Consider the following 57,671-nt stretch of genomic DNA (forward strand, 5'->3'; position numbering starts at 1 on the left):
ATCTTCATGGGCAGTTAACATCAACAACTAATAAAATAGATTTGAGTGAAGTTGAGCTGATAGTTGCAAAATAATATTTTGTGGTTATCAGCTTTTTTTACATAAATTTAATAATATTCTCGGAGGAAACCTTTATTTGATTGGTACTGGTGAATAATGATAATGTAATGTTAAAATGAAGGTGTACGAGAGATGAGAGATTTACCATAAAAGATATAAAAATTTAAGGGAGTTAAGATAATGTATAAGAAACTAAAAGAGCACAGAATGCCATTCATCGCTATTTTTACCGTAAGTTTATTTTTGGTTTTACCTCAGATACTAAATCATAGTGTTGTTTTGGGTGCTGATTCAATATTTCATTTTAACCGTATATATGATATATATATGCAAATTAAAACAGGAAATTTTAATTTTTTTCAGTCTAATTACGGGTTTCAACAAAGCGGAAGGATAGTTAACGCCGTATATGGACCTGGTTTCGCATATATTTTAGGAATTATACTAGTAGCCGTCCATAGCTGGATAAAATTTCAAATTTTAACTTCTTTTTTACTCTTCTTCATAAGTGGTTATTCGATGTATTTTTTATCAAGAGCTATGACTGCAACAAAAAAGATTTCGTTGTTAACCGCCATCCTTTTTATGGGTAGTTTTTGGATTACTGGTTGGGAGGCAAATCAAAACTTTATGTCCTGGGGAATTATGTTAATGCCGTTAGTTGTATTATCTGGACTGAAGATGATTAATAATAATGCCGAGGATTTAAAAATTATTCCGTTAGCGCTGACTGTTGCTTTAGTCATTCAAGTTCATGTTTTAAGCGCAGTTATGTCAATTGCTGTTTTGGTTGTTTTCTTTGTAGTAGGTATGTTTCAGACGTCTGGTAAACTGAAATTATTAGTAAAATGTCTTCTAGCAGCGGTGTTAGCGTTACTCCTCACCTTTAATGTTTGGGGATCTATGTTAGAAGTCTTTACTTCAAACGCTCTCTATTCACCATTTGCTGAACATGATATGTCTAGCTGGGCAATGAATATTTCAACGGGCGATTACGATTACGTACACCTAGGTTTAGTAATGAGTGTAATTTTTATTGCACAAATTATTTTTGTCTTCTCAAAAAAAGAAAAGATATCATTGGCCAATAAAGTTGTTACGATTATCGGGGGTATATTTTTAATATTATCTTCAAACTTGATTCCGTGGGCTAGATTATCAGATTCATTTCCACAAATACAAAGTTTTTTACAATTTCCTTATCGTTTTAATGGATTTGCGATGGTCCTATTACTGGCGGGATTTGGCGCTACAATTTCTAATTTATCCGTAAAATCATTAAGAAAGAATGTTGAAATTGGGTTAATGATAGGGTGTGGGTTTATTCTATTCCAGGCGTATACATCGCTTCAAATTCGTAATGAATTCTGGCATAGTGACCAACCTATCGTTAAAAAATCAGGAATTTATTTTTTAAAACATTATAGTAGTAATCAAATTACCAATGGGTTTACTACTCCTAATCTAGGTTCGGGATTAAAAATAATTGAAAAATCAGCTCCAGATTATTTGCCTGATTATCGTACTAGACCAAGTAATAGTTATGCCGCTTATGAAAGAGAAATTATAGCTAATTATAAAAATGTAAAAAAGACGGTCAAAAATGGTACGTTAGTTGTCAAGTGGAATGCTAAAACAAAAGGGGAGCTAAAGAGATTACCAATTGTTGTCTATGAAAATTCAGTATTGTCATTAAATAAGCACGCTCTCTCTAAAGACCAAGTGAAATTATCATCAATCGGTAGTCCTACCGTAAAAGCAGATAAGAAGGGTGAAAATACATTAACCTTAAATTATCATTCAGATATGATAACGAAATTGAGATTAGTTGTGGTTGCATTAGCTTGGGTAATAAGTGTGTTATCAATAATTATTTTTTACGTTAAATCGCGTCGTAATAACTAACTATTTATAAACGGCTAATTATTGCGAATTATATTATTTATTTTTAATTAAACTATAAAAAAGGACCTGACTCAGAAATTTCTGAGTCAGGTCCTTTTACATATTATGAGAATGACATTTATTTATCTAATGACTGAAGAACGACGTGATAATTTAACGACGGCTTCAACTTTTGATGTTTGTGGGAACATATCGACTGATTGAATGTAATCAACGCGATATGATTTTGTTAATAATTCTAAATCTTTTGCGAGTGTTGAAGGATTACATGAAACATAGACGAATTTTTTAGGGCGACTCTTATTGATGGCTTCAATTAATTGATCATCTAACCCAGTACGTGGGGGATCAACAACTAAGGCATCTGGTACGAAACCTTCTTCTAACCATTTAGGCAAGATATCTTCCGCCTTGCCGACTTCATAAGTGGTATTTTCTTGATGCGAAAGAATTGCATTCTCTCTGGCATCTTCGATTGCTTCAGGCGTTGTATCCATACCACGAACTTCTTTAGCGCCATGAGCAACATAAAGTCCAACGGTACCAACACCACAGTAGGCATCAACTAATGATTCATTTTTATCTAAGTTAAGAGCTTTGTTGATTTCGTCGTATAAAACGCCAGTTTGAACCGGGTTTAATTGGAAGAAAGCACGTGCTGATAATTTGAATTTCATTTTACCGAGGCGTTCCATAATGAAATCCTGGCCGGCAATATTAATTGTTTCGTCGCCCCAAACAAGAGATGTTTCACCTTTGTTGATATTTTGCATGACTGAGGTTACCATAGGTAATTCTTCCAAAATATGCATGATTAATTCACGTTTCTTAGGTAATTTTGATGAATTCGTAATGAATGTTAATTGAACTTCACCCGTATCAAATGATTCGCGAACGGCAAGTGTTTTGATAATTCCTGATTTGGCTTCTTCATTGTAGATAGGAATTTCAAGTTCTTCTAGTAGCGCAACAACATGACGAATAACAAGCATTGTTGTTGGACGCTGTGTACTAAACTCTTTTAAATCTACTAAGTCATGACTCTTTGGTTTATAGAGTCCGGCAATCACATGTCCGTCTTGTTCGCGAACTTGGAATTGTGCTTTATTACGGTATTCGTAAGGTGTTTGCATACCAATAGTTGGTTTTAAATCGTAATGTTCATAACCGCGTGGTTTGTATCTTTCTAGAGATTGAACAATGACATCTTTTTTGAAATCTAACTGACCTTGATAGTTTAAATGTTCTAATTCGATACCACCGACTTCGCCATAAGTTGAATCTTTTGGTTCTACACGAACGGGGCTTTGTTTACGAATTTTGTGGATTTTAGCGTTAATGTAAGTTGGTGATACACTAGTGACTTCTGCCACCACAACTTCGTCTGGAAGAGCACCAGGGACGAAGGTAATCTTACGTTTATAGTAGCCGATTCCTTCACCATTAATGCCTAAGCGTTTAATAGTTAAAGGGAAGCGTGAACCGGCTTCGATTTCTGTTCCAAATTCTTGATTGTCTGCCATAGTTTTTATAAACTCCTTATTGCTTTTTTCTTATTATAACACAGGAATATTGGCATTTTGACTGTTCAAAGATATAATAACAAGATAAGCATTTAAAGGAGTCCACATGACAAAAAAAATTACAAAAATAACCACGCAGAAACGTGTTGGTCGCTACAACGTCTTTATTGATGAGAAGTATGCCTTCCCTATTGGTGAAGAAGTATTGATTTCGTTTCATCTTGCAAAGGGAATGGAACTGGACGATGCATTAATTAAAAAAATCGCTGATGCAGATGATCGATCGAAAGCGTATTCCAGAGCATTGAATTATTTGTCAACGCAAATGCGAACGGTTAAAGAAATAAAAGATTACTTGAAGAAACATGAAATTACTGAGGACGCAATTGAAGAGACGATTGAGAAGTTATATGAATTCGGATTAGTCAATGATCTTGAATATGCTAAGAGTTATGTCCGGACAATGATGCATACGTCTGATAAAGGGCCAACGGTTATTCGCCAGAAATTACGGTTAAAGGGTGTTGCAGTTGAAAGCATCGACGAAGCACTAGAAGAATTTCCAGTAGATGAACAATTGGAAAATGGCATCAAAGTAGCTGAGAAATTAGTTAAACATTACCATGATCAATCATTTAGAAATTTAATTAATAAAGTTCGCCAAGCATTAATGACAAAAGGGTTTAAATCTGATGAAGTCACACAAATTATGGATAACTTAGAACTTGAGATGGATCCTGAAGCGGAGTGGGATGCGCTTGTTAAACAAGGGGATAAGGTTTGGAAACGGCAACGAGGGTTAGAAGGTAGTCAACGTGCTATGAAAGTTAAACAGGGGTTATTCCAAAAAGGGTTCCAGTTTGACGATATTAATGAATATATTGAATTGAAAGAACAAGATGAGGCACTTGGATGATAATGTGGGATGACGCAAAAATTAAAGACTTTCAAGAAACCTTATTAACTTGGTATGACAGCGAAAAGCGCGATTTACCTTGGCGCCGGAATCATGAGCCTTACCATATTTGGGTCTCGGAAATCATGTTACAACAAACACAAGTGAACACAGTTATTCCTTACTACGAACGGTTTATGGACTGGTTTCCAACAGTCGAAAGCTTTGCGAGTGCACCAGAGGAACGAATCTTGAAGGCATGGGAAGGACTTGGTTATTACTCGAGAGTTCGAAATATGCAAAAGGCGGCTAAACAGGTTGTTCAAGATTACGCCGGTCAATGGCCGCAAACAGCCAATGAATTACAAAATTTAGTTGGCATTGGGCCATATACGGCTGGTGCTATTGCCAGTATTGCTTTTAATGAGGCCGTTCCTGCAGTTGACGGAAATGCATTTCGCGTATTTTCACGTTTGTTTGAGATTGAAGACGATATTGTGAAACCACAAACTCGAGTTATTTTTGAACATGTAATTCAACAAGTGATTTCTAAAGAACGGCCTGGTGATTTTAACCAAGCAATCATGGATTTGGGCTCGAGTTACATGACCGCTAAAAATCCTGATCCGGAGCATTCACCGGTTAAGCGATTCAACCAAGCTTATTTAGATGGGAAAGAACTTGAATTTCCAGTAAAATCTAAGAAGCCTCGTCCCGTTGAAATGGCCTATGCTGCTTTAGTGATTGAAACCGACAAAGGTTTTTTATTTGAGAAACGTTCTAGTAAAGGGATGCTCGCCAATTTATTGGCTTTTCCGTTACTTAGAGTTGATGATTTGAAAGAAAAACCGGATGATGAATTATTAACAGATGAACTGGTCATAAAATTAGATCAATGGAGTCAAGAAAACTTGAATCAACCACTCGTCTTTTCGCCATTAGAAGGACAAATGGTTAAGCATACCTTTACACATCAAAAATGGTTAATTGATCTATTTGTTGTGAAAACTAAGGCATTTGATTTAAGTTATTTCCCAGGAGAATTCATTCTGGAGAAGGATTTTGATCAAATTGCGGTTCCTAAAGTGCAACAGAAAATTTGGGATAGATATTTAAGTCTTTCTTCAAATAAATTTTAGTAAAACGGCTTATTTTTTGGTATAATTATTCTTGCAATCGATGTAAAGTGCACTATGTGTTTAGAAAGTAGGTTTTGGTAGAGATGAGTAATCAGTCAAAGGAGCCTAAAGAAGGCGACTTCATTACCATAAAGAGTTATAAACACGACGGTAGTTTGCATCGAACATGGCGTGATACGATGGTGTTGAAAACCAGTGAGAATATGATTATTGGGTGTAATGATCACACATTAGTGACCGAAGCAGACGGCCGTCGATGGGTAACCAGAGAACCCGCAATTATTTTTTTCCATAAACACTATTGGTTTAATATTATAGCCATGATACGTGATAACGGCGTTTCTTATTATTGTAATTTGGCTTCACCGGCCACGTTGGATAAGGAAGCTTTGAAATATATAGATTATGATTTAGATGTCAAAGTTTTTCCAGATGGTGAGAAACGGTTATTGGATGTAGATGAATATGCAGAACACGGGAAAAAGTGGGAATATTCTGACAATGTCGATAAGATATTGAAGCATAATGTCCGAACACTTGTGGACTGGATAGATAACGGGAAAGGGCCATTTTCTAAAGAATATATAGATATTTGGTACAATCGTTACCTCGAACTAGCGGAACGTGAGAATAAGAAATAAGGAGAAGAGGTGATTCCATGTATTCTTGTGGAATCACCTCTTCTTTTTGTGAGCTATTAACTTTTTTCTTCTTAGATTGGGAGATATGGTAACATATAAGTACGGTAATTACGAAACAATAATAGATGTGTGAATGAAAATATCTAAATGAATGGATGAAAAAATGAATACTAAAGCGAATATAAAAGATGTTGCCAGCAAGGCAACCGTGTCTATTGCAACTGTGTCACGCTTTTTGAATGGGAAAACAGAACGTATGTCTAAAGAAACTGCATTGAAGGTTCAGGCTGCAATTAAGGAATTAAATTATGTGCCTAATGACGCTGCACGCCAAATGATTACAAAAAAAAGTCGAATGATTGCCACAATTGTGGCAGATGTAGACGATTATTTTGCTACTGAGATGTTTAAGGGAATTAGCTCTATCCTGGATGCTCAAGGCTATACAGCCGTTTTGTTTGATTCTGACACTGATAAGAATAGAGAGCAAGGGATACTTAAAATTATTGGTGAAAAATCATTTGATGGCTTAATTATGCAACCGATGCTTAAAACAGAAGCGGATTTACGAGTTGCGGTCAAAAGAAATCTACCAACAATTATTGTTGATCGTGAGCTATCCGATTCGAATTTAGCTAACGTTGTCACGAATAATTTTGACATTAGCCAACAGGTAACAAAATATTATATGAATCAAGGGTTTGAGCGAGTAATTGTTATAACTGGCGAGTTATCTGGAGTCTCGACTCGAGAAGAACGATACAGCGGAATTAGGTCCGTAAGTTCCGATGCCATTTTGATGGAGGTACCAAGTGCAGATACTAAATTAAGTCATACCTATGATAAGCTGAAGAATACATTGATACGCGATGATAAAAGAACCGTTATATTTGCACTAAAAGAGCGCTGGTTATTGCACCTTTTGCCTAAAATTATGGCTGACGGGTTTATGGCTAACCAACAAGTGGCGGTGACAGGTTTTTCTGATACTGAAGTTATTAAAGCCATTAATCCGGGAACATCATTAATTAATCAAAACCCATTTCTATTGGGTGCTAGTGCAGCAGAATTATTGTTGAATGAATTAAACGGCGAGATAGTAACCAAAAATAAAAAAATAATTATTCCTGCTGAATTTAAATAGACAATTGGAAATAGACTTACCTTTAATGGCAAGTCTATTTTTGTAAAGAAATATAAATTGAAAAGGCCGTTGTGTAAACGTTTACCTAAGTTCTTGGAATTTAATTGATTTTAACCCTTGCATTATTTAAAATAAGTATATATAATATGTCGTGTAAACGTTTACCTAATTAATTTTAGGACATCTATATAAACTAATTGGAGGCGCTAAAAATGGATAAAAGAACTTTTTTAGATGTAGATAAATTTGCATTAGGGTTTGCTTCAACAACTGTAGAATCCAAGTTTGAAGACGAAAATATGGTTAAAACGGCAAAAAATTTTCTTGCTGCATACTTAACGGCCTATTACTTAGCGGAAAATTTCAACGAAATTGAACGAGAAAATTTTGATAACAACAATGAAGAAAAATTTGAAGATATGAATTTTGAAACATTGATGAGTCGGGTAAAGAAACTCAATAAATATTAATATCGGGGGAGAAAAATAATGACAGTTATCTTAAATACATGGATTTTTGAAAATGATGTAAAAAATGGAGTCAAGCAGGACGAACTAATTGATCGCGTTTCAAAATTGGACGTTGATGGTATTGAAGTTAGACGTGAGTATTTTAAAGATTTAGCTGTAGAGTTACCAATTGTTGCGAAAAAAGCGATGCAATATAAGCTATTAATAAATTATAGTGTCCCAGATCAAGTATTTTTAGACAATGGTATGTTAAATCCTAAATTAGCTATGTACTTTGAAGAAGGATTAATTATGGGCATAAAAAAAATTAAATTTAATATTGGAAATTTTGCCGCATTTACAGGAGATCTAAAACAGGCGTTAAGCACATTTCCATTAGATAAAATCAAGATGAATGTTGAAAATGATCAAACTGAATTAAGTGGAAGTGTTGAAGCGTTGGTAACATTTTTAGAGAGTACCAAACAACATGATATACCAGTCGGTTACGTTTATGATCTTGGTAACTGGGCATTTACGAAGCAAGATGCACTTAAGAGTGCAGACTCATTATCGCAGTATACAGATTATATTCATTTAAAAAATGTCATTAATAATGATGGTAGTTTAGTAACATCTGCAAATTTAGATGAAGGAATGTTTAATTGGCGTGTTATTTTGAAACACTTACCAAAAAATGTGGCTTTTGCACTTGAATTTCCAATGGATACTAAAGCCCTTATTCAGTCTCAAATTACACTACTAAAAAAAGAAATCGAGGAGTAAATTATGGAAACGCTAATACCGATTCTGTTACTAGTTACTTTCGTTGGCTTCATCGTTTATATTTTAAAGGGTGGAAATATTATGATTGGCTTTTTCGTAATGGCAATTCTATGGTCCGTTATTGGCCAAATTCCGTTTGATAAAGCTGTTCAAAAAGTTTTTGCCGAGCCCGCTCTGAACTATGGACCAACTATTATCTATATTGCATTTGGGTCATGGTTTGGTAGGGTTCTGGTCGATAGTGGAATCGCACCCGCAATTTCAGAAGCAACAAAAAAAGTGGGGAAGAAACGTCCCTTGATAGCCGCAATTCTGATTGTTTTCGTTACAGCGTTTATATTTGTAAGCGCATACGGAGTTGGTTCTGTCATTGCTATTGGGGTTATTCTACTTCCAATTATGTTATCTCTTGGTATTCCAAGGGATATCGCCTTGACTGCCTTCGTAATGTCAATTGGTGCACCCATGTATATTAATGTTGTTTTATTCAATCAAATTAAAGCATTTTTTCCGAATGCCATTTACGGCGGTCAATATCTAATATTTGGATGGACCGCAATGGTAGTTCAATTGATGGCCGTTGTTATCTTCCTAGTGTTGCATCGTAAGAAGTTTACCCAAGAAAATGTTGATGCTAATCTTAAAATTATTGGTGAAACGCAACAAGATGATGAAGGTCGTCATATTCCTAAAATAGCCTTCATAGCCCCAATTATTCCTGTTGTGATGAATATGGTATTTGGTTGGGATGCCATCCCTGGACTGACATTAGCAACGTTGTTTGCTATTCTTGTGACCGGAAATATGAAAGGGTACAAAAGTTTCGTTCAATTCTTGAATAGTACCATTCAAAAAGCAATTGGTGATATCGCAGGTTTAATTATGTTTTTAATGGCATTAGTTATGTTCGCCGGTGCCGCCCAATTGAATGCCGTTAGATTTCAGTCTATGTTTAGCATGATACTACCCCACAATCATTTGATTTTAGCTATTGTTTTTGGCATATTAGCGCCACTTGCTTTATTTAGAGGTCCCTTACATGTATGGGGCGCTGGTGCTGCGACTGCTGCAGTTCTTTCGGGAACTGGATTGTTCAATGATGCATTTTTATTACCTTTACTTTATGTGCCAGCACTTCTTGCAGTTTCAACGGGAATTACACAATCGTGGAATGTTTGGGGACTTGATTATATGAAAGTCCAATCAAAAGATTTATTAAAACGAGGCGTCCCAATTATGTGGTTTGTTTCTATTATTAATGAAGTTTTAGTTTATTACTTTTTCGGTTAAAATAAAAAAGACGTGAAGGGAAGAAAACATAATGAGTGAAGTTATAACAATTGGAGAACCAATTATTACGTTTGCATCAAAAGATATGGATCAAAGTTTGTCGGAATCAGTTAATTATTTAAAAATATTAGGTGGTGCTGAACTAAATGTGGCAATTGGAGTTAAACGGCTGGGACATGATGTTGAGTATGTATCTCGTGTTGGAACAGAGCCTTTTGGACAATACGCAAAGAGCGTCATTTCTGGACATGGTGTCGGCATTGACTATATCAGTGAAAGTGAAAATCATTGGACTGGTCATCAACTGAAACAACTAGTGTCCACTGGAGATCCCGAGACATTTAACTATCGTAAAGGATCGGCTGCTGCACATTTAACAAGTGATCGAATTGATGCAATTAATTTGGATGACGTAAAGATTGCGCATATGTCTGGTATTTTCCCCGCCATTTCAGATATCGCCGAAAAAACATTTAGAACTTTGTTAACAAGGCTTGTGGATAACAAAAAATTTATTACGTTTGATCCCAATCTACGACCAACATTGTGGAAAAGTAAGGATTATATGGTTTCAACAGTTAACGAACTGGCAAGTTATGCAGACGTCGTTTTACCAGGAGTTGAAGAAGGTAAAATTCTGATGGGCAGCGATGATCCAGAAGCGATTGCCGACTTTTATTTAAAAGGGGAACGAACAAAGACGGTTATTGTTAAAATAGGAGCAAGCGGCGCTTTTATCAAAAATAAAGATGGAAGCACAAAAACAATTAAAGGGTTCAAGGTTGATAAAGTTGTAGACACTGTAGGCGCGGGGGATGGATTTGCACTAGGTGTCATTACAGCACTGTTGGAAAATAAATCAATGGAATCAGCTGTTTTACGAGGAAATGCGGTTGGTGCGCTTCAAGTTCAGACGCCAGGAGATAATGATGGTTACCCAACGCCCGAAGAGTTACAAGAATTTTATAAAAAAGAAGGGGTACAAGAATGATGAAACTACAAGTTGCAATTGATCGCGTTACGTTAGAAGAGTTTCAGAACAGTGTTATTAAGTTGGACGGTATTGTTGATGTAATTGAGGTTGGGACTTCCCTAATTAAGGACTATGGCATGGATTCATTGAAATCAATTGTTTCACGTATCAAACAATCAGAAGTTTTATTCGATTTAAAAACGATCGATGAGGGTACTTATGAATTCGAAAAAGGCTTCACTGCGGGTGCAGATACGTTAACCGTTATGGCAAGTTCATCAATTGATACAATTGAACAAGTTTATGCATTAACGGTTAATCAAGAGAAAAAAATGTTAATAGATTTGTTGGCAGTTAACGATGAAAAAATTGAAGAATTGCGACAATTTGATAAAGCAATTTTTGGCTTGCATTATTCACATGATAATAAGAATCAAGATTTTGACGCGGTTAAAGCTGTTGAACAATTTCATAACAACTTTCCCAATATTAAAAATATTGCGGTTGCTGGTGGCATTGATATTGAACAGGCAAGCAGATTGGCGAAGCAAAGAATTGTTGAAAGAATTATTGTTGGTGGTAAAATAATGAATAATGAGACACCAGTGGAGATGGCGAAAAAATTTATGGAGGTTATTAAATGAGTTTACTTAATGAAATAATGGATGAAATAAATTCGGTTATTGGACAGGTTAGTGATGATCAATTAAACAATGCTGAAAAGTTGATTACAAAAGATAAAAGAATTTTCATTTTAGGTGCTGGTCGTTCTGGGCTTATGGCAAAAGGTTTTGCAATGCGTTTAATGCATATTGGTTATACCGTTTTCGTAATTGGTGAAACTATCACACCATCAATCGCAAAAGGGGATGTACTAGTGTCTGTTTCCGGATCAGGAACAACTAAAAGTGTTCTTGAACCAACAGAAAGTGCCAAAAAAATTGGTGTTAAGGTGATTGGACTTACAAGTAATGGAACATCTCCGCTAGCTCAAGTTTCAGATGCGGTGATTGTTGTTCCAGGCGCAACGAAGGCTGACAACAGTGTAAAATCAATTCAATTATTGAGTACATTGTTCGATCAAAGTGTGCATATTACGATGGATGCCCTGGTGTTAAAGGTTAGTCGTAGAGATAACGTATCTAACGACCAGGCTAAGGCGACACATAGTAATATGGAATAAAATAAAGATGTCTTACAATTAAGCGTTAAAAGAGTAATGCAGACTATGATCATTTATAGTCTGTATTACTCTTTTATTTTAAAAAAGTTCAGATGAAAAAGAGCGTTGACTATTTGTTGAGAGCGTTACGCGAGTGGCTTAAAGGCCCATAAACTGAATTTATTGGAAAGTAAAGTATGATATAATACTCACATGTGTAAACTAGAATACAATTTAGGAGAATCCAAAGTATGAATGAAAAAAAGCTTTCAATTGTTGTCCCAATTTATAATATTAGTAATTATCTCGAAGAATGTTTATCGTCTTTTTTAGTACAAGGAATCGATAATTATGAAGTTATCATGGTGAACGATGGTTCAACGGATAACTCTGGAGAAATTGCCAAGCGTTATGAGGATAAATACGAAAATTATAAATTATTGGATCAAAAGAATGGTGGGTTAGGATATGCAAGGAACTCTGGAGCTGCAGCAGCGACCGGAGACTACCTAACGTTTGTCGACTCGGATGATATTATCCCGGATAATTCTTATGAAAAAATGTTAAATATTATTGAAAAGTCACATTCTGATTTCATTATTGGAAATGTTGTTCGATTTAATTCTAGAAAAAGTTACGGATCTGTCTTACATAAACGTATTTTTAGGGAAGACATGGTAGGAACTAACATTCATGATACCCCTGAATTAATTAATGATACGACTGCATGGAATAAAGTCTTTAATATCAACTTTTGGCGGGAGAATGATTTTAAATTTCCTGAGGGGATGTTATATGAAGATATTCCAGTCTCTATTCCTGCGCACGCGATGGCCAAAAAAGTGGATATCTTAACGGATATTACTTATAAGTGGCGTGCTCGCGATGCTGGTGATAGTTCAATCACGCAACAAAGAAGTTCTATTGATAACTTTAGCGATCGTATGAAAGCAATTAATAGTGTTCGCCAATTTTTTGCTAAACAAAATATTTCACAATCCTTAAATGATATTTTTGATTATAAAAATTTCCAATTCGATTTTCCACTTTATATGTACCTCATGAACGATGTCGATGAGGATTACCAAGCAATCTTTTTTAGTACCATTCAAGAGTACTTTCCTAAAATTTCGAAAGAAGTTTTTTTAAAAATTGCTTTAAAAAACAGGATTCAGTACCAATTAATTGTTGAAAATAAAATTGAAGAATTTAAAGATTCTGTTCGACAACTCAAATTAAGTAAGTATAAACCACATAAATCTGAACAAGGATATAGCTATAATTATCCTTATAAAGAGGTTTTAGCGCCTAATGACCGGTATGTATCAAAAGAAGAATTTCGAGTTAACATGGATATTGAGGAAGCATATTGGGACAATGATGTGTTCAAACTTAGTTGGACGACATTCCTATGGGGAATCTCAGAGAAACATAAGAAAGATATTTCAGTTTCAGTAGCATTAGTGAATAGCGATGATACACAAGAAATTGAAATTTCCAACCCTGTTTCTACTAAATTTAATCCAATGATGACGTTACGAAAAAGTAGCTTCAGTAAGAAACATAAGATGCCCTACCTTAAAGATAACTATAATTACTCTAAGTTTGAATTAACGTTACCAATCAAGGATTTAATGCCACAAATGCATCCGAATAAATCGTATTATCTATCTGTTAAATACAATATTAATGGCGTCGAAAAAAATGCTATTTTAAATTCGCCTAAGAAGGGGTTATCGACTAAGCCTCACTATCAATTAATGGACGACTACGTTGTTACGCCAAGCTATAATATAAAATGGGAACTTGAATTTAAAAAGAGTGCCGCTCCAGTTGTTATTGAAGCAGTTAATAAAACTAATAATGGTATTGAATTTACAGGTAGGTGCGTAGCGAATAGAAAGAAACTATTTGCTGAAGATAGTTCACGAAATCGTATATTTGAAACAGATATGCTTTCTGATGATAATGGTAACTTTAAGGCTACTATCACGAAGGAACAAATTAGTGAACTAGATTTTTCTAAATTGTACATTTACTCTGATTCTGAAAACCCTGTTTCACTTGATCCTAAATTAATTAATAGAGTGTATGGCATCTCAGATAAGCAATTATCTATTTTCAATACCTTAGAGGGCGGCCTAGTATTATCGATTGATCAACCTCAGTTTATAGTTGAAAAAGTTGAAGCAATTAAAAAGAGTTTCTCTATCAATATCATGTATTTGGATACCGCAAACGCCATCGTGTCAAAAGATTCAGCAGAACTGGTATTTACTGGTGAAAAAGATAATTTTATTATTAAGGCTAATGAATTGAAGACGGATGGGTTAACTAAAATATTAACGTTCATATTTGATCCCAATACTGTTTTTAAAACTTTTGACAATTCTTTTTCAGTTACTATTAGCGTGAATAATAATGAAGAAGAACTTTACGTTTTTAGAAAAACGCTAGATGAATTACGGATTAAAGATAGTAAAAGACAATATATCATTAAATATAGTTTCAACAGTTCAACAATCTTCTTAAATATTAAACAATCATGGGGAGTACTAGATAATAGTCCTCGAAAACAGATGATTTTAGCTAAATTAGTTTATCCATTGATGAGATTATTGCCTATTCAGAAAAAAACGGCCGTATATGAATCTTTCTGGGGTAGAGAATTCAGCGATAATCCTAAAGCAATTTTAGAGTACGTTCAAGCTAATCGTCCAGACATAAAAAATGTTGTCTTTGTAAAGAATGTGTTGAAGGACTTCAGCGATATTAACGCAAAAGTTTATCGTAAAAATTCGTTCATGTACTTTTATACATTAGCGCGTGGAAAATATTTCTTTAACAATGTTAATTTTCCCAACCATTATGATAAACGTAAAAATGCAGTAGAAGTCCAAACAATGCATGGGACACCGCTTAAAAAACTTGGCTTTGATAATCCTGGGGAAATTAAAGATTCGGCAAGAGAAGGTTTTATTGAACGTAATTCTCGATGGGATTATTTAACAGTTCCAAGTGATTATGTAGCTGATATTGCTAAATCTGCCTACCTATTTGACAAAACATTTTTAAACGTAGGGTACCCAAGAAATGATAGTTTATTTATACCGACAACCCAGAATGAAAAGAATGATATTTTAAAAAAATATGGGTTACCGTTAGACAAAAAGATTATTTTTTATGCGCCTACTTGGCGGTCTAAAGGTAAATATGCAATGCCTATAGACCTAAACGAGCTAAAAGAACAGTTTTCAGATGAGTATGTTTTTGTCATTAAGTTGCATCATTTTTCAATCCCTAGTTACTCGTTAGAAGGGATTGAGGATTTTGCAATTGACTTATCAAATAATAGTGATATCAGAGACCTATATAAAGTTTCTGATATGATGATTACGGATTATTCATCTGTGATGTTTGATTTTGCGCTTCTAAGAAAGCCTATGCTTTTCTACGCGTATGACTACGATAATTACAAAGATAACCTAAGAGAACTATACTTTGATTTCGAGGAAGAGGCTCCTGGTGCATTCATTAGGAATACCGATGCCCTTATTGGGGAAATTAACGATATTGATCGTTATTTTGATAAATATAAGAATAAAATTGAAACCTTTGACGAAAAATTCATTCAATATGATAAAGGAACGGCGTCTGAACAGGTTGTTAAGAGAATTATAAAATAGGTGTTTAGTAGCTACTTCTAAAGAAAAATTAAGTATTTTTAGACATGAAGGAACTCCTTTCTTTAGGCTGTTAGTTGGCAACGGGAAAGTGGGGTTCTCTTTTTGTATGGGGCCCTTAATTTACTGCTAAACGGTGATATTATTATGAGATAGTTAGATACGACTAAAGGGGAATTCATATGTTAAATCGGTTAAAAAATTCAAGATTAATGTTTTGGTCGCTCGAGTTATTAATTCTGGCTGCTTTAGTGTGGACTTGTACTAAAATAAGTTTTTTATTCAGTCCTATAGGGATATTTATTTCGACACTTTTTGTGCCAATTATCATATCTGGATTTTTATTTTACTTATTTAATCCAGTTATTAAGTTTTTAATGAAAGTTAAAATTAAGAAATTCGGTATTTCTAGGACTGGGGCGGTAGCAATCCTTTTTCTATTTTTAGCTGTCGTTCTGGTTGCACTAGTAGGTTATCTGATTCCTAGATTAATGACTCAGTTGGGTCAGTTAGTGACGAATATACCAGGTTATGCGAAGGCAGTTACTGATTCGTCTACAGATACTTTTAATCATTTAAATAATTATGCTTGGTTCAAAGAAATTGATTTTAATAGTTACCTCAAACAATTTGAAAATTCTATGGGTACTTACTTCCAATCAATTGCTACAAACTTAACAAACTCTATTGGGTCAATGATCGGCGTCGCAACTACCGTCACAATCGTTGCACTTACAGTACCTGTTATGTTGTTCTATATGTTGAAGGACGGTCATAAATTAGTACCAACTCTTAAAAAACTTGTTCCAGAAAAGCATGGTGATGAACTTGTTGAGTTATTAGGACGAATGGGCGATACGATATCTGCATATATTGGCGGACAAGCAATTGAGTGTCTTTTCGTCGGTGTGTTTACCGCGATTGGATATTCAATTATTGGGATGCCATACATTTTATTACTGGGCGTTATGGCTGGTCTCGCGAATGTCATTCCGTATATCGGACCTTATATTGGGATTTTTCCCGCGTTGATTATTGCGGTAACACAGTCTACTCAAATGATTGTCTTTGTTATTATTGTTGTGTTAATTGTGCAACAAATTGATGGTAACTTTGTGTACCCTAATGTTATTGGTAAATCCTTAAATATTCACCCTTTGACAATTATTGTGTTATTGTTAGTTGCAGGGAATATAGCCGGATTGCCAGGCATGATATTAGGTATTCCATTATATGCAGTAATAAAAGTGGTCGTACAATACTTTTTTGAAATTAGACGATTACAAGAAAAATAAGACAGACATCGGTTACAATTTTATGCTAAAATGAGTTATTATTAATACCGATGAGGGAGAATATCATGAAAAAAGTAATTACTTATGGAACCTTTGATTTATTACACAAGGGACATGTGCGAATTTTACAACGTGCTAAAGCAATGGGTGATCATTTAACAGTATGTATCTCAACGGATGAGTTTAACGCAATTAAAGGCAAAAAAGCTTATACGTCATATGAAGATCGTAAATTTATTTTAGAAGCAATTAAGTATGTAGATGAAGTGATTCCGGAAACTGAATGGGATCAAAAAATTGGTGATGTCGTTGATAATCATATTGATACGTTTGTCATGGGCGACGATTGGAAAGGTAAATTTGACTTTTTAAGTGATTATTGTGAAGTTGTTTATTTACCAAGAACAGATGGTATCTCAACGACTAAAATCAAGAAAGATTTAGGCATGAATCTATAAAAAAAGACGTAAAATATGAAAATATTTTGCGTCTTTTTAGCGAAAGGAATTAAAAAATGCATAAAATAAAGGTAATTGTTAAGAAAGTCATCAATAAAAATATTATTAAGCGAATTGGTCGTCAAGTTTTAATAATATTGAATGATATTATGATTAAATTTCCTATTAAAAAAAATCAAATTATATTTGAAAGTTTTAACGGACGAGATATTAATGATAATCCGATGGCTATTTATAAACAGGTTAAAGCTGACATGGGCACAGAAATAGATGGGCTTTATTTTAGCGTTAAACCAGGGGTCTACCAAACGTTAAAAGAACAATACCCAGATATCAAGCTGCTGAAGCGATTTGGTGTTAAGTGGACCATCAAAATGGCGAGAGCAGATTTTTGGGTCATTAATTCGAGATTACCAATCTGGTGGTTAAAAAATAAAAAGACGACGTATATTCAAACGTGGCATGGAACACCGTTAAAACATCTGGCTCTTGATATGGATAATGTGACGATGCCAGGTACAACAACCAAAAAGTACCATGATAATTTTAAAATTGAAACGGCACGTTGGGATTATTTAATTGCGCCTAATCAATATTCAAAAATAATTTTTGAACGCGCATTTGCATTTGAAAATAAATCGTTAGACATCGGTTATCCAAGGAACGATATCTTATATACAAACAATAACGAAAAAGAGATTAAGACTCTGAAAAAAACTTACTTGGGAAATGAAAATGCGAAAGTTATACTCTATGCGCCTACATGGCGTGATGATAGTTTCTACCGTGAAGGCGTCTATAAATTTAAATTAGCTTTTTTGTTTGAAGAATTCTTTAAACATGTGTCTGATGATACGATTTTAATTATGCGCCCACATTATTTGGTTAAGAATAGCATTGATATTAGTGGGTTTGAAGATCGTGTCAAGATTATGGCAGATGAAAACATTACCGAGTTGTACCTAATGAGCGATATGTTGATCACTGATTATTCTTCAGTTATGTTTGATTTTGCTAATTTAAATCGTCCGATGCTGTTTTATTGTTATGATTTGGATCATTATCGTGACGAACTTCGAGGATTCTATCTTGATTTTGAATCGGAAGCACCAGGACCAGTCATTCAAACAGAGGCAGATTTCTATAAACAATTGGACATCTATACCGAAAATAACCAATATCCCGGTTACGAGAAACGATTTAAAGCATTTCAAGATAAGTTTATTGAGTGGGATGATGGGAAAGCATCACAAAAAGTTTCTGATATTATCTTAGGAAAGTAAGTATGTTCATCTGAAAAGGAGAACATGCTTTTTATTTTTTTAAATATAATGACCAATAGACCGGATAAGATGTTAATTTTTGGTGATTAATGGTAAAATTATATAAGCGTAATTGTGTACAGGTTGTTGTGAAACAAAATAATTGAGTGACTTAATGGTGGTAAAATGGAAGACTATAAAATTCGATTAGAGTACGTTACAAAAGGTATCAAAAGTAAGAAAAATCGAAAAGTAGATAAAGACTCGAAAGATGTTTATTGGGCATTAAGGGGAATCTCTTTCGATATTTATCGTGGCGAATTTTTTGGTATTATTGGAATGGGTGGTTCGGGGAAATCTACCTTATCTGAAATTCTTGCCGGAAAAGCAAAACAAACGACAGGATTTTTAACAATGGCCGGAAATACGACGATTGTCTCGTATGAAACCCAACTGAGACGGGATAAGACAGCTGTCCAGAATATTCAGGATGCAATTACTGATTCAAGTATTGATTATAAAAATAGTGATCAAACGTTAAGTAACGTTTTGAAGTTTGCTGATTTAGGTGTCTTAAAAGAAAGTAAGATTGAGGACTATTCGCCTGATATGCGTGCGCGAGTTGAATTGGCAATGGCCTTTTTTATTGAACCCGATATTATTATTTTGGATGGTGTTTTATCAGCACTTGATGATATTTTTTATCAGAAAACTGTTGATAAGATTAAAAGCTTACAAACTGAGGGTAAAACGTTTGTCCTTGCCAGCCAAGATTTACAACAAATGGAATTTTTAACGAATAGAATTGCATGGATCCAGAATGGTCAACTAATGGATATTGGCGAATCAGAGAATGTCGTTATGAGTTATTTGGATTTCGTTGCCTGGTATGATGGACTAACTGACGAAAAACGAACTGAATATGATAAAGAACGTGATGCTGAACGTAAATCATTTAATGTAGAGGCATTATATACACAGTATAAAGAAACGCATTTTGATCCCGATATGCCCCGTTCAGTTGAATTGCGGCGGCGAGAAGCATTTTATAACGGGCAAGCGTTTGATAATGCAAAATATGAATCAAAAAAGAAAAAGAAGAAAAACCATAGTAAATTGGCTTTAGTGTTGATTGGCATCTTAATTTTGGCAGTTGCGGGGACAGTTTCCGCAAAGTATATCCAAACGAATAATGCTAAACAAGAGTCCATATCGGTTGATAGTCGGCAAAAATCATCTATCAAGGTGAAAGAATTAGCCATTGCCAAGTCAATTAGTGCATCCGATGTGTCAAAAAAAGGAGCAGATTCTTCTAAAAAAATTGCCTCAATTAAAGCGGCCAGTAGTTCTTCGGTAAAACAAAAGAACGAGTCTATCGCTCGGGCCGAGGCGGCCAGGGTGTCTGAAGCGGCCAAGGTATCATCCGAAGAGGCGGCTAGTTCCGAGTCCGTAAAAAAGGAAAGCTCTGAGAAGAAAGAAAGTATCAGTAAAATTGATACAAAAACAGTTGAAATTGGCGATGGCGATAGCTTATCAAGTATTGCGACTGATAATGATACAACCAGTGATAAATTAATGGATATTAATAGCTTATCGTCAAATCTTTTACACATAGGTCAAAAAATAAAAGTACCTAAATAAATATGAGTTAACTCGGAGGAAGTTATGAAATTAAGAACTAAAGTAATTGTTAGTATTGTTGTCGTTGTGTGTGTTGGTGGTGGGACAATCTTAGCCAGTACAAAATCTGGTCGAGATATGGTCGAATGGGTAGCTAGTCGCGGTCAGGTTGGGTCGGAATCTCAACAAAAAAAGGAATACGCCGAACAACAAAAATTAGCTGAGGCAAAATACGGAGAAGATAAAAAAAGCTCTAGTTCAGAATCTAAAAAAGAAAAACCAAAAAAGAAAAAAACCGAATCAAAAGAAAGTAAAAAATCATCAACAAAAACGTCTTCGTCATCATCTAGTTCTGATATTGATACAGATACAATAACAGTTGTTTATGGTGATTCATTATCATCCATTGCGGCTAATCATGGTATGTCAGTGAAGGCGCTGGTCTCATTGAATGATATGGAAAATACGACATTAAGACCCGGTCAAGTACTCAAAGTTGTTGCTGGAAGTGGTCGTGCATACGCGTCAAGCTCTGACACAACGAGTTCAGATACAAACACGGATACAGAAACGTATACTAATACAAGATCTGATAACACAACAACGACTTCAGATTCTAACTCAACGGCAGATGCATCAAGTTCAAGTAGCGATACGACAACAGATAATCAATAAGTATTTCGAGCGTTAGTTATTAATTAGTGTATACTATTTGGTAAATTAAAAATAAATGTAAATGAATTGGAGCGGATGAGTAAATGAGTTCAGATCCTGGTCACGAATTGCTGCTGCAGCTGTTATTATTAGTCATATTAACGTTAATTAATGCCTATTTTTCAGCTGCAGAGTTAGCAGTAGTTTCAGTAAATCGTAATAAAATTGAAGCAGAGGCAAAGGCCGGAGATAAAGGTGCAATAAGAATTCTCAGTATTTTGAATAATTCAACGTCATTTTTATCAACTATTCAAATCAGTATTACTTTTGCTGGTTTCTTGTCTTCAGCTTTTGCAGCAACGGCTTTAGCCAAATATGTTGAACCGTTGTTTGGAAATGCAGTTTGGGCACACGACGTTGCCGTGATTGTTGTGACGTTGATTTTGTCTTATTTTTCACTTGTATTGGGGGAGCTATACCCTAAACAATTGGCATTACAAATGCCAGACAAAATTGCTAGGGCAACGACTGGACCCATTCAAGTGATTGCGATTGTATTCAAACCATTTAACTGGTTATTGTCAATCTCACTCCTTGCTCTAGAAAAAATAACACCGATTAAATTTAACAAAAATGATACGGAAGTTATTAGCCGACAAGAAATAGTGCATATGATTCAAACAGGTGAAGAACGTGGTGCCATTGATTCAGATGAATATGAGATGATGGAAGGGGTAATTTCGTTACACACGAAGTTGGCCAGAGAAGTCATGGTTGCCAGAACCGATGCGTTTATGATCGATTTACAAAATGATAACGATCGAAATATTGATGCCATTTTAAATCAACCATTTTCCCGTGTGCCGGTTTATAGTGATGACAAAGATAATGTCGTCGGAGTCGTTCATATTAAAAATCTACTTAAGTCAGCTAGAGAGTATGGATTTGAGCGAATTACATTACGTCAAATTATGCAAGAACCGATGTTTATTCCGGAAACAATGGCTGTCGATGATTTATTATTTGAAATGAAGAAGACACATACGCAACTGGCTATTTTGCTGGATGAATACGGTGGGGTTGTTGGATTAGTAACAATTGAAGATTTAATTGAAGAGATTGTTGGCGATATTGATGATGAATCTGATAGTCCTGATAATACATTGAGAAAAATCAATGCTCACGAGTACATTGTACAAGGACGTATGACGCTTGATGATTTTAATGATGAATTCAATTGCGATATCCATATGAAAGATGCAGATACAATCGCTGGATTTGTTCTAACTGAGTTAGGTCGAATTCCTGATGACAATGAACAGCTACAAGTTACTCTTGATAATGGGTTAATTCTTGAAACAGAAAAGATGGATGGTTCCCGATTGGTGGAACTTAAAGTAATTATTCCAACTGCCGTTTCAACGGATGAACCAAAAGATAAATAACAAACAGTCAGATAATAAGGTTGGCAGAACTCCAAAGGCTCTGTTGACCTTATTTATTTTACGTCGAAGTTCATTATCATTTATGATAAACTATAAGTAATATGTTTTAGAGAGGACAAAAAATGAATACAGAAGAATTAGAAACTCAAGTAAAAAAACGCCGAACGTTCGCGATTATTTCTCATCCCGATGCCGGTAAAACAACGATTACTGAACAATTACTTTTATTTGGTGGGGTAGTTCGTTCTGCCGGAACCGTTAAAGGTAAAAAATCAGGTACTTTCGCAAAATCCGATTGGATGGAAATTGAAAAGAAACGTGGAATCTCTGTTACAAGTTCAGTGATGCAATTTGATTATGACGATAAACGCGTTAATATTTTGGATACACCAGGACATGAGGATTTCTCAGAAGATACGTACCGAACATTGATGGCCGTGGATTCTGCAGTCATGGTAATTGATTCTGCTAAAGGGATCGAACCCCAAACAAAGAAACTATTCCAAATCTGTAAAATGCGTGGTATTCCTATTTTTACGTTTATTAATAAAATGGATCGTGATGGCCGCGAACCGCTTGATTTGATGGCCGAATTAGAAGAAGTCTTGGGTGTAGAATCTTACCCAATGAACTGGCCAATTGGAATGGGTAAAGGATTAAAAGGATTGTATGATATTTATAATCACCGAATTGAACTTTACCAAAAAGAAGATAAAGGTATTAATTATGTCGACTTAAATGATGCCGGCGAAATTGAAGGCGACCATCCTTTAAAAGAAGATAGTATCTATCAAGAAGTGTTAGATGAAGTGGAATTATTAGGCGATGCTGGTAATACCTTTGATGAAGCTAAAATTGCAACAGGGGACTTAACACCCGTCTTCTTTGGTTCAGCTTTAACTAACTTTGGGGTTAAAACTTTCTTAGATATTTACCTAAACTATGCGCCGGCACCACAAGAACATAAAACAATAGAAGAAACATTGATTGAACCTACTAATGAGCATTTTTCCGGATTCGTTTTCAAAATCCAAGCTAATATGAATCCTAATCATCGTGATCGAATCGCATTTATTCGGATTTGTTCAGGAGAATTTGAACGTGGAATGGATGTTAAGTTAGCACGAACTGAAAAGAAAATGCGCTTATCAAATTCAACACAGTTTATGGCCGATTCACGTGAGGTTTTAGAATCAGCTGTGGCAGGTGATATTATTGGGTTATATGATACGGGTAATTTCCAAATTGGTGATACAATTAGCAACTTGAAAAAACCAATTACGTTCGAAAAATTACCTCAATTTACGCCTGAATTGTTTATGAGTGTCAACGCTAAGAATGTGATGAAACAAAAATCATTCCATAAAGGCATTCAACAATTGGTTCAAGAAGGTGCCGTTCAATTGTACAGAAGTTATAATACTGGTGATTATATTCTTGGTGCCGTTGGTCAACTTCAATTTGAAGTATTCCAATTCCGAATGTTAAACGAATATAACTCAGAAGTTATCATGACACCAATGGGATCTAAGACGGCCCGTTGGATTGATCCTGAGCAATTAGACGAAAAAATGTCCAGTTCTCGTAACTTACTCGTTAAAGATCGACAAGACTTACCATTATTCTTATTCGAAAATGCATTTGCAGAACGATGGTTCGCTGATAAATATCCAGACGTTAAATTAACTTCAAAACTATAAATTAGAGCGTGATACTAAATTAGTGTAACGCTTATCATATGGTACAGATAAAGCATTTCATGAGTTAAGACGAGTATGATTAGTCTTACAGTGAGGTGCTTTTTAATTTCATAAGAATTAAGTATTCGTCGCAACCAGTTTGTTTCTAAAAATAAAAATAATCGTTTCCCAGTAGTTCATGCAGGGAAGCGATTATTTTTCATCAATGAAATCTGCGTCATCTTTGCTAATTAACTTTTCTTTAATGGCAGGAGATTTTTTGATTAGAAAATAAGTATAAAAAAGGCTTGAAAATCCAGTCAATGCCCAAACAGACCAGGATGTATTACCGACGTCACTAAATCTAAATGCTGACATCAAGTCCCTAAGTACTTCAGCGTAAAGTTCCTTAAAACTGTGATCAATTGAAAAAGCTTCATTTGTTAGTAGGTATCCAACGGATAATTGAACAATTAGAATTAAGCACCAACCAATTAGGTAGTGTAGACCACCTTTAGCCATTGTACGATGCGTATAAATTTTTTGTTCTGTACCGTCATTATCTCGATAATATAACTGTGTAGCATTTACAATTCTTACTAATGTAAATTTTGCTTGATAAAAACCAATGATAAGGCTAAAAATAATGATTAAAATTAAAATAAACAAACTCATCGAAGAAAATTTAAACTGATTGATGAGTTGATATAAAGAAAATGCCGGCATAAAAATATAATTAATTCTTTTAACGGCACCATAAGCAAATTGCTCTCGGATGAAGTAAGCAATTACGAAGATGGTAATTAATTGTTCGATGATGCAACACTCCTAACAAGTCTGTTAATTTAATGAATATGGGATTTTGATATAGGCTTCATCAATGAAACCACCACCTTCTAATTCAAACCAAACGTTACTGGTTGATGATTGTAATTCATTTACTAAGATAACCTGAGTGTTATCCATTACGTTTTGTAATTTTTTACCGTAGGGTTCAGCAAAAATGGATACTGATTTACCGGGTATATAGTCAATAAAAGCAGGGCGGTTAATTTTTTTTGTTATAAAGTTATCACTTTCTTTTTCAGGTAGTACAGCATATTCTGGCTGATCTACGAGGTGCACGTTCGATGTATTTTCCAACCACTGATTACCACCCATGCCGTACCAAATAGTGCCGGAGTTAGTTTCAATTTTCTCGAATACTTGTAAAATACCGCCGGCCGGTAGGAAAGAAGCATAAAAGTTACCATCAGGTAAGTCATAACAACGGGTACGTTCCGTAATTTGAATAAAGGCATCAATTTTATCGACCGTTCGCCAATTGAGATTGCGGTAATAGTAGTAGATGGTCTGTTGCTCTTCCGTAAAAGTACCGTAACTTGTTTTTGAGGCGCGGAGTAAGTTGAACCCGGGAATGTTTACTGGATCATATGTAAATGGTTCATGTAAATGGCCTCGTAATAAAGTTGGCGAACCAATAAGATAACCACCGTCGATATCTTGATTATAAATCCAAACGGCAGCACCATGTTTCTTTTCGTAACTTAAAATAATAGCGCCATAACTCTCAACAAAGGTACTGGTAAAACCTGAGATGCCAACTAAATTATAATCATTAATTGGTTCAAATTGTATTCTTAAATCACTACCTTTTGTTCCACTGATTATTTGGGGACGCAATAAATCATCATTATTTTGGTCTTTGTAATAAATAATCATTGTTGCATCAGACACTGATGCTGGTAAAAAAGTCTGTTCTTCAACAACTTCTTGTCTTTTTGGCTTAGTGGTTTCCTGTTTATGGGTCATTTTAGGATTAAATGTGAATTGGATATCGGTAGTGGAATCGGGTTGCTCAGTTTTTGTGAAAACTGATAACACATTCCGGAAGAAATCTCTTAAGGCGATTTTAAACAGCTCCATTCGTTAGCTAATACCATAATTATAACCTAAAAAGCGTGATTATTGGAAAAAAGTATCTAAATGATCATTTATTTGTGTAAACGGATTAGAAAATAAAAAAAGCCATAACTCCCAGAATTGACTTTCTGGGAGTTATGGCTTTAATTTGGTCTTTATTCAGCGTTAGTTGAATCTGAATCTTTAACTTCAGCAGTTGTATCCGCTGAAATTTTAATTTCGTCTTTTTCGATCTTGGCAGCTAATTTTGTTACATCAGGATTATCAAGGTAGAAGTCAGCAATTTGGTCTTCAATCTGTTCTTGAATAACACGTCTTAATGGACGGGCACCCATGGCAGGATTGTAACCTAAATCAACCAGTTTCTCTTCAACAGGACTTGTTACGCGAAGTTCTAAGTTTTGGTTTTTAAGTACGTCGTTGACATCATTAAGCATCAAACTTACGATTGATACTAAGTTTTCTTTACTTAATGGGTTAAATTCAACGATATCGTCAAAACGGTTCAAAAATTCAGGGCGGAAGTAATTTGATAGCTTATCAATGATGGCATGTGTTGCACCCGTTGACGTTGCGCCAAAACCAACATTGGCTTCGGCATCAGCACTTCCAGCGTTCGATGTCATAATGATAATCGTATCTTTAAAACTAACCGTGCGACCTTGAGAATCCGTTAAACGGCCATCTTCAAGAATTTGTAAGAACATATGCATCACATCAGGATGCGCCTTTTCGACTTCGTCCAATAGGATTAGGCTGTATGGATTACGACGAACTTGTTCAGTTAATTGTCCGGCCTCTTCATAACCAACGTAACCTGGAGGTGAGCCAATTAATTTAGAAACGGAATGTTTCTCCATATATTCACTCATATCGAAGCGAATCATTGAATCCTTCGTACCAAATAATTCTTTTGACAATTGTTTGGCAAGTTCAGTCTTACCAATACCAGTTGGACCTACGAATAGGAATGAGCCAATTGGACGCCCAGATTTATTGAATCCGATACGGTTACGGCGAATGGCACGAGCCACTTTATCAATCGCCGCATCTTGTCCAATAACGTTAGCTTGAAGAGAGACAGCTAAATTTTTCAATTGTTGTTGCTCTTTTTCTTTTAATTCGCCTACAGGAATACCCGTTTTATCTTCAACGATTTGTTCCATTTCTTTTTCGGTTACAATTGGTAATTCATCAGAATCAGTATTACTATCTTGTAATTCTTTGAATTTTGCAACTTGATCACGGTAGTAAGCTGCTTTTTCGTAATCTTCAGCACTTAATGCGGCCTGTTTTTGTGTTTCCGCATTCTTAATCTTCTCTTCAACCAGCTTAGGATCAATTGCTTTAATGGTTAGGTTCATTTTTGAACCAGATTCATCAAGTAAATCGATTGCCTTGTCCGGTAAGAAACGATCTTGAATATAGCGGTCAGATAAAGAAGCAGCCGCTTCGATTGCTTCATCGCTGTAACGAACATGATGGTAAGCTTCGTATTTCTTTTGGATCCCCTTTAAAATCACGATTGATTCTTCAACGCTAGGTTCGTCAACCTGAATAGGTTGTAAACGGCGTGCGAGGGCAGCATCTTTTTCAATTTGACGGTATTCATTTAGCGTTGTTGCGCCAACTAATTGCAATTCGCCTCGAGCAAGAGCAGGTTTCAAAACATTCCCCGCATCCATACCGCCTTCGGCATTTCCGGCACCAACAATTTCGTGAATTTCATCGATAAAGAGAATAATATTTTTATCTGCTTTTAATTCTTTCATTAATTGTTGCATACGTTCTTCAAACTGACCACGAATTCCAGTTCCTTGGACTAATGAGACAACGTCTAAACGTACAACTTGTTTGTTCAACAATTTTTGTGGAACAGCTGAGTCAACAATCTTTTGAGCTAAGCCTTCAACAACAGCCGTTTTACCGACACCAGCCTCGCCAATTAAAACAGGGTTGTTCTTTGTCCGACGATTTAATATTTCAATAATTTGGTCAATCTCTTGATCACGGCCAACAACTGGGTCAATATTTCCTGCCCGTGCTTCGTCAGTTAGGTTTAGCCCGAACTGGCCAAGGATTGTATCTTTTCCGTTATTTTTACGACCGCCACCGTTTCTACCAGCTTGGGTAGGGGGCGTTTGATCTTTTCTTTGAGGGTCATTGTTTTGACCATTTGGTGCGATGGCATTAAATAATTCATCAAGATTTCCAAAGCTGAAGGGGTCTTGTTGATTGTTACGGATTTGACCATTACTTAAACGTTCTTGTTCATCCTTAAGTAAGAGGTAACAATTTTGGCATAAATCATATTCTTGATGTTGGCCATTTAAGTTAGTTGATAAGTGGATCGTTGCTTGATTGATTCGACAATTTTGACAGATCATATGTGCACAACCTTTCATATTTAATTCGTTATTATTTCATAATATATTTAAGATCAAAGCACGTTGACCTTCTTTGACCTTCGATGATTAGTATACAAAATGTAAAAAACTTCTGCAAGTAATTTGCATTCATTTTTTACATTTTATAGCGTCTATTCTATAATGAAATAAAGATAGAAGGTTTTAGCGAAAAGGGGTCTTAAAATGAGCGAAGATTATAAAGCAAAGATTGATGCGTTAATTGCCGGAGAGATAGAGACAATCACGATTAACCCAGATGAATTTATGGCTTTTCAACTTGTTTGGCAAAAAGAGAAGTTACGTAAAGCAATCGTTGGTAATGCGCAAAGAGAAGGCCAGATTATTTATAAGTATGTCAGTTTAAAAAACTAAAAAAATGACTAAAGACTTGTATCATTTTTTAAATAATGGTACTATTTATCTCTAGAGGTTAATGCGTTTAACTTACTAATGAAAACGCGTTCTTTGCTTTTGTAAGTGGGTTATGCATTTTTCTAAAATAAAAAATATAGAACACCGAGGAGATAATTAATTATGGAAAAGAAAGACTTTCACGTAATCGCAGAAACAGGTATCCACGCACGTCCAGCTACATTATTGGTACAAGCAGCAAGTAAATTTACTTCTGACGTTGCTTTGGTTTACGGAGAAAAATCAGTAAACTTAAAATCAATCATGGGCGTTATGTCATTAGGCGTTGGTCAAAATGCTGACGTAACAATCACTGCTGATGGTGCTGACGAAGTAGACGCAATCGCAGCTATTACAGAAACAATGACGAAAGAAGGACTTGCTGAATAATGTCGAAAATGCTAAAAGGGATTGCTGCTAGTGATGGTATTGCCATTGCTAAAGCATATATGTTAGTTCAACCCGATTTATCATTCTCGCAAGTAAGCATTGAAGACCCAGAGTCAGAAATCAAACGTCTTGATACTGCCGTTGCAGCAGCAAGCGAAGATTTGAAGTTAATCAAACAAAAAGCTGCAGAAAACCTCGGCGCTGAAGAAGCCGAGGTTTTTGAAGCCCATTTGACAATTCTTTCGGATCCTGAACTTATGGGTAACATTGGCGATAAAATCAAAAATGATAAAGTTAACGCCGAAGCTGCATTGAAAGATGTTACAGATATGTTCATCTCAATGTTCGAAGGCATGACTGATAATGCTTATATGCAAGAACGTGCCGGCGATATCCGTGATGTTACAAAACGTGTAATGAGTCATTTATTAGGCGTTTCTATCCCTAATCCTGCGCTTATTGACCAAGAAGTCGTGGTCATTGCGCATGATTTAACACCATCGGATACTGCCCAATTAAATCGTAAATTCGTTAAAGGGTTTATTACTGATGTTGGTGGACGTACTTCTCATTCTGCTATTATGTCTCGTACACTTGAAATTCCTGCTGTTGTAGGCGCTGGAAATCCAACGACTGCAATTACAGAAGGCGATATGGTTATTGTTGATGGTATCAATGGTGACGGAATTATCAATCCTACTGCTGAAGAAATCTCAACTTACGAAGCAAAAGCAAAGGCTTTTTCTGATCAAAAGGCTGAATGGGAAGAATTAAAAGACGCTAAAACGGTTACGGCTGATGGTGTTCATTTTGATTTAGCTGCTAATATTGGTACGCCTAAAGATGTTGCTGGTGCACTAGATAATGGTGCCGAAGCAGTCGGTTTATTCCGTTCAGAATTCTTATACATGGATGCCAGTGAATTACCTTCAGAAGATGATCAATTTGAAGCTTACAAAGCTGCAGTTGAAGGTATGAACGGTAAACAAGTTGTCGTAAGAACAATGGATATTGGTGGCGATAAGGAATTACCTTATCTACCATTACCAGAGGAAATGAATCCTTTCTTAGGTTATCGTGCAATCCGAATTAGTTTGGATCGTCAAGATATCTTCAGAACACAACTTCGCGCATTACTTAGAGCTTCTCATTACGGACAATTAGCAATCATGTTCCCTATGATTGCAACCGTTGATGAGTTCAAAGCAGCTAAGGCTATCTACGTTGAAGAACGTACTAAATTAATCGATGCTGGTGTGCCAGTAGCAGAAAAACTTGAAGTCGGTATGATGATGGAAATTCCTGCTGCTGTTATGAATGGTGATCATTTAGCTAAATATGCTGATTTCTTCAGTATTGGCACAAATGATTTAATTCAGTACTCAATGGCCGCTGATCGAGGTAACGAACAAGTTTCATACCTTTACCAACCTTATAACCCATCAATTTTACGTTTGATCAAAATGGTAATTGATACGGCTCATAAAGAAGGTAAGTGGGCAGGTATGTGTGGTGAAATGGCCGGAGATCAAATTGCCGTGCCAATCCTAGCCGGCATGGGACTTGATGAATTCTCAATGAGCGCTTCATCAATTCTTAAAACACGTAGTCTAATGAAAAAATTAGATACAACGAAAATGAAAGAATTGGCTGATAAGGCTGTCACTGATTGTGAAACTAATGAAGAAGTTATCGCATTAGTTGAATCTTACATGAAGTAATTCAAATATTAAAAAAACTGATAATTTCGATTATCAGTTTTTTTGTGTTTATTTTAATTGGGAATGAATGAGAATAATGTACTTTTATTGCATAACGAACCAGAAACCAATATAATTAAGGATATTATACTAGAACAGACAAGGGGACCTTATCGTGAATATTGGGATTTTTACAGATACATATTTTCCACAAGTGAGCGGTGTGGCGACTTCAATAAAGACACTAAGAAATGAGCTCGAAAAAGAAGGCCATACGGTCTATATTTTTACAACAACTGATCCGCACGTTGATAAGACGGTTTATGAACGTAATATCTTTAGGTTTTCTAGCATCCCATTTGTCTCCTTCACGGATCGACGAATCGCTGTTAGAGGCTTATTTCAAGCGTATCAAGTGGCTAAGGAATTAAACCTAGATGTTATTCATACGCAAACCGAATTTTCTATGGGATGGATTGGTAAATTTGTTGCGAGAAATTTAAAAGTGCCTTGTTTACACACATATCACACGATGTATGAAGATTATTTGCATTATATTGCTAATGGTAAACTGTTAAAACCTTATCATGTTAAACAAATGACAAAAACATTTGCTTATCACATGAGTGGAATTGTGGCACCAAGTGATCGTGTTCAAAATCTACTGCAAAAATATGGTGTGAAATCAGAAATGCGTATTATTCCAACTGGCGTAGATATCTCTCAATTTGAGCAATTAGAAACTGAGGATTATCGGTCTAAGTTAGGTATTGCTGAAGATCGCCCAGTTATGCTTGCTTTGAGTCGATTAGCTTTTGAAAAGAATACAAAAGAAATAATTGATGTTATGCCTGCAATTGTTGAAAAAACGCCAGATATTTTATTCTTAATTGTTGGGGATGGCCCAGCTCGTGAGACGCTTGAAGAACAAGTCGTTAGTATGAATTTAGAATCTAATGTGCGCTTTACTGGCGAAGTCGATAATGACGAGGTCTTCCATTACTATCAATTGGCCGACTTATTTATCTCCGCTTCAGTTACGGAATCACAAGGATTAACGTTTATTGAAGCCTTAGCGGCTGGCACACCAGTACTTGCTAAGACGGGTGATTATACTGACGAATTAATAGATAAACCAGAAATAGGGAAGACGTTTGCTTCTGAAGATGAGATGGTTACAGATGTTATCGACTATCTCAATAAGCGTGATCAAGTAATTGACCCTGAGCCACGTTTAAATAAATTAAAAGAAATTTCGGCAGCAACATTTGGCTCTAAAGTTGCCGCATTCTATCAAGATGCGCAAATTCAATATGTAGAATTAGAAGAGGAAGATGACGAAATTAGTCATTTATAAACGTACCTATTTTTTAAAGGAGTTTCAGCCATGCTATTAATTAACATGTTTTCTGCAGCCGACTCGGTTAAAGGACAAGGAGTTGGTAGTGCCTATACCGAAATGATGAGGTTACTCAAAGAACGTTTTCCGACTGAATTTAAAATCAGTGTGAATAAGTATAGCCGTTCCGATATTAGTCACTACCATACGATTAATTTTCCGTATTATCTTTCGACTTTTATGCCTGGTCGTGGTAAAAAAATTGGTTACGTCCATTTTTTACCGGAAACATTAGAAGGCAGCGTTAAAATCCCGCAACCTTTTAAAACCATTTTTTATTGGTACGTGATTGCTTTTTATAAGCGAATGGATCATATCGTTGTTGTTAATCCAAGTTTTATACCAAAACTCGAAGCAGCTAAGATTCCTAAAGAACATGTGACGTATATTCCTAATTTTGTGTCAAAAAAAGTTTTTTATGAAAAAACGGCAGAAGAGAAACAAACTTTTAGAGACGAATTAAATATTCCAGCTGATAAGTTTATTGTCTTTGGTGATGGACAAGTTCAAGAAAGAAAAGGTGTGCCTGACTTTATTACTCTGGCCAAACAGAATCCTGATATTCAGTTTATCTGGGCTGGTGGCTTCTCATTTGGGAAGTTAACTGATGGTTACGCGGAACTAAAGAAGGTAGTCGATAATCCACCAAGTAATTTAATTTTTACTGGCATTATTGATCGTGAGGCATTGGTGAATTATTACAATATTGCTAATCTTTTCTTATTACCATCCTTTAATGAACTGTTTCCAATGTCAGTGTTAGAGGCATTTAGCTGTGGTACGCCTGTACTATTGCGTGACCTTGACCTTTATAAAGCGGTTATTGACGGTTATTATGATGCCGCAACGGATGTTGATGACATGCAAATTAAATTGAGAAAATTAAAAGAAGATCCTAATGCTTTAACGGTATTACACGATAAAGCAGATCAGGCGTCAGCTTATTACTCTGAGGACAGGCTGGCCGAGATTTGGCATCAATTTTATTTGGACCAGAGCAAAGAGGATTAAAAAATGACTCGAAAAAATGTAGGACTATTGATATTGATGGTCATAATTGGAATGGGTATATTTGCTTATTCGTTAAGAAATGTGTCGCTGGAGTCACTCATTAAGGACTTAGTTAACATAAATGTTTGGTGGCTACTCGTTGCGGTATTTTGCGTTTGTATGTATTTTGTATTTGAAGCATTTATCGTCAAACGATTTCTTAGGGGACAACATAAAAAATTTACATTCAAGAATGCTATCCGTATCCCGTTAATTGAACAATTATTTAATGGAATTACACCTTTTTCAACAGGTGGGCAGCCCGCACAATTGTTTGCAATGGCTCAATCTGGTATTGATGCAGGACGCGCCAGTTCAATTTTATTAATGAAATTCGTTGTTTACCAAGCTATGATCGTAATTAATTTCATTGTTTGTTTATTGATTGGGTTTCAATACATACAAGATAAAGTGAACTACTTGATGGTTTTTGTGATTTTTGGATTTGTAATCCATTTAGCCGTAATTATTGGTTTGTTAATGATTATGTACTGGTACGCTTTTACTAAAAAATTAGTGGCCGCTTGTATGTTGGTTGTTAAGTTATTCGTTAAAGGTGATAAATTTGAGCGCTTAAATACGAGCATCTATTCAAAGATAGAGAACTTTCACAAAGAGAGTTTACGGATGAAAAACGAAAAGAAAATATTATTTGATGTTTTCGTGCTAACGTTTTTCCAATTAGCCTTTTACTATTTGGTACCATATTTCATCATGTTGTCACTCGGCTATACGTCAGTGGACATTGTTATGATTACGGCGCTTCACGTGCTGATTGTGATGGTTATTTCACTCTTCCCAATTCCTGGTGGAACCGGTGGAGCGGAATACAGCTTTGCAATTGTCTTTTCTAGTTTCATGACGAGTCATAGTAAATTAATATTAGCCATGCTGTTGTGGCGTGTGCTGACTTACTATCTTGGCTTGTTCGCTGGGATGTTCGCGTTAGTCATGAAACCGGACAAAGTAGAAGAAGTGGGACTAGATGATTAAATAGGTAAAAAGTGGGGGTCAATATGGATTTGAAACGTCAAGAATTAATTCAATTCATTTTAGATCGAACAAACACAACCGAGTCTTATCCATTCAATAATCCGAGTCGGAAACAAACTATCTTGTGGACGATTATGAAACAAGTTAGTAGCGGTAAGATGATGGCAATGATTTTTGAAAGAGATGACAAGTTATTGTTAAACCTAAAATTAAAGCCAGAACATGTTGATCAAATGAAACATGTGGACGGTGTTACATCTGGGTTTCATATGAATAAAAAATATTGGTTAACAATTGATATTCAGGATACGGATGTTACTCAAATTGAATTAGAAAATATGATTATTGAGAGTGATTCGTTAACAAAACGGTAAATTAATAAGGCACTAAACCATCTAGATTCTCTAAATGGTTTAGTGCCTTATTTTTATGGTCATGTATTTACTTGTTTTCTGTCATATAAGCATTTAAACGTTCCATACCAGCAACTAAGTTATCCATACTTGCGGCATAACTTAGGCGGATATAACCTTTACCAGATTCGCCAAAGGCAGTACCTGGAATTAAAGCAAGCTTGTGATTGAATGCTAGGTCTTTGCAAAATGCCATTGCATCTTGATTATAACCTTCAGGGATTTTAGCAAAGATATAAAAAGCGCCACTGGGTTCCGCCATTTCAAAGTGCATTTTTTTCATCTCTGTCATTACAAAATCACGACGTTTTTTATATTCAACGTTCATAATACGACCGTCATCCTTACCATCGCGTAAAGCGGCAATACCAGCACGTTGTGAAACACTCGTTGCGGATGTAACTAGATATTGGTGGACCTTCTTTAATTCGTCAGTCATAGCTTTAGGTGCGAGTAAAAACCCAATTCGCCAACCTGTCATTGCATGTGACTTAGATAAGCCATTGATTAAGACAGTCTGGTCACGAATATATTTAGCAATCGAAATATGGTTATGTCCATAAGTTAATTCACTATAAATTTCGTCACTGATAGCCCAAAGTTTTTGTGTTCGGATTTCATCGGTTATCGCAATAATTTCGTCTTCAGTCCAAGAAATACCAGTTGGATTACTTGGATTAATCAAGATAATCCCCTTAATGGTTTCGTCGGGATTGTCAGCAATGGCTTGGTTAATCATGTCGGGCGTTAATCTGAAGTTGTTATCACGTGTATCAATGTAGATGGGTTTAATCCGGTTTAAGGTAATTAATGGCATGTAACCGGGATAAAGCGGAGTAGGAACAAGAACCGCATCCCCCGGATTGAAAATAGTTTGTAAGGCAGTTGCGATAGCTTCAGTAGCACCAACCGTGACTAATATTTCAGATTGAGCATCATAACTAACACCATATTTTTCATTGAAAAATTCACTGGCGGCCGTACGTAATTCAATATCGCCAGCCATTCCCATATAATGGGAGTAATTTTCATTAATGGCTTCAATGGCAGCCTTTTTAATATGATCCGGCGTATTGAAATCTGGTTCGCCCATAGTTAACTTAATCATACCGGGAATTTGGCTCACTTCATCATCAAATTGACGAATATCTGAAACTTCTATTTTGAATACTTGATCGTTCAAATCTTTTCTAAATAAACCCATTTTATCGGCCTCCAAGTCTAATAACTAATAGTTTAGCATAAAAACATGTTAAGAAACGATTATAATCTGTATAATCAGGTGTAAATACGGAGAAACTTTGGTATTATTAACTATGATATTGAAAGGGGAACAACTATGAAAAATTCTCAGTTAGTCGCAATCATTAGCCGCTTAGAGGCTATGCAAAAAGAAGAAAACGGCGAAATCCAAACAAGACACTTCGAACGTGAAGGCGTTGAAAAAGGAATCGTTGAATATGATCCAGCTATGAAGGCATATACGTTAGAAGATTTAGGTAACCATACTAGATTTCCATTTGATGATATTGATTTAATTGCAATGGAAGTTTACGATTTATTGTTTGGTTAATCATTAACTGAAACATAGATTTAAAGACATTTTCGTGTTCTCGAAAATCGATCTTAAAAAAATGGAGGCACTAAGATGCGGTCAACTTTAAAATATGTTCAGGATAAATTGAGCTCAAGATGGGGTTTCTTCCTCTTGACGCTCGTTTTATTTTGGATTAAAACTGTCGTTGCGTACGAAACAAAATTTACGCTTGGTTCGACGGGGAGCATGCAACAATTTTTACTTTATTTAAACCCAATCCCAACGGCTTTATTGCTGTTCGGAATTGCAATTTACTTTAGAGGTAAAAAATCATATTGGATTTTGCTGATTGTTGATTTTATTCAAACAACATGGCTTTTTGCAAATATGGTCTATTATCGTGAATTTTCAGATTTTCTATCACTAGGAATCATTAAAAATTCAGGTTCAGTTGCAAATAACTTAGATAAAGGAATTGCTGGTATTTTACGTCCAACTGATTTTTTCGTTTATCTTGATGTTATTCTTCTAATTTTGTTACTTATATTTAAGTTAGTCAAAATTGATTATAATCCAATCAAGAAACGTTACGCTTTTATTGTGACAATTGCGTCTATTCTTTTAACTGCCGGTAACTTAGGTCTAGCCGGTAAAGATCGTCCTCAATTGTTAACGAGAACTTTTGATAATAACTATATTGTTAAATATTTGGGCTTAAATTTCTATGCCGGATATAACGTTTATCAAACACAAAAAGAAAGTGCGACACGTAAAAATGCAACATCAAAAGATATGGATGAAGTCCTGAGTTATTTGAATAAGAATCGTGCGGGTTCAAATATTCAATACTATGGAAAAGCAAAGGGTAAAAACGTCTTTGTGCTTCATTTAGAAAGTTTCCAACAGTTCATGATTGATTATAAATGGGATGGGCAAGAAGTAACGCCTACCATTAATAAATATTATCATGATCAAAACACGTTATCGTTTGATAATTTCTTCCATCAAGTAGGACAGGGGAAAACGTCTGATGCCGAAATGATGTTGGAATCATCACTTTACGGATTACCATCTGGGTCAGCAATGACAACTTATGGGACACAAAATACATTCCAATCAGCGCCAGCTATTCTTGATCAAAAAGGCTACTCAACGGCGGCTTTCCATGGTGACGTGGGTAGTTTCTGGAATCGTAATAATACGTATAAATCATTTGGGTACCAATACTTCTTCAGCGAACCTTATTATGATGTCAAAACTAACTACAAAGTTGGTTATGGGATGAAAGATAAGATTTTCTTGAAGCAGTCAACTAAGTACATTGAGCAACTACCTCAACCATTCTATGCGAAATTAATTACATTAACTAACCACTATCCATATGATTTGGATAGTGCAAATGTCTCGATTAAAAAGACGACCACAGATGATAGTACAGTTGATGGATACGTACAAACGTCTAAATACTTGGACCAATCATTTGAAGAATTTGTTAGTTATTTGAAGAAATCTGGGCTATACAAAGATAGTATGATTGTCATGTATGGTGATCATTACGGGATCTCTAATAATCATAAAAAGGCTATTGCACAACTTTTAGGTAAAAAAGAAGTTACGAGTTATGATTTAACAATGTTCCAGAAGGTTCCATTCATGATTCATATGGATGGCCTTAAGGGTGGCATTAATCATACTTATGGTGGTGAAATTGATGTTTTACCAACCTTACTTGATCTATTAGGGGTTAAAAATACGGATACGGTTCAATTTGGTAATGATTTATTGTCAAAAAATCGTAATCAAACCGTGGCCTTTAGAAATGGTGATTTCGTTTCGCCAAACTTTACTAAAGTCGGGAATACGACATACGATACGAAGACCGGTAAAGAAATTAAGACTCTAACGGCGGAACAACAAAAAACTTATGATAAAGAATTGAAGCACGTGACAACGTCATTATCATTATCTGATAGTGTTATCACAGGTGATTTATTAAGATTCTACACGCCAAGTAATTTTACTAAGGTGAATAAATCTGATTACAATTACAAAAAGAGTAAAGCGCTAGAAACACTGAAAAAAGCACAGAAAAAAGAAAAAACAAGCTTAATTGAACAACATGGTGGTGTATCTACTGAAGATCTATTCAAGACAGACGCACCAGAACTGAAATAACGACTAAAGTCATAACACTATGTTATGGCTTTTTTTGTAACCTTTACACAATCTTTACAATTCAACCACATGACCTTTACATTGAAAATATAAACTGGATGTATGAGTTAAATGTCGAGAATTTGCGGAGGAAGTTATGATGAGAAAAGGGCCTTTAGTATTGGTTGGCGGTATTTTAACAGTTATGTTATTAGTTTTATCGGGGTGTGAAACACAATCGAGTTCAGGTAAATCGATCACAATTGTTGGATCAACCGCTTTACAACCGTTAGTAGAAGCGGCTGGTGAACAATATGGTACCGAAAATGTTGGTGTCTTTGTCAACGTTCAGGGTGGTGGTTCTGGAACAGGATTGAGTCAAGTTCAAGAAAAAGCCGTAAGTATTGGTAATTCGGATGTATTTGCTGAAGAGAAAAAAGGGATCGATGCCAGTAAATTGGTTGATCATCAAGTTGGTGTTGTGGGGATTACACCGGTTGTGAACAAAGACGTTGGCGTTAAAAATGTCTCTAAGAAACAACTTATTGCAATTTTTACTGGTAAACTAACGAATTGGAAACAATTAGGCGGTGAAGACTTGCCAATCGTTCTATTGAATCGCGCAACTGGTTCTGGAACACGATTAACATTTGAAAAATGGGGCTTAGACGGCCAACAAAGTAAGGATGCGCAGGAACAAGATTCAACGGGGATGGTACGTCAGATTGTCGGATCAACGCCTGGTGCAATTAGTTATATGGCGTTCTCGTACGTAGATAAAACGGTTGATTCGCTTTCCGTTGATAATGTGAAACCAACTGAAAGTAATGTGGCCTCAAACAAATGGAAAATCTGGTCATATGAACATATGTATACGAATGGTGCACCCACTGGCTTAACTAAACAATTCTTAGACTATATGACGTCAGACAAAATTCAAAAACAAGTTGTTAGCAAATTAGGTTATATTCCAACCACGCAGATGGAAGTCAAACGTTCTGTTGATGGAAAAATTATAGCAATTAAGAAGGGGATGTAGGTATGGATCCGATTCGTGAAAGTTTACTAAAAAAGTCTAAAGCATCTAAACTTGAGATGCGCGGTAAAATAATTACTTATTTCTGTATTGGGTTAATTGTTGCCATTGTTCTTGCTATCTTTTATTTTGTGGCTTCAAAGGGATTAGCGACATTCTTTACTGATAAAGTGTCAATTAAAGATTTTTTATTGGGTAAAAGTTGGAATCCCGGAACACTAGACAAATCAGGTAAGCCAGAAGTTGGTGCTTTACCCATGATTTCTGGATCGTTCTTTGTCACATTCTTATCAGCATTAATTGCGACACCATTTGCGATTGGAACGGCCATTTTTATGGTTGAAATATCGCCTAATAAAGGTAGTCGAATTTTACAACCGGTTACTGAATTATTAGTCGGTATTCCTTCAGTCGTGTATGGATTTATCGGTCTTTCAGTAGTTGTACCTTTTGTCCGGAGTATTTTTGGTGGGACGGGGTTCGGTATTTTATCAGGAACATTCGTTTTATTTGTGATGATTTTGCCAACGGTAACGTCAATGACTGTTGATACCTTGAAATCAGTCCCTCGCTACTACCGTGAAGCTTCATTAGCTTTAGGAGCAACCCGCTGGCAAACAATCTATAAAGTTATTTTAAGGGCAGCAACACCGGGCATTATGACTGCTGTTGTCTTCGGGATGGCACGTGCTTTTGGTGAGGCTTTAGCTGTTCAAATGGTTATTGGTAATGCATCATTAATGCCATCAAGTTTAATTACACCATCATCAACATTAACAAGTATTTTGACAATGGGAATTGGGAATACAGTCATGGGTTCATTAGAAAATAATGCGCTTTGGTCACTTGCCTTAATTCTATTATTAATGTCATTATTCTTTAATATGGTTGTAAGAGTTATTGGTAAGAGAGGGGCGCTTAAATAATGAATCCTAAAAAAGCAGATAAAATTGCTACAAGTATTTTATACGGTATCGCAGGATTTGTTGTTCTAGTTCTGGCTGCCTTACTTGGTTATATATTAGTTCGAGGATTGCCACATGTTAGCTGGCAATTTTTAACAACTCCAGCGAAATCATTTTCAAGCGGTGGTGGTGTTGGTATTCAGTTGTTTAACTCATTCTATCTCTTGTTATTAACGTTACTGATTTCATTTCCTATCTCATTGGGAGCGGGTATTTGGTTATCAGAATATGCAAAGAACAACTGGGTAACAACTGTTATCAGAACATCTGTTGAAATTTTAAGTTCATTACCTTCAGTTGTCGTTGGTCTTTTTGGTTTCTTAATTTTCGTTGTTCAATTTAACTTTGGATTTTCAATTCTATCGGGTGCATTAGCGTTAACATTCTTTAATTTACCTTTATTAACAAGATCAATTGAAGAATCATTACGTGCAATTCCGTACTCACAACGTGAAGCTGGGTTTTCATTAGGTTTGTCACGTTGGGAAACTGTGACCAGAGTGGTCGTTCCGGATGCAGTACCTGGTATTTTAACAGGAGTTATTTTAAGTGCTGGCCGGATCTTTGGTGAAGCCGCTGCTTTAATTTACACGGCCGGACAAAGTGCACCTGCTTTAGATTTCACAAACTGGAATCCAGCAAATATTGCAAGTCCATTAAATCCAATGCGTCCAGCTGAAACGTTAGCCGTTCATATTTGGAAGATTAACTCAGAAGGTATTATGCCGGATGCATCGGCTGTTTCAGCTGGTGCATCGGCTGTCTTAATCATCGCCGTTTTATTATTTAACTTCTTGGCACGTTTTGGTGGTAAGGCACTTTATCGTAAAATCACATCAAGCAAATAAATCATTCAGGGGGTCAAGAATATGGCAGAAAATAATATTGAAAAATCTAGAATTATGACCTTCAATGAGGATAAACATGAAATTGCCTTAGAGACAAAAGATTTACATGTTCATTATGGGTCTAATGAAGCAATTAGGGATGTTAGTTTACAATTTGAACGGTTTAAAATAACGGCATTAATTGGTGCGTCTGGTTCTGGTAAATCAACTTACCTAAGGTCATTGAACCGGATGAATGATGGGATTGCTGATGTCACAGGGAAAATTATCTATCGTGACTTGGACATTAATAAAGATGATGTTGATATTTATGAAATGAGAAAACATATTGGGATGGTTTTTCAACGACCTAACCCATTTTCAAAATCAATTTATGAAAATATTACGTTTGCTTTAAAACGTCATGGTATGAAGGATAAACAATTACTTGAAGAACGTGTTGAAAAATCGTTAAAACAGGCCGCACTCTGGGATCAAGTTAAAGATGATTTGAATGTCAGTGCCTTATCATTATCTGGTGGACAACAACAACGTTTGTGTATTGCTAGAGCAATCGCCATGGAACCTGATATTCTATTGTTAGATGAACCGGCGAGTGCCTTAGATCCAATTTCAAGTCGAATTGTTGAAGAATCACTTTTAGAGTTAAAAGAAAAATACACAATTATTATTGTGACACATAATATGCAACAGGCATCACGTATTTCGGATTACACGGCATTTTTCCATTCAGGAAACGCAGTTGAATTTGATAAAACGACAACTATTTTCACACGACCTACAATTAAATTAACGGATGACTATGTTTCAGGAAACTTCGGTTAAGGGGGAGCGCAAATGAGTAAGATAATTGAAACGAATGATGTTCATTTGTATTATGGTAAGAAAGAAGCGCTCAAAGGCATTGATCTCGACTTTAATGAAAAGGGGATTACTGCGTTAATTGGACCTTCCGGTTGTGGTAAATCAACTTATTTAAGAACGTTAAATCGCATGAATGATTTAATCCCGGGCGTCACTATTACTGGTGCCGTAAAATTAAAGGGTGAAGATATCTATGGTCCTAAAATGGATACGGTAAGTTTACGTAAAAATGTGGGTATGGTATTCCAACAACCTAATCCATTTCCATTCTCAATTTATGAAAATGTCGTTTATGGCTTGCGTTTGGCTGGTATTAAAGATAAAGCGACATTAGACGAAGCCGTTGAAAAAAGTTTAAAACAGGCGGCCGTTTGGGATGACGTCAAAGATGATTTAGGAAAAAATGCGCTCGCTTTATCCGGTGGACAACAACAACGTGTCTGCATCGCACGCGTATTAGCGGTTGAACCTGAAGTTATTTTATTAGATGAACCCACTAGTGCTTTGGACCCAGGTTCAAGTAGTAAAATCGAAAATATGTTGCTAGAATTGCGTGAAAAATATACTATTATAATAGTGACTCATAATTTACAACAAGCTTCTCGAATTTCAGATCGAACGGCTTTCTTTTTGGAAGGCCATTTAATTGAAGTTGCACCAACGAGAGAATTATTTACACAACCTAAGCATCAAGAAACGGATGACTACATTAGTGGTCGATTCGGTTAAGGAAGGAAGACAAAATCATGCGATTACTTTTTGATGAAGAACAAGAAAAGCTACACATTAGATTTAGTGAAATGGGCATGATGGTTAGTGAAGCAATTCATAAATCTGTCAGTGCCTTCATTAATCACGACAAAGAATTGGCTCATGAAGTCATTGTCGGGGATTACAAGATTAACGAACGTGAGATGAAGTTGGAAAAGCAAACGCTTGAAATGATTGCGCTGTACCAACCGGTGACGAGCGATTTACGAGATATCGTCACTGTTTTGAAGGCTATTTCAGATTTAGAACGAATGGGTGACCATGCGGTAAGTATCGCAAGATCGACAATCCGTGTTAAGGGTAATCCTAGAGTGCGAGAAATCGAAGATGAGATTGGTATTATGGGTGATCATGCACGTAAAATGGTTGAAGAAGTTCTAACTGCCTATATTAAAAAAGATGCTGAAAAAGCACGTAAAGTGGCTAAATCAGATCTTGAAATCGATCAGTACTTTACAACTATTTATGATCAATGTATCCATGAAATGAAGACTAATCCGGAAACGGTTGTGGGAAGTGCTGACTATTTAATGGTTGCCACATACCTTGAACGTATCGGTGATTATGTGACTAACGTCTGTGAATGGATTGTATACTTGAAAAATGGTCGGATTACTGAATTAAACCCCGGTAAATCTGAGTTAGAAAAAGAAAACGAATAAGTAGTAGTTATTCGATAGCTGACAATTTAATAATTGTTAGCTATTTTTTTAGTTAAACGTTAAAATTTAAGTAAAGAACACGCTTTAGAATTGTCAAATAAGTATGATAAGAAGTACAATGGTGGTAGATTATTCTGAATGGAGGAACTATAAAATGAAAACAAATAAAAAATTTACAAAATCAAACAATAGAATTATATCTGGCGTTGCAGCTGGACTTGCTGAATACTTGAATTGGAATCCAACGCTTGTCAGATTTCTATTCTTAATGCTAATTTTTGCGACAAAAGGCGCATTTATCCTTGTCTATATCTTGTTAGCAATTAGTATTCCAGGGAAGAAACGTTCATTTACTAGTTCTTTTGAGCAGTTTACATCTAGTGCTGGTCAACGAACTGGATCAACAACCAAAAATAAAAGTGACCGTAAAATTATAAAAGATGTAGAAGTAACAGATAAAAAATAATAATGAGGTGATTCATATGGGATTTTGGCAACGTGTTTTAATTAATGCCGTGTTATTCTTGGCAATATCTGGCTTTTTTCCGGATACTCTATTCGTAAAAAGTATCTGGGTAGCGTTAATTGCCAGTTTTGTATTAGCTGTTTTAAATATGTTAGTTAAACCATTCTTAGTGATACTGTCACTACCGGTGACAATATTTAGTTTAGGCTTTTTCTATCTAATCATTAATGCGTTCATGTTACAAATGACGTCCTTTTTCGTGGGTAATGAATTTAAATTCTCGAGTTTTTGGGCGGCATTTGTGATTTCAATCGTGATGAGTATTTCCAACACGATTGTAACAAATTACTTTATTCAAAATAGACAATAGGGGGCACTAATATGGCCAATGAAGTCTCAGTTAGAAATTTAGTAGATGCAATGGGATTAACCGTTTTAATTGGAAAAGAGTACCTGGATGATAAAAAAATAACAACAAGTGATATCTCACGTCCGGGTCTTGAATTGACGGGGTATTTTAATTTTTACCCTAAAGAACGTATTCAGTTATTTGGGATGACGGAGCATGCTTATGCAAACGGATTAACACATGAGAATCGGCAAGTTGTGATGGATCAACTGGCGACAGACCAAACGCCATGTTTTGTTGTTTCAAATGATTTAGATGTGCCGCTTGAGCTGTTAGAGATTGTTAAAGAGCGACATATTCCAATCTTAATTTCTAAGTTAACAACTTCTCGTCTATCTTCTAACATGGTTAACTATCTGGAAGCTAGACTTTCAGAACGCCAATCAATTCATGGTGTTTTAGTCGATATTTATGGACTTGGTGTGATGATTACCGGTGATTCAGGTGTTGGTAAATCAGAAACAGCACTTGAATTAATTAGACGTGGTCATCGATTAATTGCTGATGATCGTGTAGATGTTTTCCAAAAAGATGAAGAGACACTTGTTGGTGAAGCGCCTGCAATTTTGAAACATTTACTTGAAATTCGTGGCATTGGTATTATTGATATTATGAATTTATTTGGTGCAGGTGCAGTCCGTGATGACACGGATATCTCACTTATTATTCATTTAGAGAATTGGTCACCAGATAAACAATTTGATCGATTGGGTAATGGTGAAGAGTTCGTGAAGATTTTCGATGTGAATTTACCTAAAATTTCGGTACCAGTTAAAACTGGACGTAACTTGGCCATCATTATTGAAGTCGCTGCGATGAACTTCCGTGCGAAAACAATGGGTTATGATGCAACAAAAGTATTTGAAGATAATTTAAATGGATTAATCCAAACAAATTCAAAAAAAGATTAGAGATTGGATGAGAGTGAATTGAATTTTTTATTAGCCGCATTGAATCCTATAGCCTTTAAATTAGGCCCCAGTGAAGTCCGCTGGTATGGTGTCATCATTGCCAGTGCCGTGATTCTTGCGATTATCTTGGCAATATTTGAAGGTAAGAAGATAGGTATCGATGAAGATACCATTTATGATATGGTTTTATGGGCATTACCAATCTCAATTGTTTCCGCACGTCTCTATTATGTTGTTTTTGAGTGGTCTTATTACTCACAACATCTAAGCGAGATTTATCGTATCTGGGATGGTGGAATCGCCATTTACGGTGGCTTAATTGGGGCAATAATAACAGTCGTTGTGTTCAGTCAGCGCCGTCATTTATCGGCATGGCTGTTGTTCGATTTAACGGCACCAGTTGTTTTACTCGCACAGTCAATTGGCCGTTGGGGTAATTTTGTTAATCAAGAGGCCCATGGTGGAAAGACAACGTTAGAGGTGTTACAAAATTTACATCTACCTGGATTTATTATTAATCAAATGAATATTGACGGTACATATTATCAACCAACGTTCTTATATGAATCATTGTGGAGTCTGGTCGGCTTCTTCATCTTAATTAGCTTACGACATCGATTACACCTTTTTAAACGCGGTGAGATTTTATTTACGTACCTTATCTGGTATTCATTTGGTCGGTTCTTTATTGAAGGGATGAGAACGGATAGCTTAATGTTATTCTCAACAATCCGTGTTTCTCAATTGCTTTCATTAGTGATTTTTGTTGGCTCAATTAGTTGGTTGTTATTAAGAAGATATTGGGAACCACAGAATCAATGGTATTTGGACGGACAATAGAAATAAATTTAATGCTATTAGACTTAGAATTTGGTATGCTTAGAATGAATAAATTTTGAAGGAGATTATATAATGACAAAAAAAGTAGCAGTATTAGGTGCCGGTTCTTGGGGCAGTATCTTGGCTGATATCCTAACTGAAAATGGTCATGATGTCAGACTTTGGTCAAACGTTCCAGCACAAGTAGCAGAAATGAATGAGTTCCATACGAACACACATTACTTGGATGATTATACTTATTCTAAAGATCTACATGCATATGACGATTTAAAAGAAGCTTTGGATCAAGTTGACGCTATTTTATTTGTTGTTCCAACAAAAGCAAGCCGTATCGTTGCTAAACAAGTAGCAACGATCTTAAAAGAAACAGGTAACAAACCAATTGTTATTCATGCAAGTAAAGGATTAGAACAAGTAACACATAAACGTATTTCAGAAGTAATTGAAGAAGAAATTTCTGCTGATATTCGTGGTAGTGTCGTTGTCTTTTCTGGTCCAAGTCATGCTGAAGAAGTTGCTAATCGTGATTTAACAACAATCGTATCAGCAAGTGCTGATCCTGCTGCTGCAAGTTTTGTTCAAGATCTCTTCATGAATAAATTCTTGAGAATCTACACAAACAATGATGTTATTGGTGTAGAAATTGGTGCAGCTATGAAAAATATTATTGCCGTTGGTGCTGGTATGTTACATGGTATGGGCTATGGCGATAATGCTAAAGCGGCTTTAATTACTCGTGGATTAGCAGAAATTGCGCGTTTAGGAACATCATTCGGTGCTAACCAGTTAACTTTTATGGGTCTTTCTGGTGTGGGTGATTTAATCGTTACAGCTACGAGTGTGCATTCACGTAACTGGCGTGCCGGCGACCAATTAGGCAAAGGTAAATCATTAGATGACGTTGTTGCTGACATGGGTATGGTTATTGAAGGTGTTGGTACGGCTAAAGCAGCTTATGAATTAGCTCAACAACAAGGAATTGATATGCCAATTACAAATGCTATCTATGATGTCCTATATAATAATAAAGAAATTAACTTGGTAATCGAGTCTTTACTTAACCGTGAAGGTAAAGCTGAATTAGCAGAATAAAAGGGGATTAAACAATGCAAAAAGTTAAGAAAGCTATTATTCCTGCTGCCGGATTAGGAACGCGATTCTTACCAGCAACTAAAGCAATGGCAAAAGAAATGCTCCCAATTGTTGATAAACCAACGATTCAATTCATTGTTGAAGAGGCACGTCAATCAGGTATCGAAGATATCTTAATTGTTACGGGTAAAGGAAAACGACCAATTGAAGATCATTTTGATTCAGTGCCAGAACTTGAGGCTAATTTAGCAGCAAAGCATAAAGATGAATTACTTAAGTTAGTTGAAGAAACAACAGATATTAACTTGTATTTCATTCGCCAATCACATCCAAGAGGTCTTGGTGACGCTGTTTTAATGGCTAAAGACTTTGTTGGCGATGAACCGTTCGTTGTTATGTTAGGCGATGATTTAATGGAAGATAAAGTGCCATTAACGCGTCAATTGATGAATCGTTTTGATGAAACGCATGCATCAACTTTGGCTGTAATGAATGTCCCACACGAAGAAGTGTCGAAGTATGGTGTGATTAATCCAGAAGTTGAAGTTAAACCCGGCTTATTTAACGTTAAAAACTTTGTTGAAAAACCTACGCCCGAAGAGGCACCCAGTGACTTAGCCATCATTGGTCGTTACTTATTAACACCCGAAATTTTTGGGATTCTTGAACATCAAAAACCGGGTGCTGGGAATGAAGTTCAGTTGACTGATGCTATTGATGCATTGAATAAAGTGCAACGCGTTTTTGCCCATGAATTTAAGGGTACGAGATATGACGTTGGCTATAAGTTTGGTTACCTCAAGACGAGTATTGAGTATGGCTTGAAACATAAAGAAGTTAAAGATGAATTAAAAGAATACTTGAAAACTTTAGGTGCAAAATTAATTGCAGAAGATGCGGCTAAAAATAAATAAAATCGTTCTTTAAAGTTAAATGGGTCACAAGTTAGTTAAACTTGAGACCTATTTTTTATTTGAAGGGCAAGCAATTAGATGGACAAAAAAAGATGCATGGTGTATTGTTATATTACTTACTAAAAGGAAGAAGGTTAGGCTGATGACGAAAAAATATGATGTAGTTGTGATTGGTGCTGGACCCGGTGGAATGACTGCTGCGCTCTACGCATCACGTGCGAATCTATCGGTTTTAATGATTGATCGTGGTATCTATGGTGGGCAAATGAATAATACTGCCGAAGTTGAAAATTATCCTGGTTTCAAATCAATTTTAGGACCTGATTTGGCAAAAGAAATGTACGAAAGTTCGACACAGTTTGGAGCAGAATATGCTTATGGAAGCGTAAGCGATATTACAACCGAAGGTGACACGAAATTTATTACAACGGATAGCGATGTTTTTGAAACAAAAGCCTTAATTATTGCAACTGGTTCAGAGTATAAAAAATTAGGTGCTGAAGGCGAAGAAACCTTTGGTGGACGAGGCGTGTCATACTGTGCGGTGTGTGATGGGGCATTCTTTAAAAATCGTGAAGTTGTTGTTATTGGTGGCGGAGATTCAGCGATTGAAGAAGGTTCTTATTTAACACAATTAGCATCTAAGGTGACTGTTATTCATCGCCGTGATAAGTTACGCGCTCAAAAAATCTTGCAGGATCGTGCATTTGCAAACGATAAAATGGATTTTGTTTGGGATAGTAACGTCACAGATATTGTTGGCGATGATCGTAAAGTGACTGGTGTTAAAGTAACGAATAATCAAACTGGCGAAACGTCAGAAGTACCTGCCAGTGGTGTCTTTATCTATGTTGGTGTTAAACCAATGACAACGGCGTTCACAAAGCTTGGCATTACTGATGATTACGGTTGGATTCCAACTGACGAAAATATGCGTACTAATGTACCTGGTATTTTTGCGATTGGTGATGTTCGTAAGAAAGAATTGCGTCAGATTACGACTGCCGTTGGTGATGGTGGGATTGCTGGACAACAAGCATTCGGTTATCTTGAATCATTAAAAGATGCAGAATTAAACTAAAAGATTGAATGGGCCTTTTTATGGGCCTATTTTTTTGCTTGACTTTATGTGCAAATGCACATTATACTTATTTAAACTACTTATGCATAAAATAGTGTATAAACGTAAATCTAAGCGAGAAGAGAATTAGAATGACAAACAAAAAAAGAAACACAATCGGTGCGATTTTATTACTTGCGACTTTTGCCGCATTGCTAAATCAAACACTGATGATTACTGCCTTACCAAAATTAATTTCGGTGTTAAATGTTAATTTTGCAACGGCTCAATGGTTAACAACGGGATATATTTTAATGGTCGGGATTTCGACGCCATTGTCCGCAACCCTGTATGAAAAATATTCAACAAGACAGATCTTTATCGGAATTATGGTTGTTTTCCTTGTTGGTAGCCTGGTTGCATCAAGTGGTGCAAATTTCTGGGCAATCTTATTAGGTCGATTAATTCAGGCCGCAGCCGGTGGTGTGTTAACGACTTTCACGATGATTAGTATGATTACGATTAATCCAATTGAACGTCGTGGAACTGTAATGGGTCTTTCAATGCTGGTGATTTCAGCTGCACCAGCAATTGGGCCAACATTATCAGGGGTCATGATTACCTTTTTACCATGGAGAGCATTATTCATTTTTATTATTCCAATCATGCTCACTATTTTAATTATTGGTTTATTCATTTTACCTAATTACTCAGAAAAGCAAGCGGCTAAAATTGATTTTAAATCGTTTTTCTCATCATCGATTGGACTAACGGCTATCTTAATTGGTATTTCAATTATTAGAGAACAAGTATTAATTGCCCTTGGACTTATTGTAATTGGAACCTTAATTATGGTTTACTTTGGTCGACGTCAATTAACACTTAAAGAACCTTTCTTGAATATTCGTATTTTTAAAGTACGGTCATTTTCTACAATGATTTCATTAATCATGCTTGTTTTTGGTATCTTATTAGGAACTGAGTTAGTCATGCCAATGTTTCTAGAAAATAACCAACATCTATCAGGTATGACTGCTGGATTAATTATGTTGCCGGGAGCGGCAATTAATGCTATCATTTCTCCTATTGTTGGTAATCTCTATGACCAATATGGGTATAAAAAAATATTCGTGTTTGGTTTTTCAATGTTGATGATTTCAGTTTTGCCAATGCTATTATTAACGGCTGAATTTCCCGTTTGGCTCTCGGTTGTCACATATGCCATTCGTTTGGCAGGAGTTGGTGCAGTAATGGCACCAGCCACGACTGAAGCATTGAAGGATTTGAGTCCAGTAGAGATTAATCACGCAACAACATTAACGAATACATTAAGACAAATTAGTGGGTCATTATTTAATACAATTATTATTGTTATTGCCAGTATTCCGGCATCATTTGTAATTGGCTACCGTTTTTCAATGATCTTTATTATGGTAATCTCAATGCTAATCGGATTAATCGGATTAGTTTACTTTAGAAAAGAAAGAAAAAATTAAGGAGTTTTGAGATGCAAAATATGAATGGACGTTCTTTTTACGATACGCATGAAGTTGAAAAATTGACAACAATTTACAATAGAATGATTCGTTTAAGAATAAATGACACTTTAAAAGAATTTAAACTTTCTGAAAGTAATTTTTTTTATGTGTTATTAGTTTGTGAATCGCCTGGAATTAGTCAGGATAAACTAATCCAAAATATTTACCGGGATCACAGTGTCGTGACGCGTGCCATCTCAAAACTAATTAAAAATGGTTGGATTGAAAAGAAAATGTCCGACGTTGATAAACGGCAGACAGAACTCTACCCGACAGCTAAAGCGATTAATAACTATCAAGTTATTTTTGACAGAGTAACCGCCGTTAATGACGAGAGTGTAGCAGTCCTTAGCGAGGGAGAGACCGAGCAATTTAAGGTCCTTTTAGAGAAAGTAATTCAAGCAGGAATTGAGCGGGAACGCCTTTCTGGGAAAAAGATATCAGAATTATTCTGATATCTTTTTTATTATCCTGAATAGTAAGCGCATTTATTGTATAATAGAAATATTATATGAATGGGAGTGATATTTTGACTTGGGAAGACAGTTATTCAATATGGTTAAATGAAGAAACGTTAGATGCAACGCTCAAAAATCAAATTGTTTCGCTTAAAAATAACCAAGAAGATTTAAAGGAAGCTTTTTATCAACCAATGGAATTCGGTACTGCTGGGATGCGTGGTTTGATGGGACCCGGAATTAACCGGATGAACATTTACACAATTCGTCAAGCAACTGAAGGATTAGCTCGTTTTATGGACACGTTAGATGATGCAACTAAAATGCGCGGTGTCGCAATTAGTTACGATTCACGATACCAATCACAAGAGTTTGCTATGGAATCAGCTCGCGTTTTAGGCGTTCATGGTATTCCAAGTTTTGTCTTTGAAAGTTTACGTCCTACGCCAGAATTATCATTTGCAGTTCGTCATTTAGCTACTTATGCTGGAATTATGATTACAGCTAGCCATAACCCTAAACAGTACAATGGTTACAAGATTTACGGTGAAGACGGTGGTCAAATGCCACCTGAAGAATCAGACATGATTACCGGTTTTGTTCGTGAAGCTGATGATTTATTTGCTATTAAAGTAGGCGATGAAACAGCATTAAAAGCTGATAAAATGATTCAAATTATTGGTGAAGAAGTCGATGCTGCGTACCTTGCCGAAGTTAAAAAAGTCACGATTAATCAAAAATTAGTTGATGAAGTTGGTTCTTCAATGAAACTTGTTTTCACACCACTTCATGGAACAGGTAAAATGTTGGGCGAACGTGCTTTGAAACAAGCCGGCTTTGAACAATTTAAGATTGTGCCTGAACAAGCTGAAGGTGATCCTGAATTTCCAACGGTTAAATTACCTAACCCAGAAGACGCACCAGCATTTGATTTAGCTATTAAATGGGGCCGTCGTGAACATGCCGATTTATTGATTGCTGTTGATCCGGATGCTGATCGTATGGGTGTTGCCGTGCGCCAAGCTGATGGTGAATACAAATTATTAACGGGTAACCAAATTGCCGTTTTAATGTTTAATTACATTTTAACAGCCAGTGAAGACGCGGGCACATTACCTGCCAACGCTGTTGGGGTTAAATCAATTGTTTCAACTGAATTAGCAACTAAAATTGCCGAAGCACATCATGCAAAAATGATTAATGTGTTAACGGGCTTCAAATTTATTGCGGAACAAATTCAAAGTTATGAAGAAACAAATGAACATACCTTCATGTTTGGCTTTGAAGAAAGTTACGGTTACTTAATTCGTCCTTTCGTTCGTGATAAAGATGCAATTCAAGCATTAGTGATGTTGTCTGAAGTGGCTGCTTATTATAAACAATCTGATAAAACGTTATCTGATGGATTAGATGATTTGTTTAAAGAATATGGCTATTACGCTGAAAATACAAAAGCACTAACATTTGAAGGTATTGAAGGCGTTCAAAAAATTAAAGACTTGATGACTATTTTCCGTGAAGATGCACCTAAAGATTTTGCTGGTTTTAAAGTGTCTAAGTTAGAAGACTTTACAACTGGTATGGCACAATTAGCTGATGGAACATCTGAAGAAATTGGCTTACCAACGGCAAATGCTTTGAAATATATTTTAGAAGATGGTTCTTGGATTGCAATTCGTCCTTCAGGAACTGAACCAAAAATTAAATTTTATGTGGGAACACAAGCTGAAACAGATGAAAAGGCGCAAGCTAAATGCCTCGCATTTGAAGAAGCAATTATGGCAATCGTCAACGCCTAATTGGAGAGTAGCGCTAAATATAAATTTAGCGCTATTTTTTTAGGAAATAAATGGTAACGCTTGAATTATCTTTTCCATCTATGGTAAGATTGTAAAAATTTAGATAAAAAATGCGAGGGAGCTGTTAATTATGGGAATGCATCAATACTTACAGAGTTTAAGTAATTTAGAAACATTGAGACGAGCACCGGGCTATTTTAAATATGAAGAACATTCAGTAGCGGAGCATTCATTTAAAGTAACGGAAGCTGCTCAATTTTTAGGCGACGTAGAAGAGAATGCTGGAAATAAGATTGATTGGCGGATGTTGTACGAAAAAGCGTTAAATCACGATTATACTGAACGATTTATTGGCGACATTAAAACACCAGTTAAATACGCTACACCAACGTTAAGAGAGATGTTGGCTAATGTTGAAGAATCCTTATCGGAAAACTTTATCGTGAATGAAATTCCAGAAGAATTTCAAGACGCTTATCGTCGTCGGTTGTCGGAAGGCAAAGATGATACCTTAGAAGGCAAAATTTTGTCCGTGGCCGATAAATTGGACTTATTGTATGAATCATTCGGTGAGATTCAAAAGGGTAATCCTGAAGCGGTTTATACTGAAATTTACCAAGAAAGTTTGAAAACAATTCTTGAATTCTCGGATTTAGCGAGCGTACAATATATTTTACAAGAAATATTACCAGAGTTATTAACTGAAGATTTTACGGATAAAGACAAAATTAAAAAAATAACATTAGATATCATTAAAAAATAAATAAAGAAGGAAGTTATGTATTGCCGATAAGTGGGCGTATGGGACTTCCTTTTTCGATCTCATTAATTAAAAAAAGTCAGTAAAATAAGTGAGATAACGTGCGAAAGTATGTTCGGTATGCTAATATAATTGATAGAGAATAATCATTGTTAAATGAGCCTGGTGGGTTATTCCGGGCTTTTTTTATTTCTAGAAATGATTGTATTGGAGGGATTAACTTGATTGATAGACATGATGATGGTGTTTTTGATTTAGTTTCAAAATACGAACCAACTGGTGATCAACCGAAAGCAATTGAAACGTTAGTTGATGGATTGAATGACGGTAAAAAAGAACAAATATTATTAGGTGCAACAGGAACAGGTAAGACGTTTACAATTTCAAATGTGATTAAAGAAGTTAATCGTCCCACGTTAGTCTTGGCACATAATAAAACATTAGCTGGGCAATTATACGGCGAATTAAAAGAATTTTTCCCCAACAATGCGGTTGAATATTTTGTGAGTTATTATGATTATTACCAACCGGAAGCGTATGTACCTTCAAGTGATACGTATATTGAAAAGGATTCAAGTATTAATGATGAGATTGATAAATTACGACATTCAGCAACAAGTTCATTGTTAGAACGTAACGATGTAATTGTTGTTGCATCCGTTTCAAGTATCTTTGGATTGGGTGATCCAACGGAATATCGCGATCACGTGATTTCATTACGAACGGGAATGACGATGGAACGTGATGATTTACTTAGAAAGTTAGTCGATATTCAATTCGAACGAAATGATATTGATTTCCAACGTGGTCGTTTTAGAGTGCACGGCGACATTGTGGAAATTTTCCCAGCGTCTCGTGACCAAAAAGCAGTTCGTGTAGAGTTCTTTGGCGACGAAATTGATCGTATCCGTGAGGTTGATTCATTAACGGGTGAGGTTATGGGTGAACTTGAACATATGGCTATATTCCCCGCAACGCATTTTATGACTAATGATGACGTTATGGATCATGCTATTGAAGGAATTGAAGAAGAACTTGCCGATCGATTAAAAGAATTAAAGGGTGAAGACAAGTTATTAGAAGCGCAACGCATAGAACAACGAACAACTTACGATTTAGAAATGTTACGTGAAATGGGTTACACCTCAGGAATCGAAAATTATTCGCGTCATATGGATGGTCGAAAACCGGGTGAACCACCTTATACTTTAATTGATTTCTTTCCAAAAGATTTCTTAATTGTTGTTGATGAATCGCATGTGACTATGCCACAAATTCGTGGGATGTACAATGGTGATCGCGCGCGTAAACAAATGTTAGTGGACTATGGATTCCGTTTACCTAGTGCCTTAGATAACCGACCATTAACGTTAGCTGAGTTTGAAGGTCATGTAAACCAAGTCATTTATATGTCTGCAACACCGGGTCCTTACGAGAGTGAGCGAACAACGGATGTAGTTCAACAGATTATTCGACCAACCGGATTACTTGATCCGATTATTGAGATTCGACCAATTATGGGTCAAATTGATGATTTAGTTGGTGAAATTAATTTGAGGATAGAACGAAATGAACGAGTCTTTGTCACAACTTTAACTAAGAAAATGTCGGAAGATTTAACTGATTATTTGAAAGAGTTAGGGATGAAAGTGGCTTACTTGCATAGTGATATTAAAACAATGGAACGAACAAAAATTATTCGCGATTTGCGTCTAGGAACATTTGACGTTTTAATCGGGATTAACTTGTTGCGTGAAGGTATTGATGTGCCTGAAGTTTCATTGGTGACTATCTTAGATGCCGATAAAGAAGGTTTCTTGCGTAGTGAGCGCTCATTAGTGCAAACGATTGGACGAGCGGCTCGAAACGAAAATGGACGCGTTATTATGTACGCTGATAAAGAGACGGATTCAATGAAAGGCGCGATTGAAGAAACACAGCGTCGTCGTGATATCCAAATGGCATACAATAAAGAACACGGTATTACGCCAACGACAATTAAAAAAGCAATTCGCGAATTAATTACGCCAACTAAAATTGAAGATAATTCAGGAACAGTTAAGACATTTACCGAAACAGAATTTTTGGATATGGATAAAAAAGAGCAACAAGATATGGTTGACCGTTTAGAAGGACAAATGAAGGAAGCTGCTAAGAAACTAGATTTCGAAACAGCTGCATCATTACGTGATACGGTATTGGAATTGAAAACACAAATGCTATAAACAGGGGGTTTTTTCTTGAAAAACGATAAAATTGTGATTCATGGTGCGCGTGCGCATAACTTAAAAAATGTGGATGTCACTATCCCAAGAGATAAATTAGTTGTTATTACTGGGCTCTCGGGGTCAGGAAAAAGTTCATTGGCTTTTGATACGCTTTATGCTGAAGGCCAACGACGTTATGTTGAGAGCTTGTCAGCATACGCACGACAATTTTTAGGTCAGATGGATAAACCAGATGTTGATTCAATTGATGGGTTATCACCTGCTATTTCGATTGATCAAAAAACAACTTCAAAAAATCCACGATCAACTGTTGGAACAGTAACCGAGATTAATGATTATTTGAGATTACTATGGGCTCGTGTAGGACATCCTATCTGTCCAAATGATGGTCATGAAATTACGAGTCAATCCGTTGAACAAATGGTTGATCGCGTTCTGGAATTAGAAGATCGAACAAAATTACAAATTTTATCACCGATTATTCGTAATAAAAAGGGACAACATAAAAAGGTTTTTGAAACAATCAAACGTGAAGGTTTTGTCCGTGTACGCGTTGACGGTGAACTACATGATATTGACGAAACATTTGAGCTAGAAAAGAATGTGAAACATTCAATCGATATTGTGATTGATCGAATTGTTGTTAAAGAGGGGATTCGTTCACGTTTATTTGATTCATTTGAAGCGGCATTACGATTATCTTCAGGGTATGCAACTGCAGATATTCTTGATGGCGAAACAGATGGTGAGACACTTCAATTTTCTGAACATTATGCCTGTCCAATTTGTGGATTCACGGTGGGTGAATTAGAACCACGCTTGTTCTCATTTAATGCACCATTTGGCGCTTGTGAGACCTGTGATGGACTAGGGATGAAGCTAGAGGTTGATGAAGATTTAATTGTCCCGGACCCAACTAAAACGTTAGCTGATGGGGCGATTGAACCTTGGAATCCAATTAGTTCACAATATTATCCATCAATGTTGGCACAAGCAGCAGAAGCTTTTGGAATTCCAATGGATGTCCCATTTGAAGACTTGACGGATGAACAACGTGATATTGTTTTAAATGGTTCAGGGACACGTCAGTTCCATTTTCATTATGCCAATGATTTTGGCGGTGTTCGTGATGTTGATGCGCTATTTGAAGGGGTTATTACAAATATTAGCCGTCGCCATACAGAAACGAATAGTGATTTTACACGTGATCAGATGCGTAAATATATGACAAGTTTAACTTGCCAAACATGTCATGGCTACCGCTTGAACCGTAAAGCACTAGCCGTACAAGTTAATGGGCAACATATTGGTAAGATTTCTGCACTTTCAATTGGCGATGGCTTACCATTCTTTGAAAATGTAGAATTGTCAGAAAAAGAAACTGTTATTGCGGCACCTATTTTGAAAGAAATTCGTGATCGCTTAACGTTCTTGGAAAATGTTGGGTTAAATTATTTAACCTTATCACGTTCTGCGGGAACACTTTCAGGTGGTGAAGCGCAACGAATTCGATTAGCCACACAAATTGGTTCGAATTTATCAGGTGTCTTATATATTTTAGATGAACCTTCAATTGGGTTACATCAACGAGATAATGATCGCTTGATTG

52 protein-coding genes (1 of these 52 running past the window's edge) are annotated in these 57,671 nt (G+C 35.9%); 47 read left to right on the top strand and 5 right to left on the bottom strand.

Annotated elements, in window-relative coordinates:
- Positions 1-387 precede the first annotated feature (387 nt).
- Positions 388-1,965, top strand: a complete 1,578-nt coding sequence (locus FC66_RS01700) for a 6-pyruvoyl-tetrahydropterin synthase-related protein (RefSeq protein ID WP_479427141.1) — start codon at positions 388-390, stop codon at positions 1,963-1,965.
- Positions 1,966-2,087: 122 nt separating this feature from the next.
- Here the strand turns inward: FC66_RS01700 and rlmD are convergent, their stop codons facing one another.
- Positions 2,088-3,488: a 23S rRNA (uracil(1939)-C(5))-methyltransferase RlmD gene (gene rlmD / locus FC66_RS01705; RefSeq protein WP_057973651.1), complete on the bottom strand. Its 1,401-nt coding sequence runs from the start codon at positions 3,486-3,488 to the stop codon at positions 2,088-2,090.
- Positions 3,489-3,594: 106 nt separating this feature from the next.
- Here rlmD and recX point away from each other — a divergent pair, with 106 nt between their 5' ends.
- The 18 genes from recX (at position 3,595) to FC66_RS01795 (ending at position 24,084) form a co-directional block, all read left to right on the top strand.
- A complete protein-coding gene (gene recX / locus FC66_RS01710) occupies positions 3,595-4,404 on the top strand; it encodes a recombination regulator RecX (protein WP_057973652.1) in 810 nt (269 codons plus the stop codon).
- Positions 4,401-5,522 carry an A/G-specific adenine glycosylase gene (gene mutY / locus FC66_RS01715; protein WP_057973653.1) on the top strand — a complete coding sequence of 374 codons (1,122 nt, stop codon included), beginning with the start codon at positions 4,401-4,403 and terminating at the stop codon, positions 5,520-5,522. Before recX ends, mutY begins: the two co-directional genes overlap by 4 nt.
- A gap of 83 nt (positions 5,523-5,605) precedes the next feature.
- Entirely contained in the window at positions 5,606-6,163 is a 558-nt protein-coding gene (gene ntdP / locus FC66_RS01720; RefSeq protein ID WP_057973654.1) for a nucleoside tri-diphosphate phosphatase, read from the top strand.
- A gap of 163 nt (positions 6,164-6,326) precedes the next feature.
- On the top strand, positions 6,327-7,307 hold the full coding sequence (locus FC66_RS01725; RefSeq protein ID WP_057973655.1) for a LacI family DNA-binding transcriptional regulator: 981 nt from the start codon (positions 6,327-6,329) through the stop codon (positions 7,305-7,307).
- A 212-nt stretch (positions 7,308-7,519) separates the two neighbouring features.
- Positions 7,520-7,777, top strand: a complete 258-nt coding sequence (locus FC66_RS01730; protein ID WP_057973656.1) for a hypothetical protein — start codon at positions 7,520-7,522, stop codon at positions 7,775-7,777.
- 18 nt (positions 7,778-7,795) lie between these two features.
- Positions 7,796-8,542 carry a sugar phosphate isomerase/epimerase family protein gene (locus FC66_RS01735; RefSeq protein ID WP_057973657.1) on the top strand — a complete coding sequence of 249 codons (747 nt, stop codon included), beginning with the start codon at positions 7,796-7,798 and terminating at the stop codon, positions 8,540-8,542.
- 3 nt (positions 8,543-8,545) lie between these two features.
- On the top strand, positions 8,546-9,832 hold the full coding sequence (locus FC66_RS01740; protein ID WP_057973658.1) for a hypothetical protein: 1,287 nt from the start codon (positions 8,546-8,548) through the stop codon (positions 9,830-9,832).
- Positions 9,833-9,863: 31 nt separating this feature from the next.
- Positions 9,864-10,823, top strand: a complete 960-nt coding sequence (locus tag FC66_RS01745; protein ID WP_057973659.1) for a sugar kinase — start codon at positions 9,864-9,866, stop codon at positions 10,821-10,823.
- A complete protein-coding gene (locus FC66_RS01750; RefSeq protein WP_057973936.1) occupies positions 10,823-11,449 on the top strand; it encodes an orotidine 5'-phosphate decarboxylase / HUMPS family protein in 627 nt (208 codons plus the stop codon). The genes FC66_RS01745 and FC66_RS01750 overlap by 1 nt, the downstream gene beginning before the upstream one ends.
- A complete protein-coding gene (hxlB, locus tag FC66_RS01755) occupies positions 11,446-11,988 on the top strand; it encodes a 6-phospho-3-hexuloisomerase (RefSeq protein ID WP_057973660.1) in 543 nt (180 codons plus the stop codon). The genes FC66_RS01750 and hxlB overlap by 4 nt, the downstream gene beginning before the upstream one ends.
- 230 nt (positions 11,989-12,218) lie before the next feature.
- Entirely contained in the window at positions 12,219-15,653 is a 3,435-nt protein-coding gene (locus FC66_RS01760; protein WP_057973661.1) for a CDP-glycerol glycerophosphotransferase family protein, read from the top strand.
- A 209-nt stretch (positions 15,654-15,862) separates the two neighbouring features.
- Positions 15,863-16,945 carry an AI-2E family transporter gene (locus FC66_RS01765; protein ID WP_338131898.1) on the top strand — a complete coding sequence of 361 codons (1,083 nt, stop codon included), beginning with the start codon at positions 15,863-15,865 and terminating at the stop codon, positions 16,943-16,945.
- A gap of 65 nt (positions 16,946-17,010) precedes the next feature.
- Positions 17,011-17,403 carry a glycerol-3-phosphate cytidylyltransferase gene (tagD, locus tag FC66_RS01770; RefSeq protein WP_057973663.1) on the top strand — a complete coding sequence of 131 codons (393 nt, stop codon included), beginning with the start codon at positions 17,011-17,013 and terminating at the stop codon, positions 17,401-17,403.
- 56 nt (positions 17,404-17,459) lie between these two features.
- Entirely contained in the window at positions 17,460-18,686 is a 1,227-nt protein-coding gene (locus FC66_RS01775; RefSeq protein WP_057973664.1) for a CDP-glycerol glycerophosphotransferase family protein, read from the top strand.
- Between the two features lie 165 nt (positions 18,687-18,851).
- Positions 18,852-20,306 carry an ATP-binding cassette domain-containing protein gene (locus FC66_RS01780; RefSeq protein WP_057973665.1) on the top strand — a complete coding sequence of 485 codons (1,455 nt, stop codon included), beginning with the start codon at positions 18,852-18,854 and terminating at the stop codon, positions 20,304-20,306.
- Positions 20,307-20,330: 24 nt separating this feature from the next.
- Positions 20,331-20,960, top strand: a complete 630-nt coding sequence (locus FC66_RS01785; protein WP_057973666.1) for a LysM peptidoglycan-binding domain-containing protein — start codon at positions 20,331-20,333, stop codon at positions 20,958-20,960.
- A gap of 83 nt (positions 20,961-21,043) precedes the next feature.
- Complete coding sequence (locus tag FC66_RS01790; RefSeq protein WP_057973667.1) at positions 21,044-22,384, top strand: hemolysin family protein; 1,341 nt, start codon at positions 21,044-21,046, stop codon at positions 22,382-22,384.
- Positions 22,385-22,506: 122 nt separating this feature from the next.
- Positions 22,507-24,084, top strand: a complete 1,578-nt coding sequence (locus tag FC66_RS01795) for a peptide chain release factor 3 (RefSeq protein ID WP_057973668.1) — start codon at positions 22,507-22,509, stop codon at positions 24,082-24,084.
- A gap of 192 nt (positions 24,085-24,276) precedes the next feature.
- On the opposite strand, the gene FC66_RS01800 is transcribed toward FC66_RS01795, so the two are convergent.
- From FC66_RS01800 to FC66_RS01810, 3 genes are all read right to left on the bottom strand, one after another.
- Positions 24,277-24,732 carry a hypothetical protein gene (locus FC66_RS01800; RefSeq protein WP_146342395.1) on the bottom strand — a complete coding sequence of 152 codons (456 nt, stop codon included), beginning with the start codon at positions 24,730-24,732 and terminating at the stop codon, positions 24,277-24,279.
- A 171-nt stretch (positions 24,733-24,903) separates the two neighbouring features.
- A complete protein-coding gene (locus FC66_RS01805; RefSeq protein ID WP_083478923.1) occupies positions 24,904-25,989 on the bottom strand; it encodes a MucBP domain-containing protein in 1,086 nt (361 codons plus the stop codon).
- Positions 25,990-26,141: 152 nt separating this feature from the next.
- Positions 26,142-28,373, bottom strand: a complete 2,232-nt coding sequence (locus tag FC66_RS01810) for an ATP-dependent Clp protease ATP-binding subunit (RefSeq protein WP_057973671.1) — start codon at positions 28,371-28,373, stop codon at positions 26,142-26,144.
- A 204-nt stretch (positions 28,374-28,577) separates the two neighbouring features.
- Between FC66_RS01810 and FC66_RS01815 the strand changes: the two genes are divergently transcribed.
- The 7 genes from FC66_RS01815 (at position 28,578) to FC66_RS01845 (ending at position 34,711) form a co-directional block, all read left to right on the top strand.
- The gene (locus tag FC66_RS01815; RefSeq protein ID WP_057973672.1) at positions 28,578-28,766 is read left to right on the top strand and encodes a hypothetical protein; all 189 of its coding nucleotides are present in this window, start codon (positions 28,578-28,580) and stop codon (positions 28,764-28,766) included.
- Positions 28,767-28,928: 162 nt separating this feature from the next.
- A complete protein-coding gene (locus tag FC66_RS01820; RefSeq protein ID WP_057973673.1) occupies positions 28,929-29,195 on the top strand; it encodes a phosphocarrier protein HPr in 267 nt (88 codons plus the stop codon).
- Positions 29,195-30,916, top strand: a complete 1,722-nt coding sequence (gene ptsP / locus FC66_RS01825; RefSeq protein ID WP_057973674.1) for a phosphoenolpyruvate--protein phosphotransferase — start codon at positions 29,195-29,197, stop codon at positions 30,914-30,916. The genes FC66_RS01820 and ptsP overlap by 1 nt, the downstream gene beginning before the upstream one ends.
- 154 nt (positions 30,917-31,070) lie before the next feature.
- The gene (locus FC66_RS01830) at positions 31,071-32,252 is read left to right on the top strand and encodes a glycosyltransferase family 4 protein (protein ID WP_057973675.1); all 1,182 of its coding nucleotides are present in this window, start codon (positions 31,071-31,073) and stop codon (positions 32,250-32,252) included.
- Between the two features lie 30 nt (positions 32,253-32,282).
- A complete protein-coding gene (locus FC66_RS01835) occupies positions 32,283-33,305 on the top strand; it encodes a glycosyltransferase family 4 protein (protein ID WP_057973676.1) in 1,023 nt (340 codons plus the stop codon).
- Positions 33,306-33,308: 3 nt separating this feature from the next.
- Positions 33,309-34,337: a lysylphosphatidylglycerol synthase transmembrane domain-containing protein gene (locus tag FC66_RS01840; protein ID WP_057973677.1), complete on the top strand. Its 1,029-nt coding sequence runs from the start codon at positions 33,309-33,311 to the stop codon at positions 34,335-34,337.
- 23 nt (positions 34,338-34,360) lie between these two features.
- Entirely contained in the window at positions 34,361-34,711 is a 351-nt protein-coding gene (locus FC66_RS01845; RefSeq protein ID WP_057973678.1) for an MmcQ/YjbR family DNA-binding protein, read from the top strand.
- Between the two features lie 67 nt (positions 34,712-34,778).
- Here the strand turns inward: FC66_RS01845 and FC66_RS01850 are convergent, their stop codons facing one another.
- Positions 34,779-35,954, bottom strand: a complete 1,176-nt coding sequence (locus tag FC66_RS01850) for a pyridoxal phosphate-dependent aminotransferase (RefSeq protein WP_057973679.1) — start codon at positions 35,952-35,954, stop codon at positions 34,779-34,781.
- 135 nt (positions 35,955-36,089) lie between these two features.
- Between FC66_RS01850 and FC66_RS01855 the strand changes: the two genes are divergently transcribed.
- The 21 genes from FC66_RS01855 to uvrA all read left to right on the top strand — a co-directional run.
- A complete protein-coding gene (locus FC66_RS01855) occupies positions 36,090-36,323 on the top strand; it encodes a YkuJ family protein (protein ID WP_057973680.1) in 234 nt (77 codons plus the stop codon).
- A 75-nt stretch (positions 36,324-36,398) separates the two neighbouring features.
- Positions 36,399-38,462 (top strand): LTA synthase family protein, encoded by a 2,064-nt coding sequence (locus FC66_RS01860; RefSeq protein WP_057973681.1) that lies wholly within the window; start codon positions 36,399-36,401, stop codon positions 38,460-38,462.
- A gap of 184 nt (positions 38,463-38,646) precedes the next feature.
- Positions 38,647-39,480 (top strand): phosphate ABC transporter substrate-binding protein PstS family protein, encoded by an 834-nt coding sequence (locus FC66_RS01865; RefSeq protein ID WP_420911469.1) that lies wholly within the window; start codon positions 38,647-38,649, stop codon positions 39,478-39,480.
- A gap of 2 nt (positions 39,481-39,482) precedes the next feature.
- A complete protein-coding gene (pstC, locus tag FC66_RS01870) occupies positions 39,483-40,403 on the top strand; it encodes a phosphate ABC transporter permease subunit PstC (protein ID WP_057973683.1) in 921 nt (306 codons plus the stop codon).
- Positions 40,403-41,290 carry a phosphate ABC transporter permease PstA gene (pstA, locus tag FC66_RS01875; RefSeq protein WP_057973684.1) on the top strand — a complete coding sequence of 296 codons (888 nt, stop codon included), beginning with the start codon at positions 40,403-40,405 and terminating at the stop codon, positions 41,288-41,290. Before pstC ends, pstA begins: the two co-directional genes overlap by 1 nt.
- Positions 41,291-41,311: 21 nt before the next feature.
- On the top strand, positions 41,312-42,115 hold the full coding sequence (gene pstB / locus FC66_RS01880; protein ID WP_057973685.1) for a phosphate ABC transporter ATP-binding protein PstB: 804 nt from the start codon (positions 41,312-41,314) through the stop codon (positions 42,113-42,115).
- Between the two features lie 12 nt (positions 42,116-42,127).
- Positions 42,128-42,883 (top strand): phosphate ABC transporter ATP-binding protein PstB, encoded by a 756-nt coding sequence (pstB, locus tag FC66_RS01885; protein WP_057973686.1) that lies wholly within the window; start codon positions 42,128-42,130, stop codon positions 42,881-42,883.
- A 17-nt stretch (positions 42,884-42,900) separates the two neighbouring features.
- Positions 42,901-43,587, top strand: coding sequence for a phosphate signaling complex protein PhoU (gene phoU / locus FC66_RS01890; protein WP_057973687.1), 687 nt, complete (start codon positions 42,901-42,903; stop codon positions 43,585-43,587).
- Between the two features lie 154 nt (positions 43,588-43,741).
- A complete protein-coding gene (locus tag FC66_RS01895) occupies positions 43,742-44,053 on the top strand; it encodes a PspC domain-containing protein (protein WP_057973688.1) in 312 nt (103 codons plus the stop codon).
- Positions 44,054-44,069: 16 nt separating this feature from the next.
- Positions 44,070-44,423 carry a phage holin family protein gene (locus tag FC66_RS01900; RefSeq protein WP_057973689.1) on the top strand — a complete coding sequence of 118 codons (354 nt, stop codon included), beginning with the start codon at positions 44,070-44,072 and terminating at the stop codon, positions 44,421-44,423.
- A gap of 11 nt (positions 44,424-44,434) precedes the next feature.
- The gene (gene hprK / locus FC66_RS01905) at positions 44,435-45,373 is read left to right on the top strand and encodes an HPr(Ser) kinase/phosphatase (RefSeq protein ID WP_057973690.1); all 939 of its coding nucleotides are present in this window, start codon (positions 44,435-44,437) and stop codon (positions 45,371-45,373) included.
- An 18-nt stretch (positions 45,374-45,391) separates the two neighbouring features.
- The gene (gene lgt / locus FC66_RS01910) at positions 45,392-46,213 is read left to right on the top strand and encodes a prolipoprotein diacylglyceryl transferase (RefSeq protein WP_057973937.1); all 822 of its coding nucleotides are present in this window, start codon (positions 45,392-45,394) and stop codon (positions 46,211-46,213) included.
- A 72-nt stretch (positions 46,214-46,285) separates the two neighbouring features.
- Positions 46,286-47,305: an NAD(P)H-dependent glycerol-3-phosphate dehydrogenase gene (locus tag FC66_RS01915; RefSeq protein WP_057973691.1), complete on the top strand. Its 1,020-nt coding sequence runs from the start codon at positions 46,286-46,288 to the stop codon at positions 47,303-47,305.
- Between the two features lie 14 nt (positions 47,306-47,319).
- On the top strand, positions 47,320-48,219 hold the full coding sequence (galU, locus tag FC66_RS01920) for a UTP--glucose-1-phosphate uridylyltransferase GalU (RefSeq protein WP_057973692.1): 900 nt from the start codon (positions 47,320-47,322) through the stop codon (positions 48,217-48,219).
- A gap of 142 nt (positions 48,220-48,361) precedes the next feature.
- Positions 48,362-49,300, top strand: a complete 939-nt coding sequence (gene trxB, locus FC66_RS01925; RefSeq protein WP_057973693.1) for a thioredoxin-disulfide reductase — start codon at positions 48,362-48,364, stop codon at positions 49,298-49,300.
- Positions 49,301-49,431: 131 nt separating this feature from the next.
- Positions 49,432-50,775 (top strand): DHA2 family efflux MFS transporter permease subunit, encoded by a 1,344-nt coding sequence (locus tag FC66_RS01930; RefSeq protein WP_057973694.1) that lies wholly within the window; start codon positions 49,432-49,434, stop codon positions 50,773-50,775.
- 11 nt (positions 50,776-50,786) lie between these two features.
- Positions 50,787-51,272 carry a MarR family winged helix-turn-helix transcriptional regulator gene (locus FC66_RS01935; protein WP_057973695.1) on the top strand — a complete coding sequence of 162 codons (486 nt, stop codon included), beginning with the start codon at positions 50,787-50,789 and terminating at the stop codon, positions 51,270-51,272.
- Between the two features lie 74 nt (positions 51,273-51,346).
- Positions 51,347-53,074, top strand: a complete 1,728-nt coding sequence (locus tag FC66_RS01940; RefSeq protein ID WP_057973938.1) for a phospho-sugar mutase — start codon at positions 51,347-51,349, stop codon at positions 53,072-53,074.
- 130 nt (positions 53,075-53,204) lie between these two features.
- Positions 53,205-53,837, top strand: a complete 633-nt coding sequence (locus tag FC66_RS01945) for a YfbR-like 5'-deoxynucleotidase (protein ID WP_057973696.1) — start codon at positions 53,205-53,207, stop codon at positions 53,835-53,837.
- A gap of 218 nt (positions 53,838-54,055) precedes the next feature.
- Positions 54,056-56,059 (top strand): excinuclease ABC subunit UvrB, encoded by a 2,004-nt coding sequence (gene uvrB / locus FC66_RS01950; protein WP_057973697.1) that lies wholly within the window; start codon positions 54,056-54,058, stop codon positions 56,057-56,059.
- Between the two features lie 15 nt (positions 56,060-56,074).
- Positions 56,075-57,671: the 5' portion of an excinuclease ABC subunit UvrA gene (gene uvrA / locus FC66_RS01955; RefSeq protein ID WP_057973698.1), read on the top strand. 1,259 nt of this gene lie beyond the right edge of the window; the window shows 1,597 of its 2,856 coding nt (coding positions 1-1,597); its start codon is at positions 56,075-56,077; its stop codon lies off the right edge, out of view.

Source organism: Dellaglioa algida DSM 15638 (assembly GCF_001434695.1).
GTDB classification, from domain to species: domain Bacteria; phylum Bacillota; class Bacilli; order Lactobacillales; family Lactobacillaceae; genus Dellaglioa; species Dellaglioa algida.

Coding starts and splice junctions, on each gene's coding strand:
- FC66_RS01865 (WP_420911469.1), top strand. CDS start 38,647: ATGTTATTAGTTTTATCGGGGTGTGAAACACAATCGAGTTCAGGTAAA.
- hprK (WP_057973690.1), top strand. CDS start 44,435: ATGGCCAATGAAGTCTCAGTTAGAAATTTAGTAGATGCAATGGGATTA.
- pstC (WP_057973683.1), top strand. CDS start 39,483: ATGGATCCGATTCGTGAAAGTTTACTAAAAAAGTCTAAAGCATCTAAA.
- FC66_RS01745 (WP_057973659.1), top strand. CDS start 9,864: ATGAGTGAAGTTATAACAATTGGAGAACCAATTATTACGTTTGCATCA.
- FC66_RS01780 (WP_057973665.1), top strand. CDS start 18,852: ATGGAAGACTATAAAATTCGATTAGAGTACGTTACAAAAGGTATCAAA.
- rlmD (WP_057973651.1), bottom strand. CDS start 3,488: ATGGCAGACAATCAAGAATTTGGAACAGAAATCGAAGCCGGTTCACGC.
- ptsP (WP_057973674.1), top strand. CDS start 29,195: ATGTCGAAAATGCTAAAAGGGATTGCTGCTAGTGATGGTATTGCCATT.
- FC66_RS01840 (WP_057973677.1), top strand. CDS start 33,309: ATGACTCGAAAAAATGTAGGACTATTGATATTGATGGTCATAATTGGA.
- ntdP (WP_057973654.1), top strand. CDS start 5,606: ATGAGTAATCAGTCAAAGGAGCCTAAAGAAGGCGACTTCATTACCATA.
- FC66_RS01725 (WP_057973655.1), top strand. CDS start 6,327: ATGAATACTAAAGCGAATATAAAAGATGTTGCCAGCAAGGCAACCGTG.
- FC66_RS01860 (WP_057973681.1), top strand. CDS start 36,399: ATGCGGTCAACTTTAAAATATGTTCAGGATAAATTGAGCTCAAGATGG.
- FC66_RS01730 (WP_057973656.1), top strand. CDS start 7,520: ATGGATAAAAGAACTTTTTTAGATGTAGATAAATTTGCATTAGGGTTT.
- FC66_RS01805 (WP_083478923.1), bottom strand. CDS start 25,989: ATGGAGCTGTTTAAAATCGCCTTAAGAGATTTCTTCCGGAATGTGTTA.
- pstB (WP_057973686.1), top strand. CDS start 42,128: ATGAGTAAGATAATTGAAACGAATGATGTTCATTTGTATTATGGTAAG.
- phoU (WP_057973687.1), top strand. CDS start 42,901: ATGCGATTACTTTTTGATGAAGAACAAGAAAAGCTACACATTAGATTT.
- FC66_RS01935 (WP_057973695.1), top strand. CDS start 50,787: ATGCAAAATATGAATGGACGTTCTTTTTACGATACGCATGAAGTTGAA.
- FC66_RS01850 (WP_057973679.1), bottom strand. CDS start 35,954: ATGGGTTTATTTAGAAAAGATTTGAACGATCAAGTATTCAAAATAGAA.
- tagD (WP_057973663.1), top strand. CDS start 17,011: ATGAAAAAAGTAATTACTTATGGAACCTTTGATTTATTACACAAGGGA.
- hxlB (WP_057973660.1), top strand. CDS start 11,446: ATGAGTTTACTTAATGAAATAATGGATGAAATAAATTCGGTTATTGGA.
- pstB (WP_057973685.1), top strand. CDS start 41,312: ATGGCAGAAAATAATATTGAAAAATCTAGAATTATGACCTTCAATGAG.
- recX (WP_057973652.1), top strand. CDS start 3,595: ATGACAAAAAAAATTACAAAAATAACCACGCAGAAACGTGTTGGTCGC.
- mutY (WP_057973653.1), top strand. CDS start 4,401: ATGATAATGTGGGATGACGCAAAAATTAAAGACTTTCAAGAAACCTTA.
- FC66_RS01835 (WP_057973676.1), top strand. CDS start 32,283: ATGCTATTAATTAACATGTTTTCTGCAGCCGACTCGGTTAAAGGACAA.
- FC66_RS01700 (WP_479427141.1), top strand. CDS start 388: ATGCAAATTAAAACAGGAAATTTTAATTTTTTTCAGTCTAATTACGGG.
- FC66_RS01790 (WP_057973667.1), top strand. CDS start 21,044: ATGAGTTCAGATCCTGGTCACGAATTGCTGCTGCAGCTGTTATTATTA.
- FC66_RS01815 (WP_057973672.1), top strand. CDS start 28,578: ATGAGCGAAGATTATAAAGCAAAGATTGATGCGTTAATTGCCGGAGAG.
- FC66_RS01845 (WP_057973678.1), top strand. CDS start 34,361: ATGGATTTGAAACGTCAAGAATTAATTCAATTCATTTTAGATCGAACA.
- FC66_RS01750 (WP_057973936.1), top strand. CDS start 10,823: ATGAAACTACAAGTTGCAATTGATCGCGTTACGTTAGAAGAGTTTCAG.
- FC66_RS01775 (WP_057973664.1), top strand. CDS start 17,460: ATGCATAAAATAAAGGTAATTGTTAAGAAAGTCATCAATAAAAATATT.
- trxB (WP_057973693.1), top strand. CDS start 48,362: ATGACGAAAAAATATGATGTAGTTGTGATTGGTGCTGGACCCGGTGGA.
- FC66_RS01785 (WP_057973666.1), top strand. CDS start 20,331: ATGAAATTAAGAACTAAAGTAATTGTTAGTATTGTTGTCGTTGTGTGT.
- pstA (WP_057973684.1), top strand. CDS start 40,403: ATGAATCCTAAAAAAGCAGATAAAATTGCTACAAGTATTTTATACGGT.
- FC66_RS01765 (WP_338131898.1), top strand. CDS start 15,863: ATGTTTTGGTCGCTCGAGTTATTAATTCTGGCTGCTTTAGTGTGGACT.
- FC66_RS01915 (WP_057973691.1), top strand. CDS start 46,286: ATGACAAAAAAAGTAGCAGTATTAGGTGCCGGTTCTTGGGGCAGTATC.
- FC66_RS01760 (WP_057973661.1), top strand. CDS start 12,219: ATGAATGAAAAAAAGCTTTCAATTGTTGTCCCAATTTATAATATTAGT.
- FC66_RS01735 (WP_057973657.1), top strand. CDS start 7,796: ATGACAGTTATCTTAAATACATGGATTTTTGAAAATGATGTAAAAAAT.
- FC66_RS01930 (WP_057973694.1), top strand. CDS start 49,432: ATGACAAACAAAAAAAGAAACACAATCGGTGCGATTTTATTACTTGCG.
- FC66_RS01820 (WP_057973673.1), top strand. CDS start 28,929: ATGGAAAAGAAAGACTTTCACGTAATCGCAGAAACAGGTATCCACGCA.
- FC66_RS01895 (WP_057973688.1), top strand. CDS start 43,742: ATGAAAACAAATAAAAAATTTACAAAATCAAACAATAGAATTATATCT.
- FC66_RS01855 (WP_057973680.1), top strand. CDS start 36,090: ATGAAAAATTCTCAGTTAGTCGCAATCATTAGCCGCTTAGAGGCTATG.
- FC66_RS01795 (WP_057973668.1), top strand. CDS start 22,507: ATGAATACAGAAGAATTAGAAACTCAAGTAAAAAAACGCCGAACGTTC.
- FC66_RS01900 (WP_057973689.1), top strand. CDS start 44,070: ATGGGATTTTGGCAACGTGTTTTAATTAATGCCGTGTTATTCTTGGCA.
- FC66_RS01740 (WP_057973658.1), top strand. CDS start 8,546: ATGGAAACGCTAATACCGATTCTGTTACTAGTTACTTTCGTTGGCTTC.
- galU (WP_057973692.1), top strand. CDS start 47,320: ATGCAAAAAGTTAAGAAAGCTATTATTCCTGCTGCCGGATTAGGAACG.
- FC66_RS01945 (WP_057973696.1), top strand. CDS start 53,205: ATGGGAATGCATCAATACTTACAGAGTTTAAGTAATTTAGAAACATTG.
- FC66_RS01810 (WP_057973671.1), bottom strand. CDS start 28,373: ATGATCTGTCAAAATTGTCGAATCAATCAAGCAACGATCCACTTATCA.